Origin of the sequence: Meishania litoralis (genome assembly GCF_042611095.1) — a bacterium.
GTDB classification, from domain to species: Bacteria; Bacteroidota; Bacteroidia; order Flavobacteriales; family Flavobacteriaceae; genus Meishania; species Meishania litoralis.
The window spans coordinates 229136-286806 of record NZ_JBHFPV010000002.1 but is presented as its reverse complement, the minus strand read 5'-3'; the positions used below and the strand labels follow the sequence as shown (position 1 = coordinate 286806).

Annotated in this window: 55 protein-coding genes and 1 pseudogene (2 of these 56 running past the window's edge); 15 read left to right on the top strand and 41 right to left on the bottom strand. The window is 42.2% G+C overall.

From position 1 onward, the window contains the following. From ACEZ3G_RS10365 to ACEZ3G_RS10335, 7 genes are all read right to left on the bottom strand, one after another. Nucleotides 1-634, bottom strand: the 5' portion of a protein-coding gene (locus ACEZ3G_RS10365) for a histidine kinase (RefSeq protein ID WP_432425417.1). Its footprint begins 401 nt before the window's first position; 634 of the gene's 1035 nt are visible here — the first part of the coding sequence; its start codon is at nt 632-634; the stop codon falls past the left edge of the window. Continuing rightward, nucleotides 631-1629 (bottom strand): sensor histidine kinase, encoded by a 999-nt coding sequence (locus ACEZ3G_RS10360; protein WP_432425416.1) that lies wholly within the window; start codon nt 1627-1629, stop codon nt 631-633. Before ACEZ3G_RS10360 ends, ACEZ3G_RS10365 begins: the two co-directional genes overlap by 4 nt. Before the next feature lie 107 nt (nt 1630-1736). Beyond that, a complete protein-coding gene (locus ACEZ3G_RS10355; RefSeq protein ID WP_432425415.1) occupies nt 1737-3191 on the bottom strand; it encodes a hypothetical protein in 1455 nt (484 codons plus the stop codon). A 134-nt stretch (nt 3192-3325) separates the two neighbouring features. Beyond that, nucleotides 3326-4198 (bottom strand): aminotransferase class IV, encoded by an 873-nt coding sequence (locus ACEZ3G_RS10350; RefSeq protein ID WP_432425414.1) that lies wholly within the window; start codon nt 4196-4198, stop codon nt 3326-3328. 70 nt (nt 4199-4268) lie between these two features. Continuing rightward, nucleotides 4269-5018 carry a 3-keto-disaccharide hydrolase gene (locus ACEZ3G_RS10345; RefSeq protein ID WP_432425413.1) on the bottom strand — a complete coding sequence of 250 codons (750 nt, stop codon included), beginning with the start codon at nt 5016-5018 and terminating at the stop codon, nt 4269-4271. 11 nt (nt 5019-5029) lie between these two features. Beyond that, nucleotides 5030-6343, bottom strand: coding sequence for a Gfo/Idh/MocA family protein (locus ACEZ3G_RS10340; RefSeq protein WP_432425412.1), 1314 nt, complete (start codon nt 6341-6343; stop codon nt 5030-5032). Between the two features lie 125 nt (nt 6344-6468). Continuing rightward, nucleotides 6469-7449 carry an aldo/keto reductase gene (locus ACEZ3G_RS10335; protein ID WP_432425411.1) on the bottom strand — a complete coding sequence of 327 codons (981 nt, stop codon included), beginning with the start codon at nt 7447-7449 and terminating at the stop codon, nt 6469-6471. A gap of 88 nt (nt 7450-7537) precedes the next feature. Between ACEZ3G_RS10335 and ACEZ3G_RS10330 the strand changes: the two genes are divergently transcribed. The 4 genes from ACEZ3G_RS10330 to ACEZ3G_RS10315 are packed head-to-tail and all read left to right on the top strand — an operon-like array spanning nt 7538 to nt 10966. Next, the gene (locus ACEZ3G_RS10330) at nt 7538-8230 is read left to right on the top strand and encodes an orotidine 5'-phosphate decarboxylase / HUMPS family protein (RefSeq protein ID WP_432425410.1); all 693 of its coding nucleotides are present in this window, start codon (nt 7538-7540) and stop codon (nt 8228-8230) included. A gap of 10 nt (nt 8231-8240) precedes the next feature. Beyond that, complete coding sequence (locus ACEZ3G_RS10325) at nt 8241-9266, top strand: zinc-binding dehydrogenase (RefSeq protein ID WP_432425409.1); 1026 nt, start codon at nt 8241-8243, stop codon at nt 9264-9266. A gap of 2 nt (nt 9267-9268) precedes the next feature. After that, on the top strand, nt 9269-10045 hold the full coding sequence (locus ACEZ3G_RS10320) for an SDR family NAD(P)-dependent oxidoreductase (RefSeq protein ID WP_432425408.1): 777 nt from the start codon (nt 9269-9271) through the stop codon (nt 10043-10045). A gap of 27 nt (nt 10046-10072) precedes the next feature. Beyond that, on the top strand, nt 10073-10966 hold the full coding sequence (locus ACEZ3G_RS10315) for a sugar phosphate isomerase/epimerase family protein (protein ID WP_432425407.1): 894 nt from the start codon (nt 10073-10075) through the stop codon (nt 10964-10966). A 13-nt stretch (nt 10967-10979) separates the two neighbouring features. Here the strand turns inward: ACEZ3G_RS10315 and ACEZ3G_RS10310 are convergent, their stop codons facing one another. After that, nucleotides 10980-11621 carry a class I SAM-dependent methyltransferase gene (locus tag ACEZ3G_RS10310; protein WP_432425406.1) on the bottom strand — a complete coding sequence of 214 codons (642 nt, stop codon included), beginning with the start codon at nt 11619-11621 and terminating at the stop codon, nt 10980-10982. 223 nt (nt 11622-11844) lie between these two features. On the opposite strand from ACEZ3G_RS10310, the gene ACEZ3G_RS10305 reads away from it, so the two are divergent. Then, entirely contained in the window at nt 11845-11973 is a 129-nt protein-coding gene (locus ACEZ3G_RS10305; protein WP_432425405.1) for a hypothetical protein, read from the top strand. A gap of 351 nt (nt 11974-12324) precedes the next feature. Here ACEZ3G_RS10305 and ACEZ3G_RS10300 read toward each other — a convergent pair whose 3' ends face one another. Together ACEZ3G_RS10300 and ACEZ3G_RS10295 are read right to left on the bottom strand one after the other, a co-directional pair. Further along, nucleotides 12325-13023 (bottom strand): 3-keto-disaccharide hydrolase, encoded by a 699-nt coding sequence (locus ACEZ3G_RS10300; RefSeq protein WP_432425404.1) that lies wholly within the window; start codon nt 13021-13023, stop codon nt 12325-12327. Between the two features lie 31 nt (nt 13024-13054). Beyond that, a complete protein-coding gene (locus ACEZ3G_RS10295) occupies nt 13055-13990 on the bottom strand; it encodes an EamA family transporter (RefSeq protein ID WP_432425403.1) in 936 nt (311 codons plus the stop codon). 221 nt (nt 13991-14211) lie between these two features. Between ACEZ3G_RS10295 and ACEZ3G_RS10290 the strand changes: the two genes are divergently transcribed. Then, on the top strand, nt 14212-14817 hold the full coding sequence (locus tag ACEZ3G_RS10290; RefSeq protein ID WP_432425402.1) for a hypothetical protein: 606 nt from the start codon (nt 14212-14214) through the stop codon (nt 14815-14817). Here the strand turns inward: ACEZ3G_RS10290 and ACEZ3G_RS10285 are convergent. From ACEZ3G_RS10285 to ACEZ3G_RS10260, 6 genes are all read right to left on the bottom strand, one after another. Next, nucleotides 14814-15320 (bottom strand): DUF4251 domain-containing protein, encoded by a 507-nt coding sequence (locus tag ACEZ3G_RS10285; protein ID WP_432425401.1) that lies wholly within the window; start codon nt 15318-15320, stop codon nt 14814-14816. The two genes, ACEZ3G_RS10290 and ACEZ3G_RS10285, sit on opposite strands and share 4 nt — an antisense overlap. 44 nt (nt 15321-15364) lie before the next feature. Beyond that, nucleotides 15365-17248 carry a CocE/NonD family hydrolase gene (locus ACEZ3G_RS10280; protein ID WP_432425400.1) on the bottom strand — a complete coding sequence of 628 codons (1884 nt, stop codon included), beginning with the start codon at nt 17246-17248 and terminating at the stop codon, nt 15365-15367. A 158-nt stretch (nt 17249-17406) separates the two neighbouring features. Continuing rightward, on the bottom strand, nt 17407-18204 hold the full coding sequence (locus tag ACEZ3G_RS10275; protein WP_432425399.1) for a hypothetical protein: 798 nt from the start codon (nt 18202-18204) through the stop codon (nt 17407-17409). A 174-nt stretch (nt 18205-18378) separates the two neighbouring features. Further along, nucleotides 18379-19668: a T9SS type B sorting domain-containing protein gene (locus ACEZ3G_RS10270; RefSeq protein WP_432425398.1), complete on the bottom strand. Its 1290-nt coding sequence runs from the start codon at nt 19666-19668 to the stop codon at nt 18379-18381. A 153-nt stretch (nt 19669-19821) separates the two neighbouring features. Next, nucleotides 19822-20271, bottom strand: coding sequence for a cold shock domain-containing protein (locus ACEZ3G_RS10265; RefSeq protein ID WP_432425397.1), 450 nt, complete (start codon nt 20269-20271; stop codon nt 19822-19824). 241 nt (nt 20272-20512) lie between these two features. Beyond that, entirely contained in the window at nt 20513-20926 is a 414-nt protein-coding gene (locus tag ACEZ3G_RS10260; RefSeq protein ID WP_432425396.1) for a DUF3052 domain-containing protein, read from the bottom strand. Between the two features lie 108 nt (nt 20927-21034). Between ACEZ3G_RS10260 and ACEZ3G_RS10255 the strand changes: the two genes are divergently transcribed. Then, nucleotides 21035-21670 (top strand): GntR family transcriptional regulator, encoded by a 636-nt coding sequence (locus ACEZ3G_RS10255; RefSeq protein ID WP_432425395.1) that lies wholly within the window; start codon nt 21035-21037, stop codon nt 21668-21670. A gap of 8 nt (nt 21671-21678) precedes the next feature. Here the strand turns inward: ACEZ3G_RS10255 and ACEZ3G_RS10250 are convergent, their stop codons facing one another. From ACEZ3G_RS10250 to ACEZ3G_RS10220, 7 genes are all read right to left on the bottom strand, one after another. After that, a complete protein-coding gene (locus tag ACEZ3G_RS10250) occupies nt 21679-22281 on the bottom strand; it encodes a hypothetical protein (protein WP_432425394.1) in 603 nt (200 codons plus the stop codon). A 4-nt stretch (nt 22282-22285) separates the two neighbouring features. Further along, nucleotides 22286-22771, bottom strand: coding sequence for an RNA polymerase sigma factor (locus ACEZ3G_RS10245; RefSeq protein ID WP_432425393.1), 486 nt, complete (start codon nt 22769-22771; stop codon nt 22286-22288). A gap of 209 nt (nt 22772-22980) precedes the next feature. Beyond that, a complete protein-coding gene (locus ACEZ3G_RS10240) occupies nt 22981-24072 on the bottom strand; it encodes an amidohydrolase family protein (protein WP_432425392.1) in 1092 nt (363 codons plus the stop codon). Nucleotides 24073-24183: 111 nt separating this feature from the next. Then, nucleotides 24184-24780, bottom strand: a complete 597-nt coding sequence (locus ACEZ3G_RS10235; RefSeq protein ID WP_432425391.1) for a nucleotidyltransferase family protein — start codon at nt 24778-24780, stop codon at nt 24184-24186. Next, nucleotides 24777-25790 carry an XdhC family protein gene (locus tag ACEZ3G_RS10230; protein WP_432425390.1) on the bottom strand — a complete coding sequence of 338 codons (1014 nt, stop codon included), beginning with the start codon at nt 25788-25790 and terminating at the stop codon, nt 24777-24779. The genes ACEZ3G_RS10235 and ACEZ3G_RS10230 overlap by 4 nt, the downstream gene beginning before the upstream one ends. 51 nt (nt 25791-25841) lie before the next feature. Continuing rightward, a complete protein-coding gene (locus ACEZ3G_RS10225) occupies nt 25842-26564 on the bottom strand; it encodes a galactosamine-6-phosphate isomerase (RefSeq protein ID WP_432425389.1) in 723 nt (240 codons plus the stop codon). 18 nt (nt 26565-26582) lie between these two features. Next, complete coding sequence (locus tag ACEZ3G_RS10220) at nt 26583-28757, bottom strand: DUF5916 domain-containing protein (protein WP_432425388.1); 2175 nt, start codon at nt 28755-28757, stop codon at nt 26583-26585. A gap of 246 nt (nt 28758-29003) precedes the next feature. Between ACEZ3G_RS10220 and ACEZ3G_RS10215 the strand changes: the two genes are divergently transcribed. The 3 genes from ACEZ3G_RS10215 to ACEZ3G_RS10205 all read left to right on the top strand — a co-directional run bounded on the left by ACEZ3G_RS10215 (nt 29004) and on the right by ACEZ3G_RS10205 (nt 31583). After that, the gene (locus tag ACEZ3G_RS10215; protein WP_432425387.1) at nt 29004-30095 is read left to right on the top strand and encodes a vWA domain-containing protein; all 1092 of its coding nucleotides are present in this window, start codon (nt 29004-29006) and stop codon (nt 30093-30095) included. Nucleotides 30096-30286: 191 nt separating this feature from the next. Continuing rightward, nucleotides 30287-31114 carry an OmpA/MotB family protein gene (locus tag ACEZ3G_RS10210; protein ID WP_432425386.1) on the top strand — a complete coding sequence of 276 codons (828 nt, stop codon included), beginning with the start codon at nt 30287-30289 and terminating at the stop codon, nt 31112-31114. A 301-nt stretch (nt 31115-31415) separates the two neighbouring features. Further along, the gene (locus tag ACEZ3G_RS10205; RefSeq protein ID WP_432425385.1) at nt 31416-31583 is read left to right on the top strand and encodes a hypothetical protein; all 168 of its coding nucleotides are present in this window, start codon (nt 31416-31418) and stop codon (nt 31581-31583) included. A gap of 49 nt (nt 31584-31632) precedes the next feature. Here ACEZ3G_RS10205 and ACEZ3G_RS10200 read toward each other — a convergent pair whose 3' ends face one another. The 3 genes from ACEZ3G_RS10200 to ACEZ3G_RS10190 are packed head-to-tail and all read right to left on the bottom strand — an operon-like array spanning nt 31633 to nt 34184. Continuing rightward, nucleotides 31633-33105 carry a M14 family metallopeptidase gene (locus ACEZ3G_RS10200; RefSeq protein WP_432425384.1) on the bottom strand — a complete coding sequence of 491 codons (1473 nt, stop codon included), beginning with the start codon at nt 33103-33105 and terminating at the stop codon, nt 31633-31635. After that, nucleotides 33095-33769: an N-acetylmuramoyl-L-alanine amidase gene (locus ACEZ3G_RS10195; RefSeq protein ID WP_432425383.1), complete on the bottom strand. Its 675-nt coding sequence runs from the start codon at nt 33767-33769 to the stop codon at nt 33095-33097. Before ACEZ3G_RS10195 ends, ACEZ3G_RS10200 begins: the two co-directional genes overlap by 11 nt. Next, a complete protein-coding gene (locus ACEZ3G_RS10190; protein ID WP_432425382.1) occupies nt 33762-34184 on the bottom strand; it encodes a 3D domain-containing protein in 423 nt (140 codons plus the stop codon). Before ACEZ3G_RS10190 ends, ACEZ3G_RS10195 begins: the two co-directional genes overlap by 8 nt. 94 nt (nt 34185-34278) lie before the next feature. Between ACEZ3G_RS10190 and ACEZ3G_RS10185 the strand changes: the two genes are divergently transcribed. Beyond that, a complete protein-coding gene (locus ACEZ3G_RS10185) occupies nt 34279-35625 on the top strand; it encodes a serine hydrolase domain-containing protein (RefSeq protein WP_432425381.1) in 1347 nt (448 codons plus the stop codon). 322 nt (nt 35626-35947) lie between these two features. Here ACEZ3G_RS10185 and ACEZ3G_RS10180 read toward each other — a convergent pair whose 3' ends face one another. Further along, nucleotides 35948-36790, bottom strand: coding sequence for a 1,4-dihydroxy-2-naphthoyl-CoA synthase (locus ACEZ3G_RS10180; protein ID WP_432425380.1), 843 nt, complete (start codon nt 36788-36790; stop codon nt 35948-35950). Between the two features lie 177 nt (nt 36791-36967). Between ACEZ3G_RS10180 and ACEZ3G_RS10175 the strand changes: the two genes are divergently transcribed. After that, the gene (locus ACEZ3G_RS10175; RefSeq protein ID WP_432425379.1) at nt 36968-37825 is read left to right on the top strand and encodes a hypothetical protein; all 858 of its coding nucleotides are present in this window, start codon (nt 36968-36970) and stop codon (nt 37823-37825) included. A gap of 49 nt (nt 37826-37874) precedes the next feature. Here the strand turns inward: ACEZ3G_RS10175 and ACEZ3G_RS10170 are convergent, their stop codons facing one another. The 4 genes from ACEZ3G_RS10170 to ACEZ3G_RS10155 form a co-directional block, all read right to left on the bottom strand. Further along, nucleotides 37875-39104, bottom strand: coding sequence for a glycosyltransferase (locus tag ACEZ3G_RS10170; RefSeq protein ID WP_432425378.1), 1230 nt, complete (start codon nt 39102-39104; stop codon nt 37875-37877). A gap of 51 nt (nt 39105-39155) precedes the next feature. Continuing rightward, nucleotides 39156-40667, bottom strand: coding sequence for a DEAD/DEAH box helicase (locus ACEZ3G_RS10165; protein WP_432425377.1), 1512 nt, complete (start codon nt 40665-40667; stop codon nt 39156-39158). A gap of 165 nt (nt 40668-40832) precedes the next feature. After that, nucleotides 40833-41762: a 2-hydroxyacid dehydrogenase gene (locus ACEZ3G_RS10160; protein WP_432425376.1), complete on the bottom strand. Its 930-nt coding sequence runs from the start codon at nt 41760-41762 to the stop codon at nt 40833-40835. A gap of 1 nt (nt 41763) precedes the next feature. Continuing rightward, nucleotides 41764-42273, bottom strand: a complete 510-nt coding sequence (locus tag ACEZ3G_RS10155) for a DUF6155 family protein (protein WP_432425375.1) — start codon at nt 42271-42273, stop codon at nt 41764-41766. 175 nt (nt 42274-42448) lie between these two features. Here ACEZ3G_RS10155 and ACEZ3G_RS10150 point away from each other — a divergent pair, with 175 nt between their 5' ends. After that, nucleotides 42449-43312, top strand: a complete 864-nt coding sequence (locus tag ACEZ3G_RS10150) for a sigma-70 family RNA polymerase sigma factor (protein WP_432425374.1) — start codon at nt 42449-42451, stop codon at nt 43310-43312. A gap of 206 nt (nt 43313-43518) precedes the next feature. Here the strand turns inward: ACEZ3G_RS10150 and ACEZ3G_RS10145 are convergent, their stop codons facing one another. Next, complete coding sequence (locus ACEZ3G_RS10145; RefSeq protein ID WP_432425373.1) at nt 43519-43674, bottom strand: hypothetical protein; 156 nt, start codon at nt 43672-43674, stop codon at nt 43519-43521. A 378-nt stretch (nt 43675-44052) separates the two neighbouring features. On the opposite strand from ACEZ3G_RS10145, the gene ACEZ3G_RS10140 reads away from it, so the two are divergent. After that, nucleotides 44053-45366 (top strand): interleukin-like EMT inducer domain-containing protein, encoded by a 1314-nt coding sequence (locus ACEZ3G_RS10140; RefSeq protein WP_432425372.1) that lies wholly within the window; start codon nt 44053-44055, stop codon nt 45364-45366. Between the two features lie 8 nt (nt 45367-45374). Here ACEZ3G_RS10140 and ACEZ3G_RS10135 read toward each other — a convergent pair whose 3' ends face one another. The 6 genes from ACEZ3G_RS10135 to ACEZ3G_RS10110 are packed head-to-tail and all read right to left on the bottom strand — an operon-like array spanning nt 45375 to nt 54691. Further along, nucleotides 45375-46718, bottom strand: coding sequence for a YaiO family outer membrane beta-barrel protein (locus ACEZ3G_RS10135; protein WP_432425371.1), 1344 nt, complete (start codon nt 46716-46718; stop codon nt 45375-45377). Beyond that, nucleotides 46715-49063, bottom strand: coding sequence for a sulfatase-like hydrolase/transferase (locus ACEZ3G_RS10130; RefSeq protein WP_432425370.1), 2349 nt, complete (start codon nt 49061-49063; stop codon nt 46715-46717). The genes ACEZ3G_RS10135 and ACEZ3G_RS10130 overlap by 4 nt, the downstream gene beginning before the upstream one ends. Nucleotides 49064-49073: 10 nt before the next feature. After that, nucleotides 49074-50504, bottom strand: a complete 1431-nt coding sequence (locus ACEZ3G_RS10125) for a glycosyltransferase family 2 protein (RefSeq protein ID WP_432425369.1) — start codon at nt 50502-50504, stop codon at nt 49074-49076. After that, nucleotides 50497-53268: a HEAT repeat domain-containing protein gene (locus ACEZ3G_RS10120; protein WP_432425368.1), complete on the bottom strand. Its 2772-nt coding sequence runs from the start codon at nt 53266-53268 to the stop codon at nt 50497-50499. Before ACEZ3G_RS10120 ends, ACEZ3G_RS10125 begins: the two co-directional genes overlap by 8 nt. Continuing rightward, nucleotides 53255-53641: a response regulator transcription factor gene (locus ACEZ3G_RS10115; protein WP_432425367.1), complete on the bottom strand. Its 387-nt coding sequence runs from the start codon at nt 53639-53641 to the stop codon at nt 53255-53257. The genes ACEZ3G_RS10120 and ACEZ3G_RS10115 overlap by 14 nt, the downstream gene beginning before the upstream one ends. 6 nt (nt 53642-53647) lie before the next feature. Then, complete coding sequence (locus tag ACEZ3G_RS10110; RefSeq protein ID WP_432425366.1) at nt 53648-54691, bottom strand: response regulator; 1044 nt, start codon at nt 54689-54691, stop codon at nt 53648-53650. Between the two features lie 186 nt (nt 54692-54877). On the opposite strand from ACEZ3G_RS10110, the gene ACEZ3G_RS10105 reads away from it, so the two are divergent. Then, nucleotides 54878-56167, top strand: coding sequence for a dipeptidase (locus ACEZ3G_RS10105; RefSeq protein WP_432425365.1), 1290 nt, complete (start codon nt 54878-54880; stop codon nt 56165-56167). On the opposite strand, the pseudogene ACEZ3G_RS10100 reads toward ACEZ3G_RS10105, so the two are convergent. From ACEZ3G_RS10100 to ACEZ3G_RS10090, 3 genes and pseudogenes are all read right to left on the bottom strand, one after another. Further along, nucleotides 56164-56559, bottom strand: a pseudogene (locus tag ACEZ3G_RS10100) (acyl-CoA thioesterase). The gene ACEZ3G_RS10105 and the pseudogene ACEZ3G_RS10100 sit on opposite strands and share 4 nt — an antisense overlap. 37 nt (nt 56560-56596) lie before the next feature. Then, complete coding sequence (locus ACEZ3G_RS10095) at nt 56597-57493, bottom strand: DUF72 domain-containing protein (protein WP_432425364.1); 897 nt, start codon at nt 57491-57493, stop codon at nt 56597-56599. Continuing rightward, nucleotides 57490-57671: the 3' portion of an NAD-dependent succinate-semialdehyde dehydrogenase gene (locus ACEZ3G_RS10090; protein ID WP_432425363.1), read on the bottom strand. The gene runs 1174 nt beyond the window's last position; only the last 182 of its 1356 coding nucleotides appear in the window; its start codon lies off the right edge, out of view; it ends in the stop codon at nt 57490-57492. Before ACEZ3G_RS10090 ends, ACEZ3G_RS10095 begins: the two co-directional genes overlap by 4 nt.

The window sequence follows — 57671 nt, the reverse complement described above, 5'->3', positions numbered from 1 at the left end:
TGTTCTTTTTGCCAAGCATATATCGGTATACGCCCGAAAAATGGTCCGAAAGCTTCTCCGCGGCTTTTGGGTCTTTTTTCATCAATACCAAAAGCGATTCCAAACTTTCGAAAAGAAGATTGGGATTGACCTCGCTTCTGAACCTGAGAAAATCCGCCTCAACTTCTTCCTTTGCCTCTATTTCCTTGGCGATTCGGTCGGTGTTCACCCGGTATAAGAACTGATGGCTTAGGTACAATACCAGATAAATCACGGTAATAAGCGAAAAGATACTGTTGAAGATGAAAAGTTCGCGCGTATTGGGGGTATACCCCAAAACATTGTTGAAATAGAGGTACATGGCCAAACTGACCAAACCGATACCGATGACGACCGAACTTACCAATTGCACGGGCAATTTCAATAAAAACGATCGGGGCCATTCGAAACGTGCGAACCAAATGAGGGAGAGGCGGGCATACTCTTGAATGAGATAGGCCAGGCCTATGCAGACATAAAGCTCCAGTCCGAGAAAGGCTTCTTTCAATTGCCCGATATTGTTATTGATGAGCAAAATGAGCAAATACACTAGGGTGCCACTGAACAGAGGGCTCAGCAATCTAAATAATGGATGGTGTACAAATAATTTTTTCATGGAATCAAGGGTAAAACAACCGTAAATTCGTTCCCATCGATTATTTCAATGGATTTGTCGGCCACTAGATTATAGCGTGAGGCAATGTTGCGTAATCCAATTTTCAGGGATTCCACATTGGGCCGTTCGTTCGTCTTATTGTTGGAAACAATAAGCTTCTCCCCTTTTGTGGCCATCTTTACATTCAAAATCTGGGAAGGCCCTATCACGTTATGTTTTACGGCATTCTCGACCAACATCTGTAAGGTCAACGGAGGTATTTTGGTTTTGAGTGTGGCGGCATCCAACTGCACATCTAGATTTAAATATTCTCCAAAACGGGTGCGCATCAAAAAGGAATAGGCATCGACGAAGGTCAACTCTTTGGCAACGGTAACCAATGCCGACCCGTAATTTCCCAGCACGTATTCATACGAACTGGCCAACGAACGTATAAAGTCTTCCGCCTTTTCGGTATCGGTCAAAAACAAGGAAGAAAGAGTGTTCATTCCATTAAAAAGAAAATGGGGACTTAACTGCGATTTTAAGGCGCCAAGCTGTAACTGTGCCTGTTTTCGCTGCAGCTTCACTTGCATCACCTGTCCTTTCGAATATTCAAAATAAGAGTAGAACGCAAAATAAATGATGTCATAGATCAAAACGGTACAGAAAAGGAGGATTCCGATCTTCATCAAAACGTCATCGGGATCTTCGACAAAAAGGTGGGGTTGACCAAGCGACCGATGATAACCCCATAGCATTCCGAAAACCAGCAACAAGCCTATACTCATGTGAAGCGAAATGCCGGCCAATAGGCGCAACCCAGGCAGTTTTTTCCAGGGAATCACCATGTTCAGGTACTTGTTGCTTAAATGAATAGAATAAGCCAAGAGGATGCCCAATAGCCCGCTCAATACTGATTCCGTTATGTTCTGGAACCCATTAAAATGAACAAAGCCATAGGTCAAAATCCCTAATAGAAATCCAATAAAAAGAAGGCTAAGGTGCTTTCTCACAATAGGTCGGTCTACAATGTTATTCGATAGCCATTTCATTTTACCAAAATACTCAATATAACATTAAGGCCATACGAGTATCTTGGTGGGAGTGCCGAAAGGTGGGATTATTCGATGCCGCGTAAGGCCTTTCCATAATGCGTTTCCGATGAAATGCCACGACAGGCATTTCTATACGCTTCTTTCGCAACATCGCCCTTCGCCTTGACCGCAGATGCAAAGGCCAATAAGGCAGAAGCTTGATGATAATCGGAGCTCATGCTTTTGGTGGCGTCCAATATTTTTACCAATTGGTCGGTGCTAAAGCTTTCATTCGCCAATTGTTTGAATACATTCGCTTGGTGAGCGTCCGAACTCATGCGTTTCAAAGCGGTGAGCAGTGCGTCTAGATTTGCGCCGTCCAAAGATTGTTTTTGGATTACCTTTACGAGTACCCGAGCCTTATGATGGTCTGAATTGATATTTTGATCGGCCAATTCCAATAGCTCCGTCAAGGAAGGCTTGTCGAGTTTTTTATCCAACAAATCGGTCAGTACACTTGCGGCATGGTGGTCCGAATTAAGATTCGACATGGACCGCAATACATTGTGGTAGCCACTTTCAGAAAGTCCTGGAGCGTCGAGTGCAGCCCTTAATACAGTTGCTTTATGGTGATCTGAATCGATATTGCGTGAGGTGGCGACCAACAAATCAATGTTGTCATTGTTCAATGACCTGTTTTTTAAAACGGTAAGCAATACATCGGCCTTGTGGTGATCGGAATTAATATTTTCGGTAATTGCGAAAAGTGATTTCATCTGCGATGAAGAAATGCCCCCATCACGAATCGATGTCTTGAGCACATCGGCCTTATGATGGTCCGAATTTATATGCCCCGCAGCTTTGATATATGCGTCCGTAGAGGCATCGGAAGCTAAAAATGCCTTGGTCTTATACTTCAAGACCTGTGCCTGATGGTGATCCGACTGAATATCTTCTCCAACTACTTTTAAAATAGCGGGTAAATCGGTGGTTTTAGGGTTTTTATCGAGCAAAAGTTTTAGATAGGCCGCCTGAACGAAATCGCTTTCCATTTGCTTGACTTCCTGTACCACGGCATAGGCCCCTCCTTTTTTATAAAACCGATCGACACGCTGCTCGGCCCCCAAAGTCGAGGATCTTACTACTTCTGGGAGAATTTCGGCCAGCCACTTTTTTCCTTCTGAATTAAAGTTTTCCTCCCTACTGCCGACATAGTACTTTTTGATGAGCTGTCCGTTGGTGCCCGGCTCTATAAAAATACGCCTTCGGTTTCCGAAGGCCGATTTTTTGATTTCTACATAACCACCTCTGGATATCGCTTTGATATCCTTGTCATCATCGGCTAGGGTAATCTCGCCTTCATATTCCAAGGAGAAACTGTTCTTCTTGCCATTTTCAATAGATATGGTCGTTTTTCCATTGTTCGAGTTTATACTGACAGAATTGCGGTTTTGAGCTTCCGCATCTATCGAATTCAAACTGATAAAAAGTAATAATAGTTTTAAAAACATTCCTAAAAGGAGTTTTGATAAATTGATCATGATTGTTCGTTTTTTGATTGATGATAGGGCAAAGATGGGGCACACTGCACTTTCCAAAAAATAAAATGTAATGAGTTGGCCGGTCTTTGTAGCGAATTGTACAGGCCTAATTGAATGCTTCTCTGAAATAAAGATCAGTGCCGATTGAACTCTTGGTCGTTCAAGTTTTTGAGTTTAAAAAACTCTGACTGGAGTTTTTTTGTAAGTTCTCCGATATTTGAGCCATCATAGAAGTAATGATCGTCGATCTGACGAATCGATGCAATCTGTGTGCTCGTACCGGTCAAAAAAGCTTCATCCATTTCGCTGATACGATTCAAGGGAATACCTTCTTCCCTTACTTCCAGATTCAACGCACGACATATTTCCAAAACGATTTGGCGGGTAATGCCGTCAAGTATGAATTCATTGGCCGGATGGGTATAAACTACCTTATCCTTTACAAAGAATACGTTGCAATGCGAAGCTTCAGTGATTATGCCGTTCCTTACCAACAACGCCTCATAACGATCATTTTGCATCGCCTGCTCGTTCGCCATGACATTGCCCAACAACGAGGTCATCTTAATATCGCAACGTGACCACCGGAAGTCTTTCAATGTCAGCACCGAGGCGTTTACCGTATTGATATCGGGGAGTTTTTTGGCCTGCGCGTACATCATGACCGTGGGCTCAATATTCTTGGGAAAGGAATGCTGTCTTGGTGCCACGCCCCTTGTCACCTGAATATATAATAGACAGTCTTTATCGGTCAGTTCTGAAGCCTCGAGCAATTTCGGAATTGCATTTTTCAAGCGTTCAACCTCGAATTCAATATTTATTTTTTTTAAACATGCATCAAGACGCGCAAGGTGTACCGCTTCATAAAAGAAACGTCCATTTATTTGGACCATTACCTCGTAGATGCCGTCACCGAAAATAAAGCCCCTGTCGAAGACTGAAATCTGGGCGTTTTCGCGATCTACGATCGTTCCATTGAGGTAAACTTTCTTTGGATATAGGGCCATTTACAAATCTTGCGGAAGCGGGAATCTGGGTTTTATGCCAAAACCAACCATAATACAAATTCGACGATCGTTACGGTTTGGAGGTCAGTTCTTTGACTGTTTGGGCTTTTGTGGTGACCCCGGGCTCCAGTTCGATCAACCTGAAATTTCTAAAGTGGATCTCGGCACCTTCCGATTCCAAACACAGATATCCTTTTTTTATGGTCGATTGGCTTATGCCGTTTACAAACTTCCCATTTACTGAAAGCTTGATCGTGCCGTCAATGCAAACTACGGTGTACGAGTTCCATTCGCCTTTGCCTTTTGCCCGATTTTCCACAGACTTGCTACGTTCTCCCCTGGGATTATCAGGAATGGTGTTTACACCGCCAACCCCAAAAAGTTCCCCATGTACATAGGCAATGGGTGGCTTTTTTCCGTCCCTCATGTTTAAATTGACCCAGTCGAGTTCCAACATCTGAACCTCGACACCGCCCGGTAAGCGCGATTTGGGATCGGGATTCGCATCGCTCCATACAAAAACACCTGAATTACCGCCGGCCTCCATGTGTCTCCATTCCACTTGAAGAATAAAGTTTTCATATTGTTTTTCCGACCGCATTACACCTATTGGAAGCCCTTTGCAGATCAGAAGCTCATCTTCGGTACGCCACGTGTCCGGATCGGTATTCACGTTTACCCATTGGATCGGTCGTTCACTGTCATCTTTGTTTGCCAAGCTGTTCAACGAGGTTTCCGAACCAAATGTAATCGGCTCGTTCTGACCAATTGAAACCTGAACGCAGCATACTAAGGCAATAAGTAAATATGGCTTTGTCATAGTCGGTTATTTTAAATTAACTCGGTCTTGCCCGGTATGGCAATAGGAGGTGTGGGCCATTCGAAGTCCCAGGCATATTGATCGATCTCGGGCCCGAGGGATTCGGTCGAATTAAAGGCTTGGTCGTAGGTGATTTCTTGACCGGTATAACCGGCCATACGGCCCCAAATAGCCAACATGGTACTTTTCGCCATAAATTCACCATCATTGATAGACTTACCATTTCTAATGGCGGCAACGAGTTCGTCGTGCTGGGTTTGGTACATGTTGTTCTTCTCGCCACGGTAGTTCCAATTTTCCTTTCCTTTTAGCTCATACTGTCTTCCCACTTGGATCATTGCATTGCCATCGCTGCCAAAAATATCAACACTGTTTCTACGGGCAGTATCGTTTTGCTGTCTTGTAAAATGATATCCTTTGGCACCGTTCTCATATTCGAATTCCACAGCAAAATGATCATAAATGTTGCCATATTTTTTGTCGGTGCGTTCTTGTCGCCCCCCGGAACCTATTGCCTTTATGGGCATGACATCGCCCATGGCCCAAGACATCATGTCAATACTATGTATGGCCTGCTCGACATTGAAATCGCCGGAAAGCCAATTGTAATAATACCAGTTGCGCATTTTATAGGTCATATCGGTCCAATCGGGTTGGCGCTCTTTGTACCAGGCCCCCCAACCGTAGCGAAAAGTCGAAATCGATCTGATTTCGCCTACATCGCCATTCAATACTTTACCAAAAAGTGCGCGCTTGGCGTTGTCATATCTAAAACAGAAACCTGAAACAATGTTCAAGTTTTTGTTCTTGGCCTCCTTGGCGGCCGCAATCACTTTTCGAACGCCCGGCATATCGACGGCAACCGGTTTTTCGCAAAAAACGTGTTTTCCGGCCTCAATGGCCGCGATAAGATGATCCGGACGAAATGCCGGTGGTGTGGTCAAGAGTACAATGTCGACACCTGAATCAATCACTTTTTTATAGGCATCAAAACCAATGAACTTATTGGCAGCCTCCAATTTTATTTGTTCTGGTTTGATCTTGTTGAGTTCCATAAGCGAACTTTCCAGGCGGTCTTCAAAAATATCGCCCATGGCAGTCAAAATAACATTGGGATCCGCCATCAAGGCTTGTGATGCCGCTCCGGTACCACGGCCTCCACAGCCGATAAGACCGACTTTCAGCACATTGTCAACGGAGGGGCTGCCAGTCGCAAAAATCGGAGAGGGATAAACCAACGATCCCCCTACTATGGCCATACCCGATTTTTTTAAGAAATCCCTTCTTCCCGAATTCGCTTCCTCATTTTTTTTGATACTCTTCATGTACTTAAATATTTATTTCCTTCGATATTGACCGTGCTATAAATTGGTCGACCAGTATTTTGCTTAAATATAAAGAATATTGAAATATATACCTTCAACTTTGGCGTATTAAAGCTTATTTGGCCTCATTGATCATTGGTCAATAGTTGCTCCCTATTGGCCAATATTTTCTCTATTCGGTCTATTTGTGCCGAATCCAATTCTATAGCGGCCGCCTTAGCCGTCTCTTCTATTTGTGCCGGGTTTCTGGCCCCGACTATGGCCGAAGTCATTTCTTTATGACGAAGTACCCAAGCCAATGAAAGTTGTGCCAGTGAAATCTTTGCCGCATTGGCTATTTCGCGCAGCTCTTCGACCATTTGAAGATTGATTTCCAATTGGCGCCCGTTAAAAAACGGATGTCTGCTTCGCCAATCGGAATCGGGCAGGCTCCTGGCCCTATCTTCTGTAAATTTACCCGTCAATAGGCCCGCCTGCATAGGGCTATAAGCAACGATGCCAATCTGATTCTCCCGACAATAGTCGATAATATCGGTTTCGATTTCACGTCGAAGCATATTGTATGGTGGCTGTAACGAAGCAATAGGATGAATGGCCTGGGCCCTTTTCAACTGATCTAGGTTGAAATTCGAGACCCCGCCGTAACGAATTTTGCCTTCTTTAATAAGATTTGAAATTGTGTGCCACCCTTCTTCGATTTCCGCATCGGGCTCGGGCCAATGAATTTGATATAGGTCGATTACATCAATATTCAACCTTTTGAGGCTCGCTTCCACTTCCCTACGGATGCTATCCGTTTTTAACGATTTCCCTATTTCTTTGCTATTGCCTTCCCAAATACGGCCACATTTGGTAGCAATGATGACCGAATCCCTAATTCCATTTATGGCCTTGCCGACTACCTCTTCAGACTTTCCATGTCCGTAAATCGCAGCGGTATCGATCCAATTGATGCCTTGGTCAAGCGCCGCATGGATCGCGTTTATGGAGGCTTGATCATCTTGAGGGCCCCAACCAAATTTCCAATCGCCGCCGCCCATGGCCCATGTGCCAAGGCCTAAGGTTGTTAGATTCAAATCGCTATATCCCAACTTTCGAGTTTTCATTATGTAAAATGTATTATTGGCTTCTAAAGTTACCAAATACGATGTGTACCCATGCGGTTTCAATTGTACAAAATGGTATATTTATCAAATGAACCCAATCGTACAGATTTCCCTGGACCTTACCAATATCGATGAAGCCCTTAAAACTGCGGAAATGGCCCTTCGTGCCGGTGTCGACTGGTTGGAGGCCGGTACGCCACTTATTTTGGCAGAAGGACTTCACGGGGTGCGCAAATTACGGGAAGCTTTCCCACAAACACCGATTGTAGCCGATTTGAAGACCATGGATGGCGGTTATTTGGAAGTGGAAATGATGGCCAAGGCTGGCGCTACCCATGTCGTGGTCATGGCCAGGGCCCATGAAGAGACTATAAAAGTCGTAGTGCAAGCGGGAAAAGATTTCAATGTCAAGGTAATGGGCGATAATTTAGGTTGCCCTGACATGATAGAAGGTGCCAAGATGCTCGAAAAACTAGGATGTGATTTCATCGTCCACCATATTGGGTATGACGAGCGGAGGGGTATTGCGGCCCAAGGAAAGCCAATGCCGAGTCCGTTGGATCAATTAAAAGAAGTCGTGGATGCGGTCAAGATTCCCGTACAAGCAGTGGGAGGCCTGTCCTTGGAACAGGCCATTCGCTGTCCTGAATATGGTGCGCCCTTGGTTGTGCTAGGTGCTCCCCTTACCATAGATGCGGATGCTTTTCGTACCGCTGACGGCGACCTCGAAAGTTCGTTGCGATTGATCTGCCAAAAGATCCACGCCTATTCCGATGTTTAAAATCAACTAAATGAATTCAATAGCAGTTGTCAATTTTGCCCCAAAAAAAGGAAGTGTAGAAATTCGGGAAATACCAAGACCCGAAATCGGCGAAGACGATATTTTGCTTGAGGTCGCTAATGTCGGTGTCTGCGGGAGCGATTTGCACCAGTGGACATGCGACCATAGTTGGCCCGTTAATTATCCCGTGGTACTCGGACACGAATTCGGAGGCCATATCGTCGAACTTGGAAAACGGGTAGAAGGTTGGAACGAGGGAGACAGGGTAGTTAGCGAAACCGCTGCGGTAATCGATATGAACAACCCCATGTCGCGACAAGGACTTTATAACTTGGACCCGACGCGAAAAGGTTTTGGCTATGGGGTGAACGGGGCCATGACCCGATTTGTAAAAGTACCTGCGCGATGCCTACATGCGGTGCCGAAAAACCTTTCTTTTGAACAAGCTTGTCTAACAGAGCCTTGTTCAGTAGCCTATAATGCCGTTGTCATGAACTCGAACATCAATCCAGGTGATAGGGTGCTCGTCATTGGTCCCGGCACCATAGGCATACTGTGTGCGGCCATTGCCCGGTTATGTGGAGCGGAAGTAGCAATTGTTGGGTTGGAAACCGATAATACACGTTTGGAAATAGCGAAACAATTCGGCTGCGAGGCCCTCGTCGGTGACGCCTACGAATGGGCAATGAAATATGACGGTCTAGGTGTTGATTGCGTAATCGATGCCGCTGGGGTCAGTGCTACTTTAAAGATGGCTTTACAGTGGGTTCGACCGAATGGACAGATTACCAAAGTGGGATGGGGACCCAAACCTCTGGATTTTTCACTTGACCCGCTTGTACAAAAAAATGTGCGCCTACAGGGTAGTTTTAGCCATAATTGGCCCATTTGGGAAAAGGTAATCTCTTTGTTATCCTCAGGAATTTTGGATGTCAGACCCATAATCGGAGGCGTTTGGAGCCTTACGGACTGGCATGAAGCCTTTGAACAAATGCACTCGGGCAAAGTCGTAAAAAGTGTATTAAAACCAGTTTAAAAATGCGTTTAAAAGATAAGATAGTTCTGATTACCGGGAGCTATACCGGTATTGGCAGGGCCATTGCAAGGCGATGTGTCGCCGAAGGGGCCAAAGTAGTACTTAACGGATTGCGCGAAGAACTGTCAGAACCTTTACTCGAAGAATTGGGCGCTTCAAACGCAGTGCACCATACCATTGATATCACCGAAGCCGATGCGCCCGAATATCTGGTTCAGAAGGCGATCGAAGCGTTTGGCAAGCTCGACGCCGTGGTAAACAATGCGGCAATCGTCGCTTCATCGAACATGAAAACCACTACGGTACCCTATTTGGAGCGTATGTTGGCGGTAAACACGATAGCTCCATTTGCAATTATTCAGGCCGCACTCCCCTATTTGATAAAAACCAAGGGCTGTGTGGTCAATATCGGATCTATAAATTCGTGGAGCGGGGAGCCCAACTTATTGGCCTATAGTATTTCAAAAGGCGCATTGATGACCATGAGCCGGAATTTGGGCGATAGTCTTTTTCGTGAGCATGGTGTGCGGGTGAACCAAATCAATCCCGGGTGGATCTTGACCGAGCACGAACTCATAAACCAACGCGAACAAGGTATGCCTGAAGATTGGTATAAAAAACTTCCCGATGTCTTTGCACCTGCAAAACGCCTGTTTAAACCTGAAGAGCTGGCGACAGCGGCCATTTATTTGATGGCGGACGAGTCAGGACCTATTAGTGGACAGGTAATCGAGGTGGAACAGTTTCCTATGATAGGGCGAAACCCTCCTAAAAAATAATAATCCTTAATCAAAAAAACCAATATTTTGCCAAGACTAGCAGTATTTCCAAAAGCGTTCATGCAGGAGCTTTGTAAGGACGGAACCATGAAAGTTTCCGAATGGATCGATCTGGCCGGCAAGCTGAACGTACACGGTTTGGAATGGTATGCCGGTTTCTTGGAAATGGCCGATATATCGAATTGGAATCGTTTTCGAAAGGAAGTCGAATCGTACAACAAGACAATACCGATGTTGTGTTGTTCGCCCGATTTTACACATCCGGAAGCATCTTTCAGGGAAAAGGAAATACAAAAGCAAAAGAATTGGATCGAGATGACCCATGTTCTTGGCGGAAAATATTGTAGGGTGCTATCCGGTCAGCGCCGCCCTGATTTATCGATAGACGAAGGAGTTGGCTTGGCGAAAGAATGTATCGAAGCGTGCCTACCGTTGGCCGAGCGGTATGGAATTACATTAATTTTGGAGAACCATTATAAGGACGATTTTTGGGAATATCCTGAATTCGCGCAAAAAATGGATGTTTTTTGTCAGTTGGTCAATAGTATCGAACACCAAAATTTTGGCGTCAACTACGATCCTAGCAATACGTTTTTGGCCGGGGAAGACCCTTTGGAACTTTTGTACCGTGTGTCGGATCGTGTGGTCACAATGCATGCGAGCGATCGCTACCTGACCGAAGGCACTATCGAAGACCTAAGAAAGGAAGAAGGGGGCTCCATTGGGTATGCAAAAAGATTGAGTCACGGTGAAATTGGAAAGGGACTTAATGATTACGATGCAATTTTCAAAGAATTGAAACGTGTCGGTTTTGATGGATGGGTCAGTATTGAAGATGGTGTGGATGGGATGGAGCAATTGGAGCGAAGTGTCGCTTTTTTACGAAAAAAAATAAGGGAATATTGGCCTGCTTTTGATTAAGAGCCTTTCCTACCTACTCTACAGAAGACTTTTCGGCTACCAAAATCCACATGTGTTTCTCCGATTCATGGTTCCAGATTCCAAAATCCGGGACTTCCTTTAAAATTGCAAAGCCTGCTTCCTCTAATTCTTTCTTCACATACTTGGCCGCCAGCGTATGGGCATTTGCCTGGGCTTCCCTACTTTTACCCCTTTGGGGGTCTTTCAGCTTTTCAAGTAGAACGATACGACCATCAGGCTTCAAAGCTTTTTTAATATGGGAAAGGATTTTCATGTAATCATCCATCTCATGATAGGTGTCCACAACAAATACAATATCCAACATGCCCTCAGGAAGTTTCGGATTGTCATAATCGCCCAAAACGACCTTTATATTGGTCGTGTTCCGTTGCTCAATATGCTCCTTTAGTTTATCAAGACGATACTCCTGAACATCAACGGCATATACTTTACCATCTTTTCCAACGGCTTTGGCGAGGTGAAAACTTAAATATCCATCATGGCATCCAATATCCGCAACGGTGGCCCCCTCTCCTATTCCGGCCAATTCAAAAAGTTGTGGCACCTTCATCCATGTGTCACGATCTTTCCAGTCCGATTCATTGTATTGGGCCTTCGCTTGAACTGCTCCGACAAGCAGAAATATGAACGGCAAAAATAGGTTTAAGCATCTCATTTTTCTAAGATAAGTACAAAATCATGAAAAGAACGTTAAAAATGTAAAAAACAATAAGTAATTGATAATCAATTTAGTAAGTGAATATATCTTATTTCAATATGTTAAAGTTTAATTAATATAGTACCTTTTATAACATAGTACTGTAACAAAATTATCCTTCCGTCGTCTTCTAGTTGTAAGTCAATCAAAAACAAACATCATGGAAACTTTATATCAACATCAATTACGTCCTAAGATATATTATACAATGGACCTTGGCTGGGCGACCGATCATTGGTACAGCCAAAAGAACAAGAACAACGGAATTAACAACAATCTTAAAAACTAAAAATTATGAAAGCTTCTATCACAAAAACAGTAACAGAATCAAGAACCGGACAATATTTTTCAACTTTGAGCAACAGTAAAAGGGCTCAGTGGTCACAGTTCAGAAATTTTAATCGCTAATACCGATTTCATCATCAATCATCAATCTAAAAACAAAAGTCATGAAAGCATCATTCACACAAACGGTAACAGAATCGAGAACCGGACAATACTTTTCTACCTTGAGCAACAGCAAAAGGGCATTATGGAGTCAATCCAGAAATTTTAACCGTTAGTCGGTTCTGGCCGTCAATTGAATTAAAAGGGGCGTTATCGTATGATAGCGCCCCTTTTTTGATTTGTTCAATACATATTATTCAGGCTCTGAATCGCTCAACGTACTTATGGGCGTAAGTGCCACTTTTCGAAATTCTACTTCTGAACCTTCAGCTTGTAAAGCAATTTGGCCTTCACTCGCGGTGGCATTGTAACCGTGATTCACCAAATCTCCGTTTAGCCAAACCTTGACCTCGCTATTCAAGCATTCGATGGTCATATAGTTCCACTCCCCTACGGGATTTTCGGAGTCGTCGGTGAGGTTCAATATTCTTCTTTTTTTGCCTTCCGTAATTCCCCATTCCTCTTTTGGGCCTCTTCGAGCGAGCATATTGTCGACGGTAATATCTTCGACAATACACCAAAAATCCCCGGCATTTTCATGCATCATTTGTACTTCGATCGATTTGGGAAACATTTTATACAAAGACCTTGGCGTTGAAGCGAAAACAAGGGCGCCGCAATTACCGGGTTCCCCGGCAAAACGGTATTCGATTTGTAGGCGAAAATCACGATAAACCTTGTCGGTAATAACATGACCCTGTGGGGTGCCGAGGCTTACCAACATACCATTTCTGACAATAAAGGGGTTTCTCGCATCGGGAATGCTATCCATTTTAGGCACATCGATATGCCAGCCAGTCAAGTCTTTTCCATTAAACAGAGATACGGTGTTTTGCGACTTGCACCCCATAATCGTTAAAATGAATATTGTCAATAAAACCGTTTTTTTCATTTTGTGCTGTTTTAAGTAATATAGGGGTCCATTATTTATTTTCAGATAGTTTGCCTGAAAATCTTGAAAAAAGTACTAATTTTTTTCTTGTGTTTATAAAGTAGACTCCGGTCAATAAAACGATTGCCGCAATAATGGATTGCAAGGTGATTTGTTCATCCAAAAAATACCATCCCAGAATAAGTGCAATGATCGGATTTACATAGGTCGATGTAGCTACTTTTTCGGGAGATACTACCTGCAGCAGATAATTAAAGGCGGTAAAGGCTACGATACTGCCGAAAAGAATCAATAATAGCATTGACAATTGCACTTCGGTACTCCAAGATACGGGAGATGTCCATTTTTCACCAATGATGGGACTGAATAACAGCATCAAACCACCTCCGGTGAGCATTTGATAACCGGTGTTGACCAGATAGTTTTTAGGTAGATCGGCCTTGGACACGAACAAACTGCCATAGCCCCAACTGAGCATCGCCAGAAAAATCAGAAACATTCCCAAAACTGAGCCTTCTTGACGAATGATTTCTTTTTGACTGACCAATAGATAAATTCCGATGAAACCCAATACGACCCCTACCACGGACATCAATTGAATTTTTTTGCCCTGCAACACTCTCATAAGGAGCAGTATCAAGAGCGGTTGCGCGGAAATCTCCAAAGCGGCAAAACCACTGTCGACAAACTTCAATGCCCAGACCACTACCCCATTTCCAAAACTGAGGAATAAAAAACCCGCTATTATCGTGTTGAAGAATTGCCGCCAATTGATCAATATATGCAGTCGCATAATCTTGGCGATAATGAGAATAAGAATTCCGGCGACAACAAATCGCAATCCCGCCAACATGAAAGCGGGAAGCTCGGTAACGGCTATCTTATTGAGCAAATACGTAGAACCCCAAATGACATAAATCGCGAAGAAGGCCAATATTATCAAGGTCGGATTTGTGGGTCGGTCCATACTGATCAAGATGGTAGGTTATTGCAAGTCAATATTAAGAATAACTGTCAATTTAACGAGCGTATCGATACGAAAAATGTAGTTTATGGATAAAAAGATCCATAAGGCCCAAATTGCATGCAACAATTGAACGGTACTCGATTATTTTTATATCTTGAGGAATCGATAACACAATAGGCGCAAATTAAGCTGATTGATTTGGTGCTTTTAATTTAGGGAAGATGAAAATATACTTACCAATGTTGTTCCTGATTCTGACAATGCCGGCCATGGGACAGGAAAGACCTATAAAAGTGGTCACTGAAGAAATACCGAATCGATTGGCTTTTTATGCCATTAATGAAAACGATCAGGACTTTGATGTAACGATTACGATTACAGGAAATAACTTTAGACAAAGTAGGGCCCGTCCAAGACCAATTCGGGTTCCTGCAACATCAAAAGTACATTTGAAAACAATAGTGCTGGTTCGTGGTAAGAAACCATCATATTCTTATGAACTTGAGATAAATGATAGTCTCTCGAACCGTGCCTTGAAAAAAGAGTTTGAAAAAGTCAAAATCAAACCTAAGAAGCCGATTATTGTGTATTTACCTAAAAACTGTACTTCTTGCGACAGTTTGATAAACCCGCTTCAAAATGGAAAATACCATTTTTCGCAACATAATTTGGAAGCCAGGCCCGATATGCAATCGCAGCTTCAAGGCGCTTTGGGCAGTACCAATCCCATTGATTCGCTAACTACGCCGATCTTAAATATCGGGGGCAAATTGTTTACGCAAATCACCAGCTATGAGGCCCTATTGGAAGTTCTGGAAAAAGATTAAGGGTTCGCCGGATTATTTTCCACCTTCATAACACGGCCGTAATAACCTATCGTACTTCTATCAATACTTCTAATACGTAAATTGGCCCAACCCGACCGACCTATTTCCAAGACCAGCCCAAAGCGGTCATAATCGTTATTGGCACTGAATTTAAAAGTAATTTTGTCCTTCTTGTCATTATAGTGAACCACTAGATCCTCGATAATGGTTTCGAAGGTAATTGCCCCTGGTTCTCCGAAACCACCACCAGCGAACCGTTCACCAAAGAAAGGCATATAGGCCGTGGTGGAATCTTTGACGACCTTTAGATAATTGGGGTTGGTTACCAAACTTATGCTTGACCCTCCCCTTGGTATGGCCCGATCCGCTACAAAAACAAACTCACCTGAAGCGATCAATTCTTTTATTTTGGCATACTGAGCTTCTTTTATCTCCGATTTCGTTTGACCATGTGCCAAATTGAACGCCAAGGCAAAAAATATTAGTATTTTGAGATTATTCATCCTAAACCGGTTTTGCTTGAAAAGCCACAAGTCTTGTGCCAAGCTTACCTTACCATCGGCAATCGAATCTGTGAGGGATATTTTTTGGAGTGATATACCCGGTTATGGGCAACAACACCATCCTTTTCATCATAATTCTTACCCCCAGTATTCAGATTTCGGGCAAAACGTGGAAAATTGCTACTTGAAATTTCGACCCGAATACGATGTCCCTTTTCAAAATAATTGCTTGTCGACATTGGAGTCAGGTCAATTTTGTAGACCTTTTCTTTTTCCATAAACACCTCTTTATCGTATCCTTCACGATAACGTGCCCTTTGAATCGTTTCATCTAAATTGTATGCCCTTCCATCGGGATAAACATCGATCAATTTGATGGTAAAGTCGGTATCCTTGGCATCGGAAGACACATAAAGTGTCGATTCGATAAACCCGGAAACCTCCGTACCTTCTTCTAAAGGCTCCGTCGTAAATACCAAAATGTCGTTCCGAGTTTCCATTACACGTTGATCAAAAGAACCTCCTTTTACGGCATTGCCCGTACAGCAAACGTTTCCACCATATGAATTCACGGGATTCATCGGGTCGTAGACAAAGGCATCGTATGACTCGCTCTCGGCAGGTTCATCGGTTGACAAGATACCATCACCAAAAATACTGTTGGCGCCCTCTTCACTATTCAAGTAGTAGGTGGTCAGTTTTGCAGTTGCAGGGGGCCAAGTTTCCGACGCTTGCCATTTATTGCTCCCCATGGTATAATACTGCACCCTTGGGGTGTTCTTCTTAAAATTGTTTTTTTCATCTTTGAGCCATAGATCGAACCAGTCATAGATTTGTTCATCGTAGTTCAGTCGGGCATCTCCAACGTTACGTTCTCCCACTATCGTATTTTCGGTAGCCCGGGTATATGCGCAATGTAAAGTTGGTGCGATAACCAAATATTGATTATCACGTACTTCGGGATTCTTTGCATTCGAACGAACGTGGTTGAACAGGGCTAGATTCGGACTAATAGAAACATCGTACCAAGAGGCGAACCAAAAACTTGGCACTCCAAAATCCATATTGTCATGGTAAAGTCCGCCCTTGTACCAATCTTCATGATTTGGTGTTCTGCGTACCATTTTATCGAAAATTTCCCTTTTGCCATTAATGTTCTTGAGAATATCCTGAATAGGAAGATGTGCCAGTGCTTCTTTCATGTCTACCGGGGGATTTTCAGGGGCAAGATCATAGAAACGCGATATACGGATCAAATCTTCTTGAGTCGCACCTTCTGGAATCCTCGGTTTAAATTTGTCATGTTCCACCCCGTACAACCATGCAATAAACAACATTTGTTCCGCCCCGCCCCGATACCAGTTGCCTTGTTCAAAATAATCCCCGACCCGTCCGACACCGGCTCCAAACCCCTGTGGTACCATAGCCGCATGCGAAGGATGGTCAAGAGCCGCCACTGCCATCTGCCATTCTGCGGTTGATGAACACCCCAAAGTGCCTATTTTGCCATTGGACCATGGTTGATCTTTCATCCAACTAAAGGCATCGTATCCATCGGTCAGGGGCGTGCCTAAAATATCCCACTCCCCTTCCGAATAATAGCGTCCCCTCTCATTCTGTACAACATAGGCATAACCTCTTTTTACCGCTTCATAAGCTCTTTGTGCGGTCCTTGTTCTTTGTTCGCCATCTCCCCATGAATTGAAATTATATGGAGTCCTGGAAAATATGATCGGATATTTGCCAGGTGCTTTGGGTCTATATATATCTGTGGACAAACGAATGCCATCGCGCATGGGCATCATTACTTTCTGGTCCACGACCGCAATTTCCTGAAGTTGTTTTAAAACATCTTCTTGACCCTCGACATTAGGGACAATGACAAATAGAAATAAAAGACCAATACAGGTTTTAGCCACATTTTTCATAAACCGGTAAATTTTAAAGTTTGTTGATATTCTTTAAAAATACACAGATTTACGCTTGCGCCTCGTCCTTTTTCTTAACTATTTTATTTATCAAATGGAAACCAAAGAAAAAGCCCCATCCGATTACGGTGGGGCTTTTCTTATAGCTATTTAAATTGCTAATCTTTTAATGAAATGTCTTCTGTTGCTCCATTGGGATAGGTTAATTGCGCCATATCATCACATGTACCATCACCAAAATTAACGGTTACTACCAAACCGTTCTTCTCGACGGTCATAGTGCCTTCATTGACATAGGCACATGCCCAGTTACCCGACAATGCGGAACCAATGGCCACTTTGTATATATTGCCATTGGTTTCCAAGGTCCAATTGCCTTCTATGGTATAGGTTGTGGTTTCAAAACTATCGCCTAAGTGAAGTCCGAAAGTTCTTGTGCCACTTTCGGCAATGGTCGACTCGTCTTCCATAGTAATGGTCATGTTGCTTGTTATTGCCAAAGAGATGCTTCCCTGCTCATTATTACTGGTAACCACGTAACTTCTCGTTCCGCTTAATTTGGTGGCACCTACATAAAAATCGGTATAGGTGGCCGTAAAGGCCGCCGACCCCTCAGATGTTTCATAAACGACCGATAAGGTACCATTAATATTATCCGTACCATTTAGATTACAATTCTCAAAAGTAGCGGTAAAGCCTGTCTCGGAATATACGGCCGAATAGCATTCCACGGCTTTTGCCGATTTTGCGCTATTGCCCCTATTCATGTAAAGCTCAGAAAGTGCGTTGTCTGCTATACTGGAGAGATCATCGGTTTCAAGGATAGTTTTCAATTCGGTGTTCGAGAGTTCCTGGCCCTCTGTATAGGTCGTTTCATCCTTGCTACATCCTATTATAAATAGTGAACCTATACTTAGGAAAACCGTTAATTTCACAATTCTACTAAATTGTTTCATTTCATAAATATTTGTGGGTTATAGGCTACTAACGTAAATATTCGAGTTTTTAGTGTGTTGTTCGCGGTACCGATCGACGTAGGAGACATAGTTTAACATTAAAGGATAGGTATGTAGTGCCTAAACATGGATTCTTAAAGAAAAAATGAATTATGGAGTTTATAATTTCTTAGGTCAACGCTTTAGCATCATGTAACCTTGGAGAGGAGGGGCGTTCAATACATCAATGGCAAACCAATAAGTATTGGCAGGAAGCTGTCGGCCATTTACGGTACCGTCCCATGGCTGGTCGGGAGCCAATTGTTTCAATAACTTTCCGAAACGGTCGAATATGTAAATATTCAGAACCGTAATGTTCTGGGAAGATCGCACGATCCATTCGTCGTTAAAGCTATCATTGTTGGGCGTGAAGAAATTAGGTGCAATTTCTATCAAATCATCTGATGATGGCCCCTCGATCGTGAAGGAAGTAACTATACAATTTTCTGCGCGCAATTGCCCTTTATATGGTATTATCAGGGCATAAATGCGTTGGCCTATGGGCAGGTTTCCAGACAACTCATAGGTCGTGACATTGCCAACGTCTTCTTGGTTTACGATATCAGTACCTCGGGGGGTGGTGCCCAAGGAAACATAATACCCGTCTACATTGGATACTGCGGCCCATTGTAAATCTGTATCTACGGGAACATCGACAGAGCCATCCTCAGGAGAAAGTAATTCTGTACAAAAAGGCAATGGAAGACCATCTCCTGTTGTGAATGAAATTGGATCGCACCCCGACGCCGGACCAAAATCATTGTAGGGTATAATTGTGACGAAATATTGTGTTCGAGGTTTAAAATCGGGTGGTTTAAAATTGGTGCCGTTGCCCACATCTTCGTTATTCAATACAACGATTCCATTTGGGTCGTTCTCACGAATGGTCATGCGGTAGCCCGATGCGCCGAAGTCGCGAATCCATGTGATATTGGCAGTAACCGAAACCAATTGATCGCCATTGGTAGGGTTGATTATCTCGGTACATAGGGGTGGTACCGCTCCGCCTGTGGTAAATACTTCTTCAGGGCAGTCGCCAAAATTGCCAACACCGTCATAAGGAGTTATGGTCACATAAATCATTTGAAGTGATGGAAGCTCGTTGGCTAGATCATAAGTGTCGACGTTGCCAACATCAACGGCATTTAGGATCTCGGTGCCACCAGGAGATGTTCCCACGGATAATAGGTAACCTGAAGCTTCCGTCACTTGTTGCCATTCCAAATCTGTTGTTATCGAAACTCCAACAGCGCCATCGATAGGAAAGGTGAGTTCGGCACACGTAGATATTTGTCCGTAACCCTCGACCACTCCAATCAGGATGGTCAATAAATTAAGAATCTTGCGGAATAGAGTATTGCCCAACATAAAGTGCTTTTTCAGAAAACCTACACCTTCATTAAAATCCGATAGTGGTAATTTCAAAAGGTTACATTAACATTGGTAAGTATGGGATCGCATAAACTAAATGAAACTTTCTAAAGATAAATAAAAAAATCACGCAGGATATAACGTGATTTTGTAGAAGTTAAACCAATAGCCCGACTATTAATATATTATCGATGAATTTAGGTCTTTTTATGTTTTTTTGACCCGAACCGCATTGAGGCCCTTCATGCCTTTTTCCAATTCAAAAGAAACCTTATCGTTTTCATCAATCTCGTCGATCAGACCACTTACATGTACGAAATATTTCTCCGAGTTCTCGCTATCGATGATAAACCCAAACCCTTTGGAGTGGTCAAAAAAGGAAACTTTGCCATTTCTAACGGGATCTTCAGGCTCCTGTTCTTCTTTTTTAGGAATTCCTAAAACAATACTTTCCGCATCGATCTTTACCTTCTTGGCGGGGTCTGGGGGAGTATCTGTAAAATGACCGTTCTCATCGACATATACCAACATATTCTCCAGTCCCCCACCTGTAGCATTGGATTTTCGCGCCTCTTTTCTTTTCTGCTTCTCTTCACGCTTCTTCAGGCGCTTTTTTTCGCGTTCTTTTTTTCCAAAGGTTTCTTGTGCTCTCGCCATTTACTCTAAATTTTGTTAATAATGATTTACGCACCAAGGGGGCGGTTGCCATTGAAATACTAAATTAACGTGCAAGGAAAAGGAAAACTTTACGATCGTAAGCCTAAGCAATTTATTCAGCGGAACAATAACAGTTACCACAAGGCAAAATACTCTTTGCCTTATCTAAGGGGTAATATTTCAAAGATAGCTTTGTATTCAATTCGATGCAAATACTTTGCGATAAAATCGGTACAAATCGCTATTTACGGTCTTTTACCCTATAAACAAATTTCAGACCGCTCCAATCGTTATCGATCGCACATACTTTCACATCTACCAATCCGTTCTTTAGAAGAAAATTGCGTATGCCATCGCGTGAGAGGTCGGTTTTTATCTTAGAACTGCCTTTTGGCCAACTGACCCATAACATACCATCTTTCTTGAGCAAAGGTTTTAGTCGAAAGGAATCTTCATAAAATTGGGTCATTTCCACACAAAAAAGGTGAATAAAGTCGGCCGTTTCGGGTTTTTCTTCCAGTATGGGACAAACCTCGGGACAACCGACCAGTAATTTTTGATAGTGAGAAGGTTCATTTGAGAAAATAACATAAAACCCCGCTTTAATGCCCAATTTTTTCACTAACGGAGTACCTGAATATCCAATTACTGTCATAAGTATAAAGGTATGCAAAGGCTTTTTTCTCTCAAAGCATTTAATAAAACTTGGTCGTTGACGTTAGAATACTAAGTAAATCGTATACGATTCATTATCTTTGTGACAATGGCCGGCAAGAAAATTTTGAGGGACCAAGTACGTGAACATCTGCTTCAACAGATGATGAGCGGTAAATTAAAAGGTGGCAAGACAATCAATTTAGCGGCATTGTCGCGTCAACTGAATGTAAGTGTTACCCCTATACGCGAGGCGCTGACGCAGTTGGAACAATCAAGAATTATCGAAGCCGTGCCTAATCGGGGGTTTATTATTGCCGAACCCAATCGTAATGAGGCCAAGGACCTATACGAATTGGTAGCTGACCTTGAAGTTATGGCCATTGAAAATTCGGTCTTCTTCCCTACCTGTGTCGAAGGACTTCGCAAGGCACAAACGGCATTCAAATCGGCCAACGATACTTTGGGTCGTATTACCGCAAAACTTGAATTTCATCGCTTGCTTACCCGTCATTATGAAAATGCTCTTGCCCAGCAAATACTTGCCGATTTGAAAACCCGCGTTTTCTTTTACGAAATGGCCCTGATGTCAGATGAGTCCATTTACGATAAGTCGGACAACCAGCATGATGGTATTATTTCGGCCATCGAAGACGATAACGTGCCTACCGCTGCCCTTATTCTAAAAATGAACTGGATGTTGATCTTGGACTACGTAGATAAACAATTGGTTTTACAACGTTGAAGATTTGGCTAATCATCCAATTCCTTTAGAATTTCCTCAGCCGAATCGGTAATATTTTTATAGCTTTTATATCCCCATTTGGTGAAGAAAAAAATGAAAGTTACGGCCAGCCCGATGCCCCCGTAGTACCAAATATTTCGGTCGACCAGAAAAAAATCCTTGTTATTGAATAGCTTTGAGAATACGGCGGCGGTGGTAAACATTAAGATGAAACTTGAGTAGGTTCCGAATTGTTGAATTTTTAACAAAACTTTCTTTTCCTTTGTATAGGATACAAGCGTTTCTTTATATGTCCTGTTCAAAATATTCAGATTCCTAACTTTTTTTAATGACCTCAATACTAGAATAGGCATTACGATCAAAAAAGCCAATGTAAATATGCCGCAAGTAATTAAATACCAAGTATCTAGTTTAAAAAAATTGACAAGAATATAAATGGCATTCAAAAAGCAGATGGCAGCCCCGATGGTTTCATAAAATGAAATGGTTCTGAACTTGTTCGAATAGCGCTGTTGCGTCATTTCCATAATAATCTTATCAGTTAGTTTTTTTTGTTGTTCCAATTCATTGCTCATCTGTGACCAAGCGGCCTGTAGTTGTTCTATTTCCATAGCTTCATGCTTTAAGACGTGATTTTAATTTTCCTTTTATTCGAGAGATCCGGGTTCCGACATTGCTCGGTGTAAGTCCTGTTATTTCTGCTATTTCCTCATATTTTTTGCCTTCCAAGAGCAATAACATGATTCCTTTTTCAAGAATATTTAATTGTCCGATCTGTTCATATAACATTTTCAACCGCTCTTCAAATTCAGCATCGTGATTGCCGGTCTCTTCGACAATAATTTTGTCCATAGAAACCGAGTACCCTCTTTTTTTATTTTTTTTGAGCTTGGTAAGCGCCGTATTCATTGCGACACGATACATCCAAGTGCTGATTTTGGCCTCTCTTCGAAAAGAATCGAACGATTTCCAAAGTTGGCACACGATGTCTTGATATAGATCTTGCTGATCCACTTTATTGTCGGTGTAAAAAGTGGTTATCTTGAATATAACTCCTTGATGTTCTTTTATGATTCGGACGAATTCCGATTCCTTGTCCATAATTTGGATTGGTTTATGGCATTAGTAACCAACGGACTTCAAAAATCACAGTTCTTGAGAGGTTTTTTGTTCAGGGGACAAAAAAGCGTGACCAGAAGCCTTATAAACTGGGCTTGGCCCAGGTACTGGCGACTGACCAAAGATGCGCCAACGAAATTTACATCGAAGGGGTCAAAAATGCTTTGAAGCTATTTTTGGTTCATGCAATATCAATCAGCGGGAAAAATACTTTTGTCGACATTGGGCAGAAGCTTGAGCGCATTTTTGTAATACACTTTTTTTAGTATTTCATCAGAAAGCCCCAAACCGTACATTGACCAAAAGGCATGATATTTTTTATAATAGGGAAAGTACTCGTCATCAGTTTCAAGTACCCTGAAATACGTTGGGAATTCCTCAGGTTTCCAACTATCCTTACCGAAGAGGATACGGTCTTGGTACTTTTCAAAGAACTTTGCGGCATTCTTGGGTTGCCGGCCCAATTCGGCAATGACCGCTCCGATACCCACATACATATTGGGCATTTCATCCATCAACTCCCCTAACCTACCCAGATTATTGGCGTACCAACCCATGTGCGCATTGATGAAATTCGTATTCGGATGTTTTTTGAACATGCGATGCTGTTCATCTATTATCTGTTGCCACGGGGCAGGATCGGTATCTGAACGTTTTCTACGGGAATGTGTCTTCAATTCCAGCCAACGTTCATTATTACTGTCCATAGGATCCCAAAAGGACTTCGGGTCCGCGGCGTGTATCAAAACAGGTATTCCCAACTCCCCGCATTTGGCCCAAATGGGGTCTAAACGAGGGTCATCTATGGCCAGGCGCTTGCCATCGGTATCTTTATAGCGCAATCCCAAGCTCTTATAGATCTTCAGACCTTTGGCACCTGCTTTTACATCTTCTTCCAGCTGCTTGGCGGCTCTATCCGCCCAATCAGCCTTGCCCACACCATCAAAATCGACATTGGCGAATACGGCAAAACGATTCGGATAGTTCGCGTTGATACTTGTTATCATCGATTTAATCCTTTCACCCGAACCGCCGCTTAGGTTGACCATTAAACCTTCATTGAGGGCATCCATATCTTGGATCATTTGTTTTAAGGCATCGGGAGACATATCCCTTTGATGACTATGGATATCTATAAAAGGGAATTTCGCTTTCTTGACCTCGTTTGTCGGTACGACCAGTGTGGAAGCGGGATTGTATTCCTCAAATCCCATTTCTTGGGATTCCATTGTCCATGAAATCAAACCTACAAACGATAAAAGGAAAAGACATTTTTTTGGCATAAGGCGTTTACTTTTGAAGTATTGGCTGAAAATACCAAAATTTCCTATATCCACTTCCCAAAAGCTTTTTAAAATTATTCAAAGGGGTCAAATGCTTGTCAACACTCTCCCTCAATCAGCTTGAAATAGTTTTTCGTAGTCTTCCGGTGTATCCAAATCTTGTTCCTTACCACCGGGATCCATGACCCTTGTATCGCCCCTGTACCAATCTAGAACATGTTTTGCACCGGTGTCTCCATTCAATCTTGATAGCATCGAAAAATACTTCTTGTCAAAAATTGCAGGTACTCCGTTCTTTTTGCCGTACTTGGTTGCAATGATGCCGTAGTTCCCCACTTCGAAAATTTTAAGAAGCCGGTTTAAATAATCCGATGAAATAAGGGGTTGGTCGCAAAGCATGATCAAAACGCCGTCCAAAGATTCATGCTCTTTCAAGATATACGCAATCCCTGTAGCCACTGAAACGCCCATTCCCTTGGCCCAATTCTTGTTTTCAAGAATGTGGACATCTGCATTTGAAATGGTATTTCGAATTTCTTCGGAATTGGCTCCCAGCACTACAAAAACGTCTTTCGAAGCGGTTTTTTTTGCCGTTTCCATGGCGTGCCCTAGCAGTGTGGTATTGTTCCAGGGTAATAATTGTTTCGCACTACCCATTCGGGAAGATTCTCCGGCGGCAAGAATGAGAATGGCAACATTTGACTTCATGTACTATGAATGGTCCCTGATTTGTCTTTGAGCGGCATGGGATCTTGCCCCCTAGTAACCGCCAGTATTTCGGAAATGATCGAAATTGCTATTTCTTGAGGTGTTTCAGCTCCGATGTTGAGGCCCGATGGGCCATGTATTCTATCAAAAAAAGTATCGGAAACTTCAGGGCACCTTTCCAAAAACTCGTTCAATAATTTTTCACGTCGCGCCGATGGCCCTAGAATGCCAAGATAAACGGCATTTGTACCCTTGAGCCGCAATAGATACTTCAAATCTTTAACATAGCTATGCGTCATCAAGATTACCGCCGTTTGGTCATCTACAGCGGTAACATCAAGTTCTTCGGGCAAACCAGAAATGAAATCTACGGCACCTGGGAAGTCCGAAACGGTTTTTTCCTCTGACGCTACGGTCGCTATGGTAACTTCCCATCCGGTCAAAGCGGCGTAACCGCATAGTTGAACCGCGTCATGCTCCGAACCGATGATCATTAATTTAAATAGCGGGGGCATTTCCTCTTTAAAAAGTTGCAAAGCGGAATTTTCCTTAAAACCATCTCGTAAATAAAAGGGCTGTCCGTCCAATTTAATTACCGAGCCAAAATCTGAATTGGATGCATCCTCGGATAAGAAATAGGATATCACCTCGAAATTTATTCGTTTTTTTAAGACCGATTCAAAGTTTGCAATGAACCTTTGCGAAGGGTCAAAGGGCTCCAATAAAATATATAGAATTCCCTCGCAGCCTAAACGATACCTGCCGTCATAGGTCATGACTTTGGCCGTGCCATCTTGAAAAACGGATTGCGCCTGACGTAACACTTCTTTTTCGACACAGCCCCCACTGACCGCCCCGATCATTTTACCATCCTCACGGATCAACATGCGCACACCGGGTTCGCGGTACGAAGAACCGTTCAGCGCGACGACCGTAGCCAAAATGGTCTTCAAACCCTCTTCTTGGGCAATCTTGAAAGCATTTATGATATTTTTCAATTCATGGGTCATGCCTACAAGTTATCAAAAATTTGTCTTCTTCACTATTCAAAAACCGCTTTCTTATTTGGTTGCTGAAAAGCTTGATTTGTCAAGATAGCACTGCACATTGGGGTGTAGCCATAAGAACGAAGCGGGCATTCGAGTGCTGATATGGCCTTTTAACAGCGCTTGCACGACGGATTCCTTACCGGTTCCGGTAACAAGTAATATTATTTTTTTCGAAGCAAGCACGTCGCCCATCCCCAAGGTTAGTCCATGAGTCGGCTTTTTTTTTAAAGTATCGACCATTGCATGTTCACGGGAAATTTTAGAAAGCTCTGCAATTTGGCAATGTGGCATGAAACTTTCTGCAGGTTCTATAAAACCGATATGCCCATTTCTTCCGAGCCCTAGAATACAGAGGTCGATAGGGCCTTGGCGCTCGATTGTAGCCTGTACCCGGTCACATTCCGCTTTTAAGTCTTCAGGATCGCTCTGAAAACCGGTATAACGTTGCGAAGGGATTTTTAATGGTTCTAGAATATTGTTTTGTATATATGACTCGCATGAACTTGGATCACTCATCTTCAAACCGACCCACTCATCCAATTTCAGGATCCTTAGTTTTTCAAAGTATTTAGGATGTTGATTTATTTCAGATCTTAATTTCCGGTAAACACCAAGTGGTGAATTTCCCGTAGCGACACCTAATAATTGTCCGGATTTTTTCTTCAATTCCGAAATTAGATAATCCGTCGCTTGTAAGCTCATCTCGTCATAGTCTGAACAATAATGAAAATCCATAGTGCCTGAATAATAAACTCACTTATTGAACCAATACGTAAACTTTAAGGTCAACGCCCAATCCCTCGGCATAAAAGGATCTATCATTTGATTATTGGTGTACACCAAGAAAAGGTCGGAAGCGGGTGCATATCGCCATTGCAGCCTTGAGTTCAGGTTGAAATTGCCTGACTGTTCGTTGTACTGAAAAAGATTGGCAAAAAACAGTTTATTGGTAAAGGTTATGTCTATTTCAGACCCGATCAGCCAAAATTCATTGGTGTTCCATGGGTCGGGCAGCCTGATATGATTGTAATTCAAATTGGCGCTCAAACTGACATAGGGCTGAAAACGATAACCCAATTCAGAGGTGAGGCTGGTGCGATTGCCATCGGCGTAATATCCACCGAAACGGGCGTCGAAGGTATAGGTAAAGAGGCTTTGCGGTTTTGATTCGTACATCCATCCAAAGGCATTCCAATTATGTTTCGAACCCACGGGCAATTCATTCATTCGCAATCCCGTTGGATCAAATGGCGATAGCAATTCCACATAATCATCCGAAATAAAAAAACTAAGATTGCTGCGATCCCGAAGCGCAAAAGAATACAATAAATAGGCCGTATGATCGGTATGTTTAAGGCTTTCGTCAAAATAATATATACCGTTCAATTCTGGCCCATGGCTGAGTATCTTTCCTCCTTTTGGAAAAAATAAGTGCCCAACCGATCCGGTAAGGTTGATATACCCGTTTCTTGGCACATAACCGACCTCGGCCGTATAATCTTTGCCCACCCATTCTTCCTGTACGCGCCAGTTCCATTTTCGACTATTGTATTCAAGATGCGCCGCCTGCGTTATACCACTATTGTTATCATCGGGCGCAAAAGACTTGAGGAAAAACATCTTTCCATTATATAGATTGTCGGAGGATGCCAAATTGTACTCGACTCCTATATTTCGGTTGTATTCGGGGTATACCGTTTTAAGCGAGTCGGTTTCTTGTGAGTAATTGAGTGATTGCTTGTTTACGAACATCATACCTATGCTAGATCTGCTGAACACTTTGCGTTGAAGGGATACCACTGCGAAATTCTGACTTGGCAGTCCCGTTTCATCGACTTTGGCCGTCTGCATATCCATAATGCCCAAGCGCCACTTTTCGTTAAGGTTGCCGCTTACCCTCGCGCCTGCTTGAATGGGAACGCCCAAACCGATTCTTCTTGAAAAGAACGGACGAATGGTCTCATAACCGAAATTTGCAAAAAGATCACTGTTCTCAAGAAAGAACTGTCTGCGCTCTGGGAAGAAAAGTTCGAAACGGTCCAAATTTGTTACCTGTCGGTCAACTTCGACCTGCGAAAAATCTGGGTTCACTGTCAGGTCAAGATTGAGCGATGAGGTAATGCTGAACTTTATGTCGCCCCCGATTTTGGCATCGTAATCGGTATCACCATTGTTTACGATATCGCGGCTAACGTTACCCAATACATAGGGGATAATCGAGAAGTTAACCCCTGGCGCTGGCGGCGGGGTATCCCAGACCAGGGTGCCGGTATAGGCCAATGAAGCGGTCGGAAATTGTCTGGGAACGGGTGTCCAGCTAGACTTTTCGGTTGACTTAAGATCTAGCCGGCTGAAGTTGATGCCCCATTCGGTAACGCCCTCTTCATATCGGATCGATTTAAAGGGAAGTGCCATTTCAAACACCCATTTATTATCATCCCGGGTTGTTTTCGAAATCCATTTGCTGTCCCAATTCAAGTCTACCCTGCCCCCATTGTACATGGTGCCGTCCCATTGGGCCCCATAGGCATTGGCCCCGAATGAAAATCCGGTAGTCTGATTGTTGAAGGGGTCCATAAAGAGTAAGAAGTTGTCGTTCTTACCGAACGAAAAATCACGGCGCAGAGACTCCACAAAATACGCACCCTTTTTGCTATGGTAAAAAGTCGCCAGCAGATAAAGGTTTTTATCGTCGTAGGCCATTCGGATTTCGGTCTGTTCGTTCGCCGGACCATCATCCATAGGAAGAACCATAAAAAAGTTTTTGGCGACATCGGTATCTTGCCAAGCTTGATCATCACCTATTCCATCAACTGTGATAGGGCCGGTTGCCTCTCTGATATGCAACCGAAAGGATTCGTTCTTTTTTTGTGATAAAACCGTTGATACGGTAAACATCAAAAAAATAAGGGCAATTAAGTATTTCAATCTATTTAGGTCTTTTGAAAATTAATGTACATAGGCTCATGGTGCCGTAAAGAGTAGGCACCAAATTATTGAAAAGTATGCAAAAGGCTTTTCCTTTTTCGTATTAATGGTCGGTTCTCTTTGGCAACGTGAAATCTACGAAATAAAGCAGTTTTCATTAACAATCTTTAACATTATATTTTTTCTACGCCTATAATTTAAATCGATTTTACCCGTTCTGATGGTTGAACGTTAAATTTTGTGAAAATGAAACCATATACCAAGTTTTTTATACTTTTCTTCAGTGCTGTTTTGGCACTTTCTTGTGGAAATGCCGATGACGATGTCAACTTCAATCTTAACTTGGGCGATGGCCTTGGCAAGGGAAAACCTGTCGATGATTGCCTTGGACTGGGAGAAGGCGATTTAGTACTTTCGATTCAGGAACAATACACCACCTTACCCGGAAAAGTATCGATTTTCTTTAAAGTATCCGATTCGGATGGAGACCCGGTACCCGGACTCACGGCCGACCAATTTACAATTTATGAGCAGGGCAGAAATGATGCCTGTTTCAACACCATATCCGCCTCGGAATCGTTGGCACGTATCTCTTCGAATGCACAAATATTCAACAATAATACCTTGTTGGTGCTCGATTTGAGCAATAGTGTATTGAGTAGCAGTCTTGCAGAACTTCAATCGGCCAGCATCAGTTTTATAGACAACTTTATGCCGACCACTGAAGAAGAATCGTTCAAAATGGCAATTTATTGGTTCGATGGTGAAAATGAACTGCATCTGTTGAATCCTTTGACAACTTCAAAACAAGAACTTATAGCTGCCATTGAAGGTATTACCGATGACATTAGCAACGACCCTTCTACAGATCTTTATGGTGCCGTAATACGCTCGACCGACATTGCCAGTGAATTACTCGCCACCAGCACCCAGGGTGGAAAGATCGGGGCCGCTTCGGTGGTTATTTTTACAGATGGTACCGATCAGGCTTCACGGTATACGAAGGATGCCGCACAACAAAAAGTCGACAATGCCGACCCGAACATTTCATTTTTTACCATCGGGCTGGGCGGTGAAATCGATACCCAGGTCCTTACCGATATCGGAAAGACCTTTAGTGTGTTCGCTGGGAACAAAGAGGAGCTTGAGAACACTTTCAACGATATTTCGTTCAGAGTATCAGAAAGGGCCAATAGTTTCTATCTTTTCGAATATTGTAGTCCAAAACGCGATGGCAGCGGTGAAAACAACTTGGCCATACAAGTTAGGGACGGCAATCGACAAGGTGCCGTACAGACCAAGTTCAACGCAACCGGATTTACTGGCGGCTGTGAATGACATTGACAGTTTCATATGCAAATAAAAAAAGGTGCTTGATGGCACCTTTTTTTATTTGCATATCTATGTGTTCATAATCAATTGATTACAGATTGGTTACATCATATACCCATATGTTTTTGGTCTTCTTTAACATCTATTCTTTCAGCTGGCGCGTATCTAGGGGTATAAATAATTAAAACACCATAAAAATGAAAAAATCGATTTTAGTAAGTTCATTGGCCGTAGTTTTTTTGGCATCATGTGTTTCGAAAAAGAAATACGTTGCTCTGGAAGATGACCTATCGAATACCAAAAGTGTACTTGCCAAGACCCAAGTCGAGAAAGAAGAATTGGAAACCAAAATGACAAAGATCGAAGCAAGGGTTGCAGAATACAATGACAAGATAAATTCCCTGAAAGATATCAATGATAGCCAATATACCTCGGTAGACGATGTTGCCGTAATGAGCAATAATACCAAGGATAAAATGCGCGCTACCTTGGCAAAGGTGGATCCAGCCAAACTTGCCGAAGCAAAAACATTGCAAGATTCCATGAATCTAGCAATTTCATACAATCTTAAAAAATCCATTTCAGATGAAGAGGATGATGTAGATGTTAGTATCGACAAGACGGTCGTTATGATCAATATTTCGGACAAGCTTTTGTTCAATAGCGGTAGTTATAGGATAAGTAACAAGGCATCTTCCATTTTGGGCAAGTTGGCCGAGGTAATCAACTCTGAGCCAAGTATGGAGGTAATGGTTGAAGGACATACCGATTCACGTACCATCAATACGGCAGTATTGCAAGACAACTGGGACCTAAGTGTCAAACGGGCCACTTCTATTGTGAGAAAACTTCAAAATGACTACAATGTGGATCCTACAAAACTAATTGCGGCGGGAAGAAGCAGCTACTTGCCCTTGGTCGAGAACGATTCTAAGGAGAATATGGCCAAAAACAGGCGCACAAAAATTGTGATCATACCTAACCTTGACAAGTTTTTCGCCCTTTTGGACGCCGAAACCTTATAACAACGGAAGTTGCATTAAAATGATTAAAAGAGCGCCTGATGGCGCTCTTTTTTTGCTTGGACTCCACATAATACTCATTGCCAGCCATGGTGTTTATGGGCCTTCTGTGTAACAAATGATGACATCTCATCCAATAAAAAGCGCATTTCATCAAAAAATTACAATATGGGGTCGGGTCTTTAAGGCAATAATTGTTTCTTACACAACTAACCGCCCCCAACTTTTATTACCACCTACATCCTAAAGACTATGATGTTGTATAATCTTGTCGGTCGAAAGACTGGCACAAAACGAAGAAATCATGGATGTATTCAGCGAAATTATTCAAAAAAGTGCCCTCGGAATCATGTCTAGGCCTTACAAGGCGGCTACCTTATTGTTATTTTCCGCTATTGTGACCATGCTAATGACCATGCTGGTCATTTTGTTGATACATGGTCCGGCGATGGTAATTAGATTTGGTTACTAGAAAGTTTGCGGCATATTTCGATGAGCGGTCTTGATCGTAAGAGATCGACTTACCGCCTATAGATCATTGCATTGCCAGAACCACCCTTGCCCGTTCTTACATTTATTAAAAAACCATTGATAACGGCGTATTCAAAGGTGCCGTTTCGTTCCAAAAGAAATGTCGGGTTTATGCCAACTTCTAAATGAAAATTTGGAATCTCGTATTTTTCACTGATAATATGAATGGGATATGGAGATTCCAATAATTCGCTGGGAATATTCTTGACCCTGATATAAGTATATCCGGATTTCAAAAGCGAATCCATATTCAATGTTTCTAGGTCTTTTACCGAATTTACAAGTTCAGGATAAACCCTGCCTTGCAGCAACTTGAAGCCCGTGGCATCAAAGGTTTCATAGCCGTAATAGGTCGAAAGGTCTCCTTGGTCCAAAATTCGGCTACTGTACCAAAAGTCGTTATTTCCTTCTTTATCGACTTCTAAATGGTTAATACCTAAATCGAGAACATAATCCTTTCCCATCAATGCATAGGTGGCATTCTCGATTTTCAGATCGAACATCTTTCTGTCATTCTCTGGAATCTTTTCATAATCTTCCAAAGCAATATTTTTATAACTGCCATTGGCAATGGTGTAAATGGCCGAAAGAATGGAAACATAGTTCAATTTGCGGATCTCTTGTTTCTCGATATCGTTCGCATAGCCGCCCGATTCGATTAAAATGGTACTCGTACCCCATTTTTGTATGTTATCGCCGAAGGCCCGTGGTTCGAAATCATCATTATATCGCCCTACTTGACCGGGGGCGTATTTTTGGATGATGTTGTTCATAAAAACAATGATTTTCATGGCATCGCCCCTGACTTCGTTTATTTCTTTTTCATAATTATATGCCGGGGCCAAATAGGAAACCGTCGCCGGTTTTTCGGTTCTTTCCGCATTATAATATCTGCTTTGGTCGTGCAGGTTGAAGCCGAAATCGGCCTCAAGACTGTCACGCACCTTTTTTAAGGTTTGGCCTTCTGGGGACTGTAATCGCAGGGCATCACGGTTGATATCGATTCCCAAAAGATTCCTTCTCTGAAAACGTTCTGCACCATCAGGATTCAACATGGGTAGAAAATGTAACGTCAGGTTACCAAGTATCGCTTGCTTCTCTTCCATGAAATCGTCGCTATCCAGAAAATTGAAAATATCAAAAATAGCTTGCGTTGCCGTCGGTTCATCGCCATGCATCTGTGACCAAAGAAAGACATCGGTTTTGCCCGAACCGACACTTATAAGATTTAGGCTTCTGCCTTCGATCGACCTACCGACCTTTTTGACCGTAAAATCAGGATTTATTTGATACTTCGCAATTAATGCTTGTATCTCATGATGTTTGATGCGACGTTTGTCAAGACTCGGCTCTTTGTATTTGGAATAGGTTTCGTAAAGGGAACTAGTAATATCCTTTTCTTGGGCTTGAGCAATGAAACATATAAATAATAGTATTGGAAGGCAGTATTTATTAATTGACATCGATATCCTTTTTTTCAGGTACGGGTTTGAAATTTAAATTTTTGGTCGCATTGCGCACTTTTTGCATAAAATCTTCGCCTGGATCGGTCTTCTTGGTACGGTAGCCCGAATCTTTTTCAAGCCAAAGCTGATGCCCTTCAAAGTTAGTGTATTCATAGTGGCCGATCAAGTATTCGATATCGTATTTTTTGGCCAAATATTTCACCAGCCAAATGTTGGATTTCAATTGCGCGTTGGTCAGAGGAAGGTCTTCCGTACCTCCAATGTTCTCGATTCCTATGGCGCAATGGTTGAGACCGATAACATGGCGGGCCATAGTGGTTTCAGGTAGTAGTTGGTAAATCGCGCCATCGCGATCTACCATGAATTGCGAAGAAACGTTCAGGTCTCCTGCGGAATTAAGGTCCGGCCTTGAGTTCTCTAGGGTCGGGGGGTCAAAAGTCTTGAACGACTCTTCAAGTGTGGGAATGACCGTCCAATGCAGTACGATCATTTTCGGAATTATGCTAGGCGCGTCCTTTTTAATTCCGTAGTGATCCTCTAAATACCTTAGTGAAAGTTCTTTTCGTTGGTCGTTAAAGGTAATCGGTCTGTCAATGACCTCTCTTGTAGATGTACAGCCCGCAATGAAAACCAAAAAGATAAGGGTTACCGTTTTATTCATTTGCATCTATTTGTAAACTGTCATTCAAAACCGCATATAGAATGGTGAGTTTTTTTCTCCCCCACTCCCTGGCCTTTTTTACGTCCTTGCCCATATACAGGTCGATGCGGTTGCTCCATCTTGAATGCATTTTGTCCTTCACAAGATAAATACTGTCCAATCCTTCGATTTTTATCTGTGTATTGTGCGTTAACCCTAATTGCAAGAGATCGCGGGAAACCGCAACGCTTTTCATTCCAGGTTTCAAAGTATCTCCCCAGGCCGCTATGTTCGGATTTCCCGAGGTCTGCCAAGAAACCGAATTGTAGGCCGAAACCGTTACCTCGAGCGGTTTCCAAATGTATTTTTCCTTTTCCTCCTTACAAGCAGAGAAAAAAGACAGCACTCCCAATAGTATGATTGTTTTAAAAGTCAAAAGTTGTTGCCCTATATGTTCTCAAGAATACGTATCGTATTTCATATCGCTATATTAGCAAATTAATAGCAGACCCTAACATTTGTATACATTGATGAAAAGTAAAAAACGTTTTCTTCTTGCGGTGTTCTTCATATTGATTATTGTAATCGCCTACAACTATCCGAAATTGAACATCATTTCGGGTTATGCATCCAAGAATATGGCTTCAAGTGTTTTCGTAGCGGAGCGAAGTGCTGGTTCAATCGAAGAAAACGACAATAATGTACCCTTGATCAAACTGGCGGATGTTGAAATGCGGGAAAACACGGCTAGCGCTACGGTATTCGGATTGATGGAACGCAGAACGATCTGTAGGGACGGACTGGGGTGCGTTTTGATCAACAATAATTATGATCCGAAGAAGAATATTTTAAGACCCAATAGAAATACAGTAGACAGTCTTGCTTACTATCCCTTCGAAAATCGTGTCACCGATAATGTCTTCTTTGACAATGTCGATTATGACCTATTGGAAAAGGCCGTTGATGGCGCGTTTGCCAATGCGGAGGTACAAAAGACACGAACGGTATTGGTCGCTTACAAAAATAAACTGCTCACGGAAAGGTATGCGGATGGATTTACCCCTGAAACCCCGATTTTAGGGTGGAGCATGACCAAGAGCGTTTTGGCCACTTTATATGGCATATTGGAATATCAGGGCAGATTAAATATGAACTACCGGCCATTCAAGGAGCTCGCTTTGGTCGATTCGACCGGTACTGACCCACGGGAAATCATTACGCTTGACGATCTTTTGCGAATGTCAAGCGGATTGGCATGGAACGAAGACTACACCCAGATTTCAGACGTAACGAAAATGCTCTTTTTGGACGAGGACATGACACAAGCGCAGCAAGAGACCGATTTTAATCCGAAAGACCATGGAAAAGTATGGAATTATTCATCAGGAACTTCCAATCTACTTTCCGGAATTCTTAGAAAACAGTTCAAAAACCATCAAGAATATCTCGATTTTCCTTATTCGGCACTTATCGATAAAATAGGAATGTACTCCATGTTGGTCGAAACCGACATGGCCGGCAACTTTGTGGGTTCGTCATACGGGTGGGCAAGCACACGTGACTGGGCCAAATTCGGACTATTGTACCTGAACAAAGGCAATTGGAACGGCGAGCGGTTGTTCGATTCGCAATGGGTCGATTATGTAACTAGGCCCACACCTTTGTCCAACGGCACTTATGGCGCCCACTTTTGGTTGAACGCCAACGGAAAATATCCCGATGTTCCTAAAGATCTGTATTCGGCCAATGGATATCAAGGCCAGTATGTTTTTATCGTCCCCTCAAAAGACCTGGTCGTCGTACGCACGGGTCTTGCCGAGTCGCCTGATTTTGATGTCAACGGTTTTCTAAAAGAAGTTCTTGCGGCTATTGATTGAAAGATGGCACCGGGCCTGTAAATTTAAAACCATGGCTTGACATAACTATTTAAAAATCATTTCTGGGTCAAATATCAGAAATCATACATTTCACAACAGAATTGCAGGTGCTCACAACAATAGTTTCTTTTTTCGGTATGCAGCCCCTAAGTTTACCATGTAATTAGTTAGCGAATAATTTTTTCATTTTCATATAGTGTTCTCGTAAAAGAGTCCTGATCGTAAAGACGGGGCTCTTTTTAGTTACAGCCTCCCCTAGCCTCTCCAAAAAAAAGGGAGTCAATAACTTTTGAAGTAACAAATCCTGGTTTTTAGTTCGAACCTAGGGAATCCAATTGTTCTTTCCGAAATCGGGTCTTCGTTTTTCCAAAAAGGCATTACGACCTTCTTCGGCCTCGTCGGTCATGTAGGCTAGTCTTGTGGCCTCACCTGCAAAGACCTGTTGGCCTACCATACCGTCATCGGTTAGGTTCATGGCGAATTTGAGCATCTTGATCGATGTCGGCGATTTTTGCAAGACCTCTTGAGCCCATTGGTAGGCCGTATCTTCCAATTCATCATGGGGCACCACGGCATTTACCATGCCCATTTCATAGGCTTCTTGCGCCGAATAGTTACGGCCTAGAAAGAAGATTTCACGCGCCTTTTTTTGCCCTACCATTTTGGCGAGATAGGCAGAGCCATAACCCCCGTCAAAACTAGTGACATCGGCATCGGTCTGTTTGAATATGGCATGTTCCTTACTGGCCAAGGTCATATCACAGACAACGTGCAGGCTATGCCCTCCGCCGACGGCCCAACCCGGCACAACGGCAATGACGACTTTTGGCATGAACCTGATCTGCCGCTGTACTTCTAATATATTGAGGCGGTGCATACCGTCTTCACCTACATAACCTTGGTGTCCCCTTGATTTTTGGTCGCCCCCACTACAGAATGAGTAAACACCATCTTTTGGCGAAGGTCCTTCCGCGGAAAGTAGTACAACTCCTATCGAAGTATCTTCTTGCGCATCGTAAAAGGCCTGATAAAGTTCACTGGTGGTCTTGGGCCGAAAAGCATTGCGCACTTCAGGTCGGTTAAAAGCAATGCGGGCTACCCCGTTACTTTTTTTATAGGTAATATCTTCAAATTCTTTTGCGGTCTGCCAATTGGGTTTTTGCATGGTCATATCTTTTGATGCTTACAAAGTAACGCATTTTGACAAAAAGAGCGGCGCTCTGCAGTACATGTAAGTTCGTTGACCAAAACCCTTGAAACTGAGCAAGAATTCGTTTAACTTCGTCTATTCAACGATATGGCCCATTAATTGAAAAAGCAATTGAAATTATCAAAAACAACAATGTTTGGCCATATTGCTCTTTTTCTATCGATTATTTCCTTCGGTCGGGTTGTAGGACAAGATACCATTCCGTTCAGCCTGAACAGCGATAACAATATTATTATAAAAGGGGTTGTTAATGATGTTGACAGTCTTGACCTGATGCTTCATACCGCGGCGAATGTTTTTACGATTACAAAAGAATCTGCATTACGCATTAAAAGTGTGCGTTTTGAAAACAAGGACAGTATTGACAGTTGGGGAGGAAACAACGAAACCGTATTCAGTAAAAACAATACTTTGAAATTGACGGATGAAATTTCATTCGATTCGCTACACATTTGGCAAAATGATTACTCGGGAAAGACCACGGACGGAAAAATTGGTCTCAACTTATTTGCCGACAAAGTGGTCGAAATAAATTTTGAAAAACAAATAGTGGTTCTAAAAAATGTAACGGACAAGATTTCCAAAGACAATAGAACGGTTAAACTCTACGCCCAAAACGATTTATACTTTGTGGAAGGTGGTCTATTGATTGGAAGTGATACGATTGCGAATAAATATCTAATTCATTCGGGATACGCAGGAGGCATTCTTCTTGATGATGAATTTTCTTCCAAAAATAATATTGCCCAGAAAATTGAAATAACCAATGAGCAAGATTTAAAGGATTCCTATGGCAACATTCTAAAAACATACAATGGCACTCTAAATCAATTTATACTTGGCAATAATTGTATCGAAAAATGTGAAATTTCATTTTTTTCAGGAAGTATTGGAAAGCAAAAAATGAGCGTTATCGGAACGGCAATTATCAGCAAGTTCAACTGGATTTTTGATATAAAAAACAACCTTGTTTACTTGAGGAGGATATGAAAATTACAAGCAACTGACTATTTGTATGAATTGGGAACCTTTCGTTTTTTTAATCCCGATTTTTCTCCTCGATCCATTTTGACATGTATTTGGTGCTCGCCATGGTTTGGTGACGTAGCATTTCCCCTAAAAAGTTATTTGAGCGATGTAAGTCCAAATTCGTTTGAACCGATGCAAGTTTTGATTTGAGCTGTGCCTCAAGTCCTTTTTTATCGAAGCATGCGTTTACGATGGCAATACCATTTCTTTGGCACTGTTCCCACTCTTTTTTATTGCCATATAGGGCAATTGCTTCTTGAGCAAAAATTTTTGGATCGTCACATATCTTTCCGTTCCATGGTATGCCGCCATGCAGACCTTCTGCCCCAATAGAGGTGGTTATCGATGGGGTGCCACATCGCATGGCATCGGTCAGTTTACCTTTTAGGCCGGCACCAAAACGTAATGGGGCCAACATAATTCTGGCATTGGCAATGACCTTCTCGGCATTTTCGGCCCATCCCTTGATCAGAAACCCGGCTTTGACATCGTGCAACTGCGTAATGCTTTGTGGAAAATTACTGCCATAAATATGCAAGGTCGATTCAGGAAGTGCCAATTTGATCAAAGGCCAAATCTCATTTTTTAATTGCCCAATGGCATCGATATTGGGCGCATGTCCACCAAAACCTATGAAAATGAAATCCTTTCGTTTCTCAAAAGGATTCCATTTTGTTGTCAGATCATCCAAGGCATTCATCATAAAGGGTAGATGCAACAATAATGATTCGTGGTTGGTAACTATTGGTTTCAACAGTTCCATTTCAAAGGATGAAATAATCAACGAGAAGTCGCAACGATAGATACTGGCGACTTCCCTTTTCGTCAGATCATTTTGCAGCCATGATGATTTGGTAAATTCAATGTTTTGCTTCAAGGCCTGTTCCCTCACCTTGCGCAGGGAATGCAAATCTTCCGTATCCAAGATTCTAAGGGCATTCGGCACATGTTCCGCGACACGCCACCCGAACTGTTCCTCGGCCATAAAACGGTCGAAAAGCACAACATCTGGACTTAAATCGGATAGGAAAGCATCGAATGATGCATCGTTCAGAAGTATGGAAACCAGTTCGATTCCGACAAAATCGGAAGCATTGACACCAGACTTATCCGCAGTACTTGCAATAGTTATTCGGTACTTTTCAGCCTGGAAAAAACCAACGAGCTGCATTAGGCGTACCCCGGCCGCCGAATAATGGGGAGCAGGCCAATCGGTCGATATGATAAGGAGTTTTTTCAAGTGTCAAGTTCGAGTGAAAAAGTGGGCCCATTCTGACATGGCCGGCAAAACTTACATTTTTTGCGCAAATTTGTGCGATATGGCCGACCGAAGTTTTCGTTCATAATCCTCTTCCAGCCATTCCTTATAGTTTTTTGTGTTGTTCATGATACAATAGGAATACTGACGGACACGATAGGCGATTTCTTCTTTCAATTCTTTGGCCAAGATACGGGCATCAAATACATCATCGGCATTTTCGACACATATTTGTGCGTGCTGCTCGATACTTTTTTCCAGAACGATCTTTGATTTCAACCCTTGCGCGAATATTTTTTTGTACTCTTCTTTCACATCATACTCGATATTCGATGATTTCGAGAACTTGGCCCTTAGGTCTTTGGGCATCTCGTACACAAATTCGCGTTCGATTTCCTCGTCGTTCTTGATGTTTTCCAAATAGAAATCGGGGAAATGGAATATTTCCTGCCAATCTATGGGGGCGTCCCACATACCGAAACGGGCAACGTTGTTCCCCATATCGATTACATTGAATTCTTCTTTATCGGCCAACACCCTAGACCCCCTTCCTATCATCTGAAAGTATAGTGTCAAGGATCTGGTGGCCCGATTCAAGATGATGGATTCGACCGTCGGTTCGTCAAAACCAGTGGTCAGAATACTTACCGAAGTCAAAATGGCATCGGGAGTCTTGGAGAACCAATCCAATATTTCGCGACGTTCAGAGGCCGTATTCTTATTGTCGAGATGTCGTATGTTATAACCCGCTTTTTTAAAGGTCTCATAGACATATCGCGATGTGCTGATCCCGTTGTTGAATATCAATGTCTTGGTACCCAGGGCGATTTCGTTGTATGCGCTTACCAATTTGCCCAGCATGCTTTGATTACTGTACAGCTCGTCGGAAGACTTAACGGTATAGTCACCACTGATCCCAAGCTTTAGGCTTTGCAAGCTGACATCATAGTTGTAGACGTTCGCCTTCGCAAGGAATTTTTTCTTGATCAATGATTCAATGGACTCGCCCACGATCAACTTTTTATAGTTGTCCTTCATGGGAAGTTTGATATTCGAGCTCAACGGGGTTGCCGTAACGCCCAAAATCGTGGACTTGGCAAAATATTTGAACAATTTTCGAAATGAATTATAATGCGCTTCATCAATAATGACGAGACCGATATTATTGATTTCGACCTTTTCTTCTTGCAACCTATTGTTCAAGGTCTCGACCATGGCCACGAAACACATGAATTCGTCTTGGTCGGTGAGTTCTTTTACCTCGCTATTGATTATTTTGTTTTTGACGCCAAAACCGGTCAACATTTTCGATGTCTGAAGACTCAATTCGATACGGTGGGTAAGAACGACGACTTTTTTCTTGGTCTTTTCGATGTACCGGCGCGCAATTTCTGAAAAAACGACCGTTTTGCCTCCTCCCGTAGGGAGCTGGTATAAAAGATTACCGGTCTCAGAATCGTCTTCCAAATACCGGAAAATCGAATTCAGGTCGTCTTCTTGGTAATCGTAGAGTGTCTTTTCGGCAGTATCGTTCTGTAACTTCAAAAGGTATATCGCATTTAATCAATGCCGCAATTTTATTGGCGACACCTGAATTTTGCAAAATTAACAGAAATTTGTCCTTGGTCGAAATATATCCAATGGAATTATGGAAGAAAATATGAACTCCTTCGAATCAATTTGAACTATTTGAACTTGGCAATCGCCAAATCAATACCCTCTTTCTTTTGATACGACGTTCAAAAGGGGTTCGCCCATTTGCAATCTTCGGAAGTTTTCCAAGATTTGGGGTACGACAGATTCGGTATCCGAAACACTGGCGTAGTGAGGGGTCATATGGATTCTGTCATGCTCCCAAAACGGATGGTCGGCAGGCAAAGGCTCTTCGTGAAAAACATCAAGGCAAGCCCCCGAAAGATGATCGTTGTCAAGATATTCGATCAGGTCGGCATCAATGACATGTCCGCCACGGGCCACATTGATCAAGTAAGCTCCCCTAGGTAATTGTTTGAAAAGGGCTGCATTTAAAATACCAGTGGTATTGTCCGTTAATGGTAAAAGGCAAACCAGTATTTCGGTCGTTTGCAAGAATTGGTATAGTTGTTCCTGACCGGCGAACGATTTGACGTGCCCCAATGATTTTTTTGAGTTCGACCAGCCTTGCACCCGAAAACCAAACCGAACGAGATCTTTGGCCAGCACACTTCCCAAAACTCCGAGTCCTAGAATGCCCACTTTGAAGTCTTTGATACGGTGATATTGCATCGGTCTCCAGATTTTCCGTGTTTGAGCTATACGATAATGCCCAAGGTGCTTGAGGTAACTAAAGATTACGGCGACCACGTGCTCAGACATGTCCTGGGCAAGCATGGTGTCGACTACTCTTGTAATGGGCAACTCTTTCGGTCTATTTTCATCTTGAAAAATGAAGTCAACTCCTGCCCCACTGCAGGCAATACATTTTAGGTTAGGATAATCCATTAATTGTCCTTTTGGGTGCTTCCAGACTAACGCCATCGTTATTTCTTCCTTCGGATGTGGTTCAAGGTAGCTGTAGACCGGTACTTGTGGGGCCACCTTTTTCAATGCCCGTTGCCACAAAGGTATCTTTCCGTCTTGTCGTATGATTACTATTGCCATTTCAATCGATTATATCAAGGGCCTTGGTAAAACTTTCCTTATAAGGCCAATTACTATCCTGTGTAAGCGTATAGATTTTCATGATCCTTTCCTTGAAATCGTTCAACATGCTGTTGCCCGAAATATAGTGCACGGCCTGCGCAAATGAATTGGACATACTCTTGAAAAAAGCATCTGGGAGATTGCGTTCCATAGAAAAAGTCTGCGCTACCTCTAGGTTATACAACATGATATCGGCCACCAAATGCGGTTCGACACCCAACTTCAAATAATGCTTAATAAATTTTTGTGCTACCGACCGTCTTGCTTTGGGACGCTTTCTTTTGGTCGGGAAATATTCATTGGAAATTTTAGACTTGGCCTCTTGCACCAGCTTGTCCTCTTTAGGGTTAAAGACAAAATCATAATACTCCTTTACCACGGGAAAACGTTCGTACAGGTCCATAAGCTGTGCTTCAAGTTCGGTTTTTTTTAATTCGGACAGGTATTTTTTTAAACCCCTTTTGCTCATTTCACAACTTTTAAAACCTAAAAATACAGGAAGCACCCAAAATATCGGCGCAATTGGTGCATTATTACTAAAGTTCTCATAAAATCTGTATAAGAATTTTCGTATCCCTTTGGAAAAGACGCCAGAAAAATGTATTATGAACTCTTGTAGAACATTCAAAAACCATTACATACATATGAGGCAACTTAAGATTATCAAGCAGGTAACCAATCGTGAGTCAAAATCGTTGGACAAGTACTTGCAAGATATCAGTAAAATAGATTTGATCAATGCGAGTGAAGAGGTAGAATTGGCCCAGCGTATTCGTGCCGGAGACCAAGCCGCACTTGAAAAACTGACCACTGCCAATTTGCGATTTGTTGTTTCGGTGGCAAAACAATATCAAAATCAAGGTCTAAAACTTCCGGATCTTATAAATGAGGGCAACCTAGGACTTGTAAAAGCGGCCAAACGTTTTGACGAAACCCGTGGGTTTAAATTCATATCGTATGCCGTGTGGTGGATCCGACAATCCATTTTACAAGCCTTGGCAGAACAATCGCGCGTAGTTCGACTGCCCTTGAACAAGATTGGATCGATCAATAAAATAAAGAAAACGTTTTCGTATCTAGAGCAGGCGCACGAACGGCCGCCTTCGGCCGAGGAAATCGCGAAGGAACTTGAAATGACCGTAAACGAGGTTAAGCAATCATTGAAAAACTCGGGTAGGCACGTATCTATGGACGCGCCCCTGCGCGAAGGGGAAGATTCGAACCTATACGACGTACTTCGCTCAGGAGAATCTCCTCGCCCGGACAACATATTAATGCAACAGTCGTTAAACACCGAAATAAACCGTGCTTTGGAAACATTGTCCCCAAGGGAAGCCGATGTTGTCAAACTATATTACGGAATAGGTGATCAGCAATCAATGACCCTTGCCGAAATCGGGCAAACTTTTGACCTTACACGTGAAAGAGTGCGCCAGATACGTGAAAAGGCCATTCGTAAACTGCGACACAATTCAAGAAGCAAATTATTGAAGACGTACTTGGGTTAATATAAGGTGACAATAAAAAAATCCCCTTGGTTTTTAAAAACCAAGGGGATTTTTCTTTGAACACTGATTCACTTAAGAATAACTCAATTTGTTGATGTTCACGTCAACCAAAATTTCATTCAAATTTTCAATGAAATTCAAATAAGATGCGTTGTCTGGATTCTGATTTGCCATAATTTGGGATTTTTAGATGAAGGTCGAACAGATTACATGTAATCCAATTCTACCAATTCATTTAAACTCAATATTTCGTTCAATTCTTGAAGGAACACTATATATTCCTCTCCGTAGGTATCATAAAGCATGGTGGTTCGAGGGTTAAGGTTTATATTCGATTTGGTCTGAATTTGTTTGGTAAACATACTTAATAACGACGCCATTGAGCAATAAATTGTGGTATAGCTTTCAGATTTTGTTGTATAGAACGTTAAACCTGTAGAGAACCCATTTTTATTGACTTCAGCGGGCATGCAGTTCATCGAAAAATTTAACCTTTGGGCGGTCAAAGAGCAATTGAAACGACGGTTACGGCACGGTAGGTCAATTTATTGACAAAGAATCATACTTCGGCCCTGCCACCCCTTAATGGGTTTGTTCGTATGCTGTAGTTTGACCCTATGATGATGACAAAATTGAACGGTTGGGCCTATCGCAATAAGATGTCTTTTAAATCGTTGATACTTAAGATTTATCCTTATTCAAAAACCACTTATATGCTACCTTATTACCAAAGCATGAATATGAAAACAATTATGATAAATAAGGCCTTGAAAAGACTTTGGACCATCATGGCGCTATATTTTATGTTCGGTGGAATTTTGATGGGGTCGGCAATGGTCGGTTCGTGTAATCCTATCGTTGAAAAAAACATAAAGGAAACTCCGACAATCAAGTTGTCGAGCAATAGTTTCAATGCCCAAAAACGGAGCAGTTTTACAATTAACGGTAAAAAAGAGCAAATCAGACGGGGGCTCACCATCATCCATTTTAATACATCGGATGAATTCGAGTTTATGACCTTTGATACCCACGAAAGTGAGGAAGCCTCTGAACAATTGGTTCAGGTTCTTGAAAAATTACGAAACAACAATGCAGTTTTTGCGATGTTGGCCCATGACTCCGCCGCCAAAAGTTTAATGAAACAAAAAGCCAAACTTGCTAATATGGGGTTTGTACAATTGAGCCTTTTAAAGACCAGACAAGCCTATGCCATGCATAATATTAATGGCAAGATAGTTGAACAGGTAAGCGATACTTCGGTTTCTCTAACTTCTGCCCTTCCAAAGAACATTGTCGATAGTGCAAGCTATTTTCCTAAAATCACTTACGATTTCGAGCCTAGCAACGATCGATATATCGCCCATGCAGGTGGTGAAGTAGACGGTCATAAATCTACCAATTCGAAAGCCGCCCTGGACCAGAACTATAAAAAAGGTTTTCGCCTTTTCGAATTGGACATAATAGAAACCTCCGATGGTCATCTGGTGGCCGCGCATGACTGGAACATGTGGTCGCGCTTTACCGATTACAAAGGCACGCTACCTCCCACCCTTGCGGAGTTCAAAAAAGAAAATATCTACGGTGATTATGAAACACTTGATATGGAAGGAATCAACAAATGGTTTGCCGAACATCCCGATGCTACTCTGGTAACCGATAAGGTGAACGACCCCATAGCTTTTGCGGACGCGTTTGTGGACAAAGATCGATTGATTATGGAACTATTTAGTGTCATGGCCGTAGAAAAGGCCACTCAACATGGTATAAACGCGATGATTTCACATAAGCCCTTCTTTGGCATCAAAGGCGACAAACTCAATTTTTTGAAGGTCAACAATGTGAAATATGCGGCCATTTCGCGAAGAGCCATCGAAAAGAACAAAGACCTGATGCTCGAACTAAAGAAGCATGGAATTAAAGTGTACGTGTATCACGTGAACTTTGATGAAGGAAAAGATGAGAAATATGTGCAGGAAAATGAAATCGGAATCGTCTATGGTATGTATGCCGATAAATGGGCATTCGATTTGCCTCCAAAGAAGCTATCGAAATAATTTTATCGTTAGAATTTAACGTTATAGGTCAGTCCTGCAGAAATGGCCCAGAAGAAATTTCCAGAATCGAACGCAAACTCCTGACGCCGAACGCTAATGTTGGTTCGATAGATATTCGGTGTTTTTCTAGGGGTGAACTGATAAGCTAGTCCAAGGCGTTGCGACTCTACATATAATAAAGTCTCGGCAAGTAATTCATCATCTGCGAACAATTGTCTTAATTCGGGCGAAAAGCCCATACCGAAGGTAAACCCAAAATAGTTTTCACCATCCCTCAAATATTTGCGAATAAGCAGGTTTCCCGAAAAGCGTGTCAGCCGATCCGGTCGCGGAGTAATGTAGGATCTCAGCGAGAAATAATAATTGCCCCTGTAGTGCCCTAGAGAATTCGTTATAGCGGTTACGTTCTGGGTTCTGGTCATAATATACCTACCTCCGGCAGAAAATTCGATGGCTCCGGGAAGTCCTAGATAAACATCACCGGCAAATCTATGTTTTGGATAAATAATGGCGCTTGAATACCCATAATTCACGTATGCATACATTCTTTTCGCTATTTTGGGATAAAGCGAAAGGTCGTATTGCAATCCTTGTTTCCCGACGCGGTTACTGTAATTAATGCTCGGTATGATACTGCCATATTTCGTCTGATGTTTTAACGAAATCGAGGAATTTATCGCTGGATCATATCGTTGGTCGAACACCGTGAATGAATTTCCTACCGAAAACCTATTTTTCGGTGTCGGTTTTTCCGATGACGCCTCGGGTTTTTCTTTTTGTCCCGATCTGGACTTCCCTTTTTCATTATCGATCTTTTTGGGCCTTTTGGTCTTTTTGGACTTTTTTTCCGATGTAAAAGCCGTTTTTAAACTACTCTTTTGATTGAACCAAGCCAAATCGGAATATTCTTGATCTGCAATAAAATTCAAGGCCAGTTGTTTAAGTCGCTCGACTTCGGAATCATTTTTTAAGTGGTGCAAAGCCTTGTTCGAAAGCCCCAAAGCTGTCGCATAGTTTTTTGCATATAACTCGTTCTTAATGGCCGAAATCCAAACTTCCCTGTTACTTCTGTCTTTTGAGGTTATACGGTTGAACTGTAGGCGCGCCTCATCGTATTTACCGTTCCAACTAAGCGTGCTTGCCAACAAGGAACGTACTTCAAGGTCGTTCGAATCGTTATCAAGCATTTTGTAAAGTACTTCTTGAGCCGATTTGCTGTCCCCTTCATAGGCCAAATCGAACGCTCTTGAATACGAACTTTCCACAGCATCGTTGTACGCGACATCTTGAGCGTTGCCGAGGTAAAAAAGCAGTCCTACTACGATGACAAATATGTTCTTTTTAAATTTCATTGTTGAACTGAAGCAATTATACCGTTTTTACTGGCAAGTGCCCTTGCCCTCGAAATTTTATCGCTAATTTCATTTGCACTCGAGCTGTTCTGCTCAACAACCTCGATAAGGTCTAGGGCCTCTCGATATTTGCCCGACCAATAATACACATCGAACAAGGCGGAATAAGAATCGATATATTCCGGGTTTTCATTGATACATTGTTTTAGAATTTCAATCGACTTGTCGTAATTGCCTCTCCAACCGTTGATCCGCCCGGTAAGTATTCGGGCATCAATATTACCTGGAACCTCAGAAAGTATGTATCGACATAGTAGTAGAGATCTGTCATACTCTTTTTTGAAGGCCAGGTCTCTGGCGGTGATATACGCCTTGTCTGAATTCTTACCATTGTAGACACTGTTGATCCAAACAATTTCACTGTCGGTAAATTTTTCTTTTTGAACCGTAAAAATGGTCAGGCTGTCCGGTATAATCTTATTATTGGCGGTCACATAGGCATTCATGGCCGTGAAACCCTCAAGTTTGCTTTCAAGTTTACTTCCGCCTGAGAAGGCAGAAGACAGATCCATGTTTTCATCGATTTCGAAGGTATTGCCGTTACTGAAGAATTTATTGCCGCTTACAAAGTCTTCAAGTTGGTTTTTGTTCCGCATCAACGGAATGTCCTTAGTACCCTTGAATTCTTGGCTATCGTCAAGAGTACCGCCCAACCATGCGACTTTCTTTGGCATTTTCATCTCATATTTACCGTTCAGCAATGCCAAAATAGTGGGTGTGACATCAAAATGGGATGCAATGGCACTCATTTTACGGGTATTTTTCAACATGGGGCTATATATCATCAACGGCACATGAAACCTACTGATCTCGTTTCGCATCGGTATGGGTATCAGCCTATGATCACCAGTAATGACGAATATTGTATTGTCATAATTGGGATGCGTCTTATAGGCTTCCATAACCCACTTAAGGGCCTCATCGGTATATAAGAGTGAGGCGAAAATATTGTCGTTCTTTTCAATGACTTTTTCCGTTTTTGAATCATAGCTTCGCCGAGAAAGTATGTTTTTTACCATTTCTTCATAGTGGTCTTGGTTCGGTGGTGTAAAGGGCTCGTGCGTACTGATGGTCATGTAGACTTCCAATCGAGGTTGCTCCTTCGAACGTTCAATGGACATGCTTTTTCTGAAAAGTTCCTTATCGGGATAGCCCCAGGTAAAACCACCACTATTTTCCTCCGCCAGCTCATAATTCTTTCCGAACCCTGATTTGTCGAGCATAAAGTCTATGTTCTCACTACGGAGAAATTTTTCCACATTGTCGAATGAACCTGTAGTACCCTGATAAAAGGAAGTATGGTAGCCATTGTTCTTTAAGATACTGAACAGGGTCAACTTATTTGGGTACTCATCAAGTTCCATAAATCCGCTTGTGCCAAAGGGAAGCGAACCAAAAAGTGAGGGTATGACGCCAAACGTTCTTCCCGTATTGCTCAAGCAATTCTCCCAATACAGCGACTTAGTGCTTAATGAATCAAGAAACGGTGTAAAGCCCTCATATTCGGCACCTTCGCCGACAAAGTCCCTTCCTAATCCCTCGACCATAAGAAAAACGATGTTCGGCTTTTCTTCTTTAAGTTTAAAGTATTTACCGATGACATCATCGTTACCGGGTCTTTTGATCAAAGGATATTCAACATCGGCCGAATAGGAATGGTCTTCAGTGGTACTGGTATAGAGATTGACGGCCAGGTATTGTGATTTATTCTGATTTATGGGTTTACCGTCGGTGAACAAAGTCGCAACAAAGAGACTGAAAAGAATGATCGTAAAAGGATACATTCTACTAATCTTATGGTAGAGTCTTGACGTTACTTTATAGAATGCAAAAAACAGTGCCACGATAAAAAATACTCCTGCCAATAGATAAAGAGACATTGTCCAACTACCTGAATTCGAAATAGTTGTCTTTATGTCGGAAAAACTGTAGCCCAAAAGATCCGCCCCCAAGGGAACCAAGGTAGTGCAGTAATAGGCTATAAGCATGGCCTCAATGATCAGAAGCAGGATCAGTGTTACGAAAAGTAGGTTAAAACCATATCTAGGCCTGAGGTTTTCCCAGAAATTAAAGGGAAAGACCAATACGATGCCCATTATCGACGTAAACCCGATCTGATGCACGACGGCGATCAGAAAGCTTACATTGAAAATGCTGTCAAGTACTCCTTTAAAATAAAGCGTGGTATACTGAAATATGGAAAGCACGACCAAGCACCCGAAAAATGAAATCATCAATCGGGTGTAATGTTTTAGCGTGTAACGATCTAACTGACTTGTATTCATAACTTTTATACTAAGTAGCCCGGGCGAGACCTTTCCTGGTCTGTTTGCCCCATCCGGATTTTATCCTTAAAAACTTTTTGTAATTGCCTTTTATCGCCGCCCATACGACGATGGGATGAAAAACAAAGGGCTCGATAATCGCGCACCCCATCAAGATGAAAATATCCTTGGTTCGTTTGTACTCGTTATAAGAATAGACATCCCACAAAATGGCGTAGAACGAAAACATTACGGCGAACGTGTAAACCGTGACCGTTACGGCCAGAAAAAATTCCCAATTGAGAATTCCTAAATAGGCAAAGAGCAATACCGAGAAAAAGCCAAAGAACTCCAATAAGGGCGACATCCATTCATAAAAGAACCAGTAAGGGTAGCTTAAAAGTCCCAGACGGCCGAATTTCGAATTGAAGAGCATATCCTTATGTTTGAACAAGGTCTCCAGATTACCTCTGGCCCAACGATCGCGTTGGTTCACGAATGTGGTCAAATCTTCGGGCACTTCGGTCCAGCATAACGAATCGGGAATGTACTCTATCGTGTACGGTACTCTGTGTTCGTGCATGTATCGACGCATTTTGAAAATAATTTCCATATCCTCGCCGACGGTATAGGTGTCATAACCGCCTACGGCGAGCGCTACTTCCCTGTCGAAAAAGCCAAAGGCCCCGGAAATGATCAGCAGACTATCGATACGGCCCCATGCCATTCTACCAAGAATGAATGAGCGCGTGTATTCCAATAATTGAAACCGAGCCAGCCAGTTCTTCGGCAAACGTATTTTTTCCAATTGGCCGCCTGAGATCTGGCATGAATTGGCTACCCGAATCACCCCACCAACTGCGATGACCCTTTTCGATGATCTTTGATAGAATGATTTCACGACATGCAAGAGCGCATCGGGCAACAAAAGACAGTCAACATCGATACAACCGACATATTTATTCGTCGAAAGTGCCATCCCAGCATTTAAGGCGTCTGATTTCCCTCCATTGACCTTGTCAACGACCGTAAGTTTAGAGAATGAACGACGTGTAGACTTATAAATTCCCCTGACGGGTTTGCTACGCCAAGCTGGGTCGATTTCTTGTTCTACAAGTTCAAGTTCATAGGCCTTTATCAATTTTTCCAAGGTATTGTCAGTGCTGCCATCATTGACCACCATCACTTCATAATTAACGTATTTCAATGATAACAGCGCCCTAACATTTTCGACAATGTTCATGCCTTCGTTAAAGGCCGGGGCGATGATCGTTATGCCCGGTGATAAAGGCGATGCCATAATTTTAGACATATCGCCAAAGCTATTTTTGTTTCTGTAGTGGATTGAATTGCGCGTAGATAGATAGCCCATGAAACTGAACAGCATGAAAAGTACTGTCGTAAACATGAAAAAGACCACGTTTATGTAGTCTAATATGATCTTAAAAACTTCGCTATCCATTTAATCTTTCGAATATTTTGATCGGTAACAATTTTAAAAGTCCGTATACGTTTTTTTCAGGCAATGTCGAATGACCGACATCAACATCATGATTTTCTTCATCGTCAAGCCTTAGTTCAAAATCGATTTTGAATATGTTGCCCGAACCTGATTTTTGAATTTCGAGCTCATCAAGAAGAAGATCATAGTGGTCATCAAGCTTTTCTGAAACATTTGGAGTACCATTTTTGTGGGCACCATCTTTTTCTGGCCCATTAGAGTTGCCTATTAGCTGCTGACGTTCATGCCACTCATATAAAAGATCTTGGGCTTTTTCTCTGATTTCCAAACTGGGGTCTTCCAATAGTTCTTCCATGAAACGGACATCTTTTTGATCCATAACGTCGATCAAGGTGTCTAACAAGATCAATTTGCCCTCGGTATCGCAATGCTCAAAAAAGTTCGCGACCACACTTACGTGTTCATCTAGTTTTCCTTTTTTTGATTTACCTTCGGAAGCTTTCAGCTTTTGCATTTCAAGCGTGGAGAATTTTTTAAGGATTTCTTGGATTCTTTCTCGCACCACTGGAACATTTTCTTCATCGAGATACGCCAACAAAAGGGGAATTTCACGTTCATCGCCCAGTTCTTCGATGTCGTTCAAAAGCGCTAACATGTTTAGCGTATCTTGTTCATATAGTTGTATTTCTGGTATATATTTCAAGAAATTTTTGTTCCGCTCTTTACTGGAGTCGTTATGGATAGCCCGGTTGTTTTCTGTGGAAACCTTATGGGTTGGAAGATCAAATTCCAAATCACTATGTCCATTCCCAAGCGCTTCAATTGCATTGTCTATCGTCTTGATTTGGAACCCACTTTTCTCGTACGGTATTTGATCAAAAACTACTGTTAAGCCATGCGCATAATCTTCGTCTATGGCCGCAATCGAAATTGGCTTTTTTGAGGTTGTGACCCTTTTGGTCAAAGGTCTTGGCTGAAAATCTTCTTGCTGAAATACTTGGTCAAAAGCCACACCGGCGTTATCGTTCGCTTTGGCTTTAGGACCTTTTTCATAAATCGAATACCGATATCTGGGCCCTTCTAAGATTTTGTCATCTAGATCATTTTCATCTACCACAATGGGCAGAAAATTAATCTCGGAAATATTGAGCGCATCGCTATTCTCGGTTGTCTCCTCCTCTATTGTTGCAGCTTGGGGCAAAATTTGATCAAATACGACTTCCATTTCATTGATGTGCCCTTCAGAATCTCCGGTACCGATCGGTTTGTTGTTTTTGACAGCTTCCATTTGTTCCTCATCTATCTCCGCATCGATAACAATCGGCAGAAACTGTAGGTCTACGTCGTCCAAATCGTTATTTTGTTGTGAAAGGATTATTGACGGTTCGACCTCCTCGACCGACCCATCAGGGGCATTTATTTCCAAATTTTCGTCAACTCCGACTTCAGAATGGTCGATTTCGAATTCTGGTTGAAGATTTAAAGGAACGGATTCATCCGTTTCGTCATAATTTTCGATTTTGGACACATTTTCTTTCTGCATTACGGTATCGGCAATAGCATTATTTTCAGCATTTGTATTTTCTTCATCAATATTTTGTTCTATAATTGGAAGTTCGGGTTCCGAAGGCCATAGCTTTTCGAATTCTTCTTTTTTTGTGATATCGTCAGGTATTACATAGTTCGAGACATCTTGTATTCCTTGGGTAGGAAGAATGCTTTCGGGCAAAATGGAATTGATAGCACTTATGGCTTTGCTGCGAACTGAAAAATTTGCTTCTTTATTCTCAATCAATTGTAAAAACTTAACATTGTCTTCATCGCCGATTGCCGCGATCGTATCCAAAATCGAAATCTTGATATGTGGCGTACTCTTCCAAAAAACCGTTTGTAGCGTATCCAACGCCTCGCGCACATTAAATTCTTTGATACAATTGATCGCTTCATACTTTATCTGATTGTTCTTATGTTTGGCCAGTTCGATCAATGAAGGTTTTACGTCGTTTTGATTGTAATACTTTATGAGGCGCAGGGCGAACAATACTACATGTCGGTTAGATGATGTCAACCAAGACTTGAACCGCGGTGGCTGAAAATCTTCCAGGTTGCGCAGCACATCTAAAATTTTTAATTGTTGCCATTCCGAAATCCTATGACGAGTGGTATCCAAGAAAAAGTTTATTCCCTCATGTTTCAGGCTAACGGTAGCAATCTCCGCCTGTTTACGTATGGTCGTTCGTTTGTCATTGACGAATTTGGTTATGAGGTTGTAAGACTCCTCGACTTGCATCTGTGTAAGCTCCAATATCCCCTTGGAAATCACATGCCACTTCCAACTTTTCAGTTTTCGATAGGCATCTTTATGAAGTTCGAGATTCTTGTACAGGTCAAAAAGTCGTTGTTGGGTATCTCCGGTGACGTCTTTTCTTAGGTCTAACAGTATTTCGGCGAGCACCTGTCTATTGAAATCATCTTTTAGAAGTTGCCTTATATCGATTTTTAATTTGATGTAATCGGTCTTTTCTTCTTTGGAATCATCGTCGCCATAGAACAAAAATTGACCGATTATCGGTGAAAGTTCTTTTTTTCGTATCGCGACCTTTTTTGATGTAGACGTTATTCGACTTTTAAAAAAAAGGACCGCCCCAAAATATGTAACGATCAAGGCAATGAACAACAATGATAGATCCCACAAAAGATCTGTGTGGATCTGAGGGGCATCGATAAGAAAATGAATCTTATATGTTTGTTTAGCTAGATGCAAATTTGTTCTTGATAAGTTCGCGCTCGATTCGAACGATCAGTTCTGCCGGACTAATGGGTTTTGAAATAAAATCATTAGCACCCATCTCAAAAGCTGTCAAGACATTTTCTTCGTTACCAGCTGATGAAATTATGATAATAGGCAGGTTTGAATTCATCTCGTTTCTGATAAAATCAATGAGTTCAATGCCTGAAAAATAAGGCATCATGATATCCGTAACGATAATATCTGGCCGTGTCGTTTGTAGATACTCCTTCACTTCTTTGCCGTCTTTACATAAATCGACCATGTACCCTACCTTTGTCAATTTGTGCCTTAACAAAGCGGCCAATAATTCATCATCTTCTGCAAGAAGTACCTTTTTCACTCCCATTCTCTATTATTTTCTTCCCAAAAGGTCAAGTTGGCGAACGAGTTCATTATCTACGATTTGATAATCATCTATGTATTGATCATAAAGCGCGCTTAAACTTTCAATGCTTGTTTTGGATTCACAGCCGGCGTAGATTTGCAACACCAATTCCCTCAACTTTTTGGCGCCTACCATGGCAAGTCCGTTTTTGATTTTATGAGCGGCGAACTTCAATTTTTGAAGATCTTGATTCATAATAGCGGTTTTAGCGACTTCTACAAACTCTGTGGAGTTCTGTCTGAATAGATCCACTAGGTCTCTCAGTAATCCAATATCACCTTCGCATTCTGTCAAAAGCGGTGCTATATCTACTTCTTGAGCCCCGTCGAACAATGATTTGCTCTCAGATTTTTCAGGGATTGATTGATCATGATCTCTACCTGTGGCTTTGGCAATTTTGAAACTAAGTTCTTCGACGCTATACGGTTTCAAAACGAAATCATTGATACCGACCTGTTTGCATTTTTCCTGATCAAAGAATGAAATATCGGCTGAAAATGCTATGATAGGAACATTTGCTATTCTTTCTTCTTTGCTTCCGCGAATGAGTTCCGAGACTTCAAATCCACTCATCAAAGGCATTCTTAGATCCATCAAAACCAAATCTATAAACCTGTCTTCTAAAGTCTGAAGTCCTATTGTGGCATTGTCGGTTACAAAAACCTTACAGCCCAATTGTTCCAACTGCAATTCTATAAGTCTTTGGCTCAACGAATTATCCTCGAAAACCAAAATTCTAACACCTTGAATCACACTCGTTTTTTGTTTGCTTTCAGATTTTATTATTTCAGGTGGCAAGTCGTAGGTTTCATTAGCAACTACTTCAGTCCCTTTAACAGCTCGAGAAATAGGTTCTCTTTGCTCATATACAAGGGCTTCCAAGTCTTTTTTGAAGTTGTCGAAAGATTTTTTGAGATAAGCCGCTTCTTGGCCGCTTAATTCTTCATATGAAAAATCGTGTAGCAAGGCTTCCAATACGGACAATTTGGCAAGTAGGTCCTTTGAATTCAATTCTAAATATGATTTGGTTAAAAAAAATCTTACAATTTCAAAATGATTAGGCTTTTTATTATAACATGCCAATCTTTCAAAAGCCCTTAAAACTCCCTATTTCATCCCTTATTTGCAATTAAATGTTACCTAACCCCCCGTATGTGTTGTCAAATTGCTTTATTTGTAGGTTTAAATTCTTACAAAATGAGATATACTACCTTAATAATCTGTCTAGTTGCGGTCTTTTCATGCGCTGAAAAGGAGCAAAAACCAGCGAACGACCAAACTGACATGGCCAAAGCGATTCACGAAAAAGTCATTACCATCGACACCCATGATGATATCAATGTGAAGAATTTCTCCGATAGTATCAACTACACCCAGCGTCTAGAAACCCAGGTCAACCTACCGAAGATGCAAGAGGGCGGTTTAGACGTAGCTTGGTTTATTGTCTATACAGGGCAAGATTCATTGAATACCGAGGCATACACAAAGGCCAAAGAAAATGCAATGGCCAAATTTGCAGCGATCCATAGACTTTGTGATACCATTGCACCTAACCAAATAGAATTGGCCCTAACATCTGAAGATGTTCGTAGAATAACCAATTCTGGGAAAAAGGTTGCCATGATCGGCGTTGAGAATGCCTATCCAATGGCTGAGGATCTCTCCAATTTCGAGAAATATCATAATCTTGGTGCGAGATACATATCACTGGCGCACAATGGGCACAGTCAATTCAGCGATTCAAATACCGGTGAGAAGGACGGAGTATGGTTACATAACGGTTTAAGTGATTTAGGCAAAGCGGCTGTAAAAGAGATGAATAGATTGGGTATTATGATAGATGTGTCGCACCCTTCCAAAGAGGCCATGTTACAGATGATCGCACTCTCCGAAGCGCCTATTATCGCTTCCCATTCATCGGCAAGGGCACTTTGTGACCATAGCAGAAACCTTGACGATGAACAATTGCTTTTAATGAAGGAGAACGGGGGCGTTGTACAGACAGTGGCCTTTGGAGCATACCTGAATACGGAAAAGAACGACAAGCGCGAGGCGTATATGAAAGAAATCAATGAAAAGGTCGCCGATTCATTGGATATCGAATGGTTTGATTTTAGCGACTTTCCAAATTTAACGGATGAGCAGAAGGATAATTTTATAGAGAATTACCCAAAAGTAACCGCAATCGCGGCTGAATGGGTCAGAACAAGAAATGATGCCCCGCCTGCCGTTGGTGTCGGTGATCTTGTCGACCATATTGACTACATGGTCAACTTGATCGGTATCGATCATGTAGGTATCAGCTCTGATTTTGATGGCGGAGGCGGAATCGAAGGGTGGTCAGATGCCTCTGAAACCTTTAACGTTACCCTGGAATTGGTCAAAAGAGGCTACTCAGAGGAAGATATCGCCAAGTTATGGGGCGGCAATCTTTTGAGGGTACTCGATGAAGTTCAGGCCAAAGCATCTGAATTGTCAAAAACCTAGGATTTCGCGGCCAATCGATCTTTTACGTATTCGACCTTGGTCTTGCCATGAGGCGCGGGTTTTCCATCTTCGTCCAGGTTGACCATGATGATATTATCGACCGTAATGATGGTTTCATGGCTCATCTTGTTGCGAACCTCGCAATTTAGGGTCAAAGAAGATTTTCCGAATTTAATGACCTCGATTCCGATTTCAATGACATCGCCCTGTTTGGCATTGCTCATAAAATTGATCTCTGACATGTATTTGGTCACTACCCGTTTGTTCTCTAACTGTACGATACTTTAAAGTGCAGCTTCTTCATCGACCCAAGCCAACAGCCTACCCCCGAACAAGGTACCGTTGGCATTTAAATCTTCGGGCTTTACCCATTTTCTTGTGTGAAAGCGCATAAACAAATTTTTAGGCAAAATTAATGAAGAAAAAGGACTAATACAGTGTCGTACCGGGGGCGATTAAAGTTTTGGGAATCTGTAAATTACAGCCTAATTTTTTGTTCAATTTCGGAATAAAATGAGCGGATAACAATGGAGATGCCAGTTCCATGTTCTGATGAACGAAAAAATGAATATTTCTTAGCCCTTTTTCTTTCCAATCCGATAACTTTTCCACCCATTCATCCAATCGGGTGTAATCGCTCTTATGGTTGGCACCGACATAGCGTATGAAGGCCTCGTTATTGGTCAGTCTCATATGCATCAAATCCCTTCTGCCAGCTGTATCTACCAACACATTGGCGATACCATTTTCTTGCAATAAATGATAAAGCTCTTGTGCTACTTTTTCATCATTGAACCAATCGGTATGACGAAATTCCATGGCCAAGCGGAACTCCTTGGGCCAATTCTCAACGAATTTCACGACCCTGTCCCAATCTTTCGGACTGAAATTATTGTGCATCTGTAAAAAAATGGTGCCCAGTTTGTTCTGTAGATTCGAGGTTACATTCAAATATTCATCCAAAATTGGATAGGCCTGCTCGTTAAGCCTTCTCAAATGACTTACATTTTGAACTATTTTCGGAAAAAACTTAAAACCATCAGGGGTTTTGCCATACCATTTTATGTAAGTCTCCGGTGGGAATATGCGATAAAAGGTAGCATTCAGTTCGATACAATTGAACTGGGTCGAATAATAGGCCAATTCGTCTTTGGTGCCCCTAGGGTAGAAGTTTTTAAGGTCGGTCTTGTTCCATTTTGCACATCCGACATAAACCCTTAACGGTTCTGCATTTTTTGATTTTGACAACATGACCGCAGTACCCGAATGGTCGTCGGGTATAGTGAAGTCTATTTGTTCGGGATTATCTACTTTGCCGAATTTCATTTTTTAATATAAACCGTTTTCCTATTCATAAACTCTTTGATCCCGTGGTATGACAATTCCCTACCGTAACCTGATATTTTCACACCGCCAAAAGGAAGTCTGGGATCGCTTTTGACCAATTCATTGACGAAAACGGCTCCCTCGTCAAATTGGGGAACCAACCGCTCGACCCTATCCA

Bases quoted from the DNA above. Each gene is read 5' to 3' on its own strand.
- ACEZ3G_RS10185 (WP_432425381.1), top strand. From the start codon at position 34,279: ATGAAAAGTAAAAAACGTTTTCTTCTTGCGGTGTTCTTCATATTGATT.
- ACEZ3G_RS10115 (WP_432425367.1), bottom strand. From the start codon at position 53,641: ATGGGAGTGAAAAAGGTACTTCTTGCAGAAGATGATGAATTATTGGCC.
- ACEZ3G_RS10265 (WP_432425397.1), bottom strand. From the start codon at position 20,271: ATGGCGAGAGCACAAGAAACCTTTGGAAAAAAAGAACGCGAAAAAAAG.
- ACEZ3G_RS10095 (WP_432425364.1), bottom strand. From the start codon at position 57,493: ATGAAATTCGGCAAAGTAGATAATCCCGAACAAATAGACTTCACTATA.
- ACEZ3G_RS10160 (WP_432425376.1), bottom strand. From the start codon at position 41,762: ATGGCAATAGTAATCATACGACAAGACGGAAAGATACCTTTGTGGCAA.
- ACEZ3G_RS10145 (WP_432425373.1), bottom strand. From the start codon at position 43,674: ATGTTTACCAAACAAATTCAGACCAAATCGAATATAAACCTTAACCCT.
- ACEZ3G_RS10245 (WP_432425393.1), bottom strand. From the start codon at position 22,771: ATGGACAAGGAATCGGAATTCGTCCGAATCATAAAAGAACATCAAGGA.
- ACEZ3G_RS10355 (WP_432425415.1), bottom strand. From the start codon at position 3,191: ATGATCAATTTATCAAAACTCCTTTTAGGAATGTTTTTAAAACTATTA.
- ACEZ3G_RS10295 (WP_432425403.1), bottom strand. From the start codon at position 13,990: ATGGACCGACCCACAAATCCGACCTTGATAATATTGGCCTTCTTCGCG.
- ACEZ3G_RS10330 (WP_432425410.1), top strand. From the start codon at position 7,538: ATGAACCCAATCGTACAGATTTCCCTGGACCTTACCAATATCGATGAA.
- ACEZ3G_RS10140 (WP_432425372.1), top strand. From the start codon at position 44,053: ATGAAAACAATTATGATAAATAAGGCCTTGAAAAGACTTTGGACCATC.
- ACEZ3G_RS10230 (WP_432425390.1), bottom strand. From the start codon at position 25,790: ATGACCCATGAATTGAAAAATATCATAAATGCTTTCAAGATTGCCCAA.
- ACEZ3G_RS10150 (WP_432425374.1), top strand. From the start codon at position 42,449: ATGAGGCAACTTAAGATTATCAAGCAGGTAACCAATCGTGAGTCAAAA.
- ACEZ3G_RS10240 (WP_432425392.1), bottom strand. From the start codon at position 24,072: ATGCCAAAAAAATGTCTTTTCCTTTTATCGTTTGTAGGTTTGATTTCA.
- ACEZ3G_RS10290 (WP_432425402.1), top strand. From the start codon at position 14,212: ATGAAAATATACTTACCAATGTTGTTCCTGATTCTGACAATGCCGGCC.
- ACEZ3G_RS10235 (WP_432425391.1), bottom strand. From the start codon at position 24,780: ATGAAGTCAAATGTTGCCATTCTCATTCTTGCCGCCGGAGAATCTTCC.
- ACEZ3G_RS10280 (WP_432425400.1), bottom strand. From the start codon at position 17,248: ATGAAAAATGTGGCTAAAACCTGTATTGGTCTTTTATTTCTATTTGTC.
- ACEZ3G_RS10325 (WP_432425409.1), top strand. From the start codon at position 8,241: ATGAATTCAATAGCAGTTGTCAATTTTGCCCCAAAAAAAGGAAGTGTA.
- ACEZ3G_RS10225 (WP_432425389.1), bottom strand. From the start codon at position 26,564: ATGGATTTTCATTATTGTTCAGACTATGACGAGATGAGCTTACAAGCG.
- ACEZ3G_RS10155 (WP_432425375.1), bottom strand. From the start codon at position 42,273: ATGAGCAAAAGGGGTTTAAAAAAATACCTGTCCGAATTAAAAAAAACC.
- ACEZ3G_RS10195 (WP_432425383.1), bottom strand. From the start codon at position 33,769: ATGAATAAAACGGTAACCCTTATCTTTTTGGTTTTCATTGCGGGCTGT.
- ACEZ3G_RS10180 (WP_432425380.1), bottom strand. From the start codon at position 36,790: ATGCAAAAACCCAATTGGCAGACCGCAAAAGAATTTGAAGATATTACC.
- ACEZ3G_RS10135 (WP_432425371.1), bottom strand. From the start codon at position 46,718: ATGAAATTTAAAAAGAACATATTTGTCATCGTAGTAGGACTGCTTTTT.
- ACEZ3G_RS10260 (WP_432425396.1), bottom strand. From the start codon at position 20,926: ATGACAGTAATTGGATATTCAGGTACTCCGTTAGTGAAAAAATTGGGC.
- ACEZ3G_RS10275 (WP_432425399.1), bottom strand. From the start codon at position 18,204: ATGAAACAATTTAGTAGAATTGTGAAATTAACGGTTTTCCTAAGTATA.
- ACEZ3G_RS10320 (WP_432425408.1), top strand. From the start codon at position 9,269: ATGCGTTTAAAAGATAAGATAGTTCTGATTACCGGGAGCTATACCGGT.
- ACEZ3G_RS10205 (WP_432425385.1), top strand. From the start codon at position 31,416: ATGGATGTATTCAGCGAAATTATTCAAAAAAGTGCCCTCGGAATCATG.
- ACEZ3G_RS10200 (WP_432425384.1), bottom strand. From the start codon at position 33,105: ATGTCAATTAATAAATACTGCCTTCCAATACTATTATTTATATGTTTC.
- ACEZ3G_RS10285 (WP_432425401.1), bottom strand. From the start codon at position 15,320: ATGAATAATCTCAAAATACTAATATTTTTTGCCTTGGCGTTCAATTTG.
- ACEZ3G_RS10340 (WP_432425412.1), bottom strand. From the start codon at position 6,343: ATGAAGAGTATCAAAAAAAATGAGGAAGCGAATTCGGGAAGAAGGGAT.
- ACEZ3G_RS10335 (WP_432425411.1), bottom strand. From the start codon at position 7,449: ATGAAAACTCGAAAGTTGGGATATAGCGATTTGAATCTAACAACCTTA.
- ACEZ3G_RS10350 (WP_432425414.1), bottom strand. From the start codon at position 4,198: ATGGCCCTATATCCAAAGAAAGTTTACCTCAATGGAACGATCGTAGAT.
- ACEZ3G_RS10215 (WP_432425387.1), top strand. From the start codon at position 29,004: ATGAAACCATATACCAAGTTTTTTATACTTTTCTTCAGTGCTGTTTTG.
- ACEZ3G_RS10300 (WP_432425404.1), bottom strand. From the start codon at position 13,023: ATGAAAAAAACGGTTTTATTGACAATATTCATTTTAACGATTATGGGG.
- ACEZ3G_RS10305 (WP_432425405.1), top strand. From the start codon at position 11,845: ATGGAAACTTTATATCAACATCAATTACGTCCTAAGATATATTATACA.
- ACEZ3G_RS10105 (WP_432425365.1), top strand. From the start codon at position 54,878: ATGAGATATACTACCTTAATAATCTGTCTAGTTGCGGTCTTTTCATGC.
- ACEZ3G_RS10175 (WP_432425379.1), top strand. From the start codon at position 36,968: ATGTTTGGCCATATTGCTCTTTTTCTATCGATTATTTCCTTCGGTCGG.
- ACEZ3G_RS10125 (WP_432425369.1), bottom strand. From the start codon at position 50,504: ATGGATAGCGAAGTTTTTAAGATCATATTAGACTACATAAACGTGGTC.
- ACEZ3G_RS10130 (WP_432425370.1), bottom strand. From the start codon at position 49,063: ATGAATACAAGTCAGTTAGATCGTTACACGCTAAAACATTACACCCGA.
- ACEZ3G_RS10210 (WP_432425386.1), top strand. From the start codon at position 30,287: ATGAAAAAATCGATTTTAGTAAGTTCATTGGCCGTAGTTTTTTTGGCA.
- ACEZ3G_RS10255 (WP_432425395.1), top strand. From the start codon at position 21,035: ATGGCCGGCAAGAAAATTTTGAGGGACCAAGTACGTGAACATCTGCTT.
- ACEZ3G_RS10250 (WP_432425394.1), bottom strand. From the start codon at position 22,281: ATGGAAATAGAACAACTACAGGCCGCTTGGTCACAGATGAGCAATGAA.
- ACEZ3G_RS10345 (WP_432425413.1), bottom strand. From the start codon at position 5,018: ATGACAAAGCCATATTTACTTATTGCCTTAGTATGCTGCGTTCAGGTT.